This is a genomic window from Xanthomonas cannabis pv. cannabis, assembly GCF_000802365.1.
Classification (GTDB): Bacteria; Pseudomonadota; Gammaproteobacteria; order Xanthomonadales; family Xanthomonadaceae; genus Xanthomonas; species Xanthomonas cannabis.
In genome coordinates this window covers 1-57671 of sequence record NZ_JSZE01000004.1, presented here as the reverse complement: position 1 = coordinate 57671, position 57671 = coordinate 1, and the positions used below count along the sequence as shown (strand labels likewise).

At 65.9% G+C, this 57671-nt stretch carries 41 protein-coding genes, 1 pseudogene and 1 riboswitch (1 of these 43 running past the window's edge); of the genes and pseudogenes, 22 read left to right on the top strand and 20 right to left on the bottom strand.

The annotated features are described in order from the left end of the window. From mgrA to cobT, 8 genes are all read left to right on the top strand, one after another. Positions 1–805, top strand: the 3' portion of a protein-coding gene (mgrA, locus tag OZ10_RS01070; RefSeq protein ID WP_039405592.1) for an L-glyceraldehyde 3-phosphate reductase. The gene continues 236 nt to the left of window position 1, outside the view; only the last 805 of its 1041 coding nucleotides appear in the window; its start codon lies beyond the left edge, outside the window; the stop codon is at positions 803–805. Between the two features lie 11 nt (positions 806–816). Then, complete coding sequence (locus OZ10_RS01065; RefSeq protein WP_039563707.1) at positions 817–1929, top strand: aliphatic sulfonate ABC transporter substrate-binding protein; 1113 nt, start codon at positions 817–819, stop codon at positions 1927–1929. Between the two features lie 118 nt (positions 1930–2047). Next, entirely contained in the window at positions 2048–2842 is a 795-nt protein-coding gene (ssuC, locus tag OZ10_RS01060) for an aliphatic sulfonate ABC transporter permease SsuC (protein ID WP_039563706.1), read from the top strand. Further along, complete coding sequence (locus OZ10_RS01055; protein WP_052209940.1) at positions 2839–3621, top strand: ATP-binding cassette domain-containing protein; 783 nt, start codon at positions 2839–2841, stop codon at positions 3619–3621. The genes ssuC and OZ10_RS01055 overlap by 4 nt, the downstream gene beginning before the upstream one ends. Positions 3622–3929: 308 nt before the next feature. Beyond that, positions 3930–6515, top strand: coding sequence for an ATP-dependent chaperone ClpB (clpB, locus tag OZ10_RS01050; RefSeq protein WP_039563705.1), 2586 nt, complete (start codon positions 3930–3932; stop codon positions 6513–6515). Between the two features lie 231 nt (positions 6516–6746). Next, the gene (locus OZ10_RS01045; protein ID WP_039405601.1) at positions 6747–8033 is read left to right on the top strand and encodes an O-acetylhomoserine aminocarboxypropyltransferase/cysteine synthase family protein; all 1287 of its coding nucleotides are present in this window, start codon (positions 6747–6749) and stop codon (positions 8031–8033) included. Positions 8034–8306: 273 nt separating this feature from the next. Then, positions 8307–8531, top strand: a riboswitch (cobalamin riboswitch). A gap of 117 nt (positions 8532–8648) precedes the next feature. Then, positions 8649–10526 (top strand): TonB-dependent vitamin B12 receptor, encoded by a 1878-nt coding sequence (gene btuB / locus OZ10_RS01040; RefSeq protein ID WP_039405604.1) that lies wholly within the window; start codon positions 8649–8651, stop codon positions 10524–10526. 402 nt (positions 10527–10928) lie between these two features. Then, positions 10929–11975, top strand: a complete 1047-nt coding sequence (cobT, locus tag OZ10_RS01035; RefSeq protein ID WP_039405707.1) for a nicotinate-nucleotide--dimethylbenzimidazole phosphoribosyltransferase — start codon at positions 10929–10931, stop codon at positions 11973–11975. 196 nt (positions 11976–12171) lie between these two features. On the opposite strand, the gene OZ10_RS01030 is transcribed toward cobT, so the two are convergent. The 7 genes from OZ10_RS01030 to OZ10_RS00995 all read right to left on the bottom strand — a co-directional run bounded on the left by OZ10_RS01030 (position 12172) and on the right by OZ10_RS00995 (position 22549). Next, on the bottom strand, positions 12172–13368 hold the full coding sequence (locus tag OZ10_RS01030) for a type III PLP-dependent enzyme (RefSeq protein ID WP_039405606.1): 1197 nt from the start codon (positions 13366–13368) through the stop codon (positions 12172–12174). After that, the gene (locus tag OZ10_RS01025) at positions 13365–15134 is read right to left on the bottom strand and encodes an IucA/IucC family protein (protein WP_039405610.1); all 1770 of its coding nucleotides are present in this window, start codon (positions 15132–15134) and stop codon (positions 13365–13367) included. Before OZ10_RS01025 ends, OZ10_RS01030 begins: the two co-directional genes overlap by 4 nt. Then, complete coding sequence (locus tag OZ10_RS01020) at positions 15112–16284, bottom strand: MFS transporter (RefSeq protein WP_039405612.1); 1173 nt, start codon at positions 16282–16284, stop codon at positions 15112–15114. Before OZ10_RS01020 ends, OZ10_RS01025 begins: the two co-directional genes overlap by 23 nt. Further along, positions 16281–18074: an IucA/IucC family protein gene (locus tag OZ10_RS01015; RefSeq protein WP_039405615.1), complete on the bottom strand. Its 1794-nt coding sequence runs from the start codon at positions 18072–18074 to the stop codon at positions 16281–16283. Before OZ10_RS01015 ends, OZ10_RS01020 begins: the two co-directional genes overlap by 4 nt. After that, positions 18071–19297 carry an ATP-grasp domain-containing protein gene (locus OZ10_RS01010; RefSeq protein WP_039563703.1) on the bottom strand — a complete coding sequence of 409 codons (1227 nt, stop codon included), beginning with the start codon at positions 19295–19297 and terminating at the stop codon, positions 18071–18073. The genes OZ10_RS01015 and OZ10_RS01010 overlap by 4 nt, the downstream gene beginning before the upstream one ends. 354 nt (positions 19298–19651) lie before the next feature. Continuing rightward, on the bottom strand, positions 19652–21787 hold the full coding sequence (locus OZ10_RS01000) for a TonB-dependent receptor family protein (protein WP_039563702.1): 2136 nt from the start codon (positions 21785–21787) through the stop codon (positions 19652–19654). Beyond that, a complete protein-coding gene (locus OZ10_RS00995; RefSeq protein ID WP_039405625.1) occupies positions 21788–22549 on the bottom strand; it encodes an HpcH/HpaI aldolase family protein in 762 nt (253 codons plus the stop codon). A gap of 335 nt (positions 22550–22884) precedes the next feature. Between OZ10_RS00995 and OZ10_RS23095 the strand changes: the two genes are divergently transcribed. The 6 genes and pseudogenes from OZ10_RS23095 (at position 22885) to OZ10_RS00975 (ending at position 27866) form a co-directional block, all read left to right on the top strand. Beyond that, positions 22885–23085, top strand: coding sequence for a hypothetical protein (locus tag OZ10_RS23095; protein WP_236726933.1), 201 nt, complete (start codon positions 22885–22887; stop codon positions 23083–23085). An 872-nt stretch (positions 23086–23957) separates the two neighbouring features. Beyond that, a complete protein-coding gene (locus tag OZ10_RS20830) occupies positions 23958–24536 on the top strand; it encodes a hypothetical protein (protein WP_081419207.1) in 579 nt (192 codons plus the stop codon). Next, a pseudogene (locus OZ10_RS00985) lies at positions 24533–25219 on the top strand (Tle-like phospholipase domain-containing protein); the annotation flags it as partial. The gene OZ10_RS20830 and the pseudogene OZ10_RS00985, both read left to right, overlap by 4 nt. 159 nt (positions 25220–25378) lie before the next feature. Beyond that, a complete protein-coding gene (locus tag OZ10_RS20475) occupies positions 25379–25957 on the top strand; it encodes a hypothetical protein (protein WP_068835605.1) in 579 nt (192 codons plus the stop codon). Beyond that, positions 25954–27267, top strand: coding sequence for a DUF6792 domain-containing protein (locus OZ10_RS00980; RefSeq protein ID WP_039563701.1), 1314 nt, complete (start codon positions 25954–25956; stop codon positions 27265–27267). Before OZ10_RS20475 ends, OZ10_RS00980 begins: the two co-directional genes overlap by 4 nt. A gap of 29 nt (positions 27268–27296) precedes the next feature. Next, positions 27297–27866, top strand: coding sequence for a hypothetical protein (locus OZ10_RS00975; RefSeq protein WP_039405629.1), 570 nt, complete (start codon positions 27297–27299; stop codon positions 27864–27866). 157 nt (positions 27867–28023) lie between these two features. On the opposite strand, the gene ybaL is transcribed toward OZ10_RS00975, so the two are convergent. Beyond that, entirely contained in the window at positions 28024–29721 is a 1698-nt protein-coding gene (gene ybaL / locus OZ10_RS00970) for a YbaL family putative K(+) efflux transporter (RefSeq protein ID WP_039405630.1), read from the bottom strand. A 684-nt stretch (positions 29722–30405) separates the two neighbouring features. Between ybaL and OZ10_RS00960 the strand changes: the two genes are divergently transcribed. After that, a complete protein-coding gene (locus OZ10_RS00960; RefSeq protein ID WP_039405633.1) occupies positions 30406–31599 on the top strand; it encodes a cytochrome P450 in 1194 nt (397 codons plus the stop codon). Positions 31600–31740: 141 nt separating this feature from the next. On the opposite strand, the gene OZ10_RS00955 is transcribed toward OZ10_RS00960, so the two are convergent. The 4 genes from OZ10_RS00955 to OZ10_RS00940 all read right to left on the bottom strand — a co-directional run bounded on the left by OZ10_RS00955 (position 31741) and on the right by OZ10_RS00940 (position 40326). Then, on the bottom strand, positions 31741–34140 hold the full coding sequence (locus tag OZ10_RS00955; RefSeq protein ID WP_039563699.1) for a TonB-dependent receptor plug domain-containing protein: 2400 nt from the start codon (positions 34138–34140) through the stop codon (positions 31741–31743). A 319-nt stretch (positions 34141–34459) separates the two neighbouring features. Continuing rightward, complete coding sequence (locus tag OZ10_RS00950) at positions 34460–36847, bottom strand: TonB-dependent receptor plug domain-containing protein (RefSeq protein ID WP_039405639.1); 2388 nt, start codon at positions 36845–36847, stop codon at positions 34460–34462. Positions 36848–37121: 274 nt separating this feature from the next. After that, positions 37122–37547, bottom strand: a complete 426-nt coding sequence (locus OZ10_RS00945) for a VOC family protein (protein WP_039405713.1) — start codon at positions 37545–37547, stop codon at positions 37122–37124. Between the two features lie 397 nt (positions 37548–37944). Then, positions 37945–40326 (bottom strand): TonB-dependent receptor plug domain-containing protein, encoded by a 2382-nt coding sequence (locus tag OZ10_RS00940; RefSeq protein WP_039405642.1) that lies wholly within the window; start codon positions 40324–40326, stop codon positions 37945–37947. Positions 40327–40507: 181 nt separating this feature from the next. Between OZ10_RS00940 and OZ10_RS00935 the strand changes: the two genes are divergently transcribed. Next, positions 40508–42427, top strand: coding sequence for an ABC-F family ATP-binding cassette domain-containing protein (locus OZ10_RS00935; protein ID WP_039563698.1), 1920 nt, complete (start codon positions 40508–40510; stop codon positions 42425–42427). 452 nt (positions 42428–42879) lie between these two features. Here OZ10_RS00935 and ampR read toward each other — a convergent pair whose 3' ends face one another. After that, entirely contained in the window at positions 42880–43752 is an 873-nt protein-coding gene (gene ampR, locus OZ10_RS00930; protein ID WP_039405648.1) for a LysR family transcriptional regulator AmpR, read from the bottom strand. A 100-nt stretch (positions 43753–43852) separates the two neighbouring features. On the opposite strand from ampR, the gene bla reads away from it, so the two are divergent. Then, on the top strand, positions 43853–44746 hold the full coding sequence (gene bla / locus OZ10_RS00925; protein WP_039563697.1) for a class A beta-lactamase: 894 nt from the start codon (positions 43853–43855) through the stop codon (positions 44744–44746). A gap of 135 nt (positions 44747–44881) precedes the next feature. On the opposite strand, the gene OZ10_RS00920 is transcribed toward bla, so the two are convergent. The 5 genes from OZ10_RS00920 to OZ10_RS00900 all read right to left on the bottom strand — a co-directional run bounded on the left by OZ10_RS00920 (position 44882) and on the right by OZ10_RS00900 (position 51690). After that, the gene (locus OZ10_RS00920) at positions 44882–47050 is read right to left on the bottom strand and encodes a phosphocholine-specific phospholipase C (protein ID WP_039563696.1); all 2169 of its coding nucleotides are present in this window, start codon (positions 47048–47050) and stop codon (positions 44882–44884) included. Between the two features lie 337 nt (positions 47051–47387). Further along, positions 47388–49811, bottom strand: a complete 2424-nt coding sequence (locus tag OZ10_RS00915) for a TonB-dependent receptor (protein ID WP_039563695.1) — start codon at positions 49809–49811, stop codon at positions 47388–47390. A gap of 259 nt (positions 49812–50070) precedes the next feature. After that, positions 50071–50526 (bottom strand): protein tyrosine phosphatase family protein, encoded by a 456-nt coding sequence (locus tag OZ10_RS00910; RefSeq protein ID WP_052209939.1) that lies wholly within the window; start codon positions 50524–50526, stop codon positions 50071–50073. Between the two features lie 37 nt (positions 50527–50563). Then, positions 50564–51340, bottom strand: a complete 777-nt coding sequence (locus OZ10_RS00905) for a sulfite exporter TauE/SafE family protein (protein ID WP_236726934.1) — start codon at positions 51338–51340, stop codon at positions 50564–50566. 5 nt (positions 51341–51345) lie between these two features. After that, complete coding sequence (locus OZ10_RS00900; RefSeq protein ID WP_039563693.1) at positions 51346–51690, bottom strand: ArsR/SmtB family transcription factor; 345 nt, start codon at positions 51688–51690, stop codon at positions 51346–51348. Between the two features lie 85 nt (positions 51691–51775). On the opposite strand from OZ10_RS00900, the gene OZ10_RS22770 reads away from it, so the two are divergent. From OZ10_RS22770 to OZ10_RS00885, 3 genes are read left to right on the top strand one after another with little or no spacing between them, the layout of a single operon-like run. Then, positions 51776–52651: an MBL fold metallo-hydrolase gene (locus tag OZ10_RS22770; RefSeq protein WP_039563692.1), complete on the top strand. Its 876-nt coding sequence runs from the start codon at positions 51776–51778 to the stop codon at positions 52649–52651. Then, positions 52648–53061 carry a YeeE/YedE family protein gene (locus tag OZ10_RS00890; RefSeq protein WP_039563691.1) on the top strand — a complete coding sequence of 138 codons (414 nt, stop codon included), beginning with the start codon at positions 52648–52650 and terminating at the stop codon, positions 53059–53061. The genes OZ10_RS22770 and OZ10_RS00890 overlap by 4 nt, the downstream gene beginning before the upstream one ends. A gap of 2 nt (positions 53062–53063) precedes the next feature. Then, positions 53064–53480 (top strand): DUF6691 family protein, encoded by a 417-nt coding sequence (locus OZ10_RS00885; RefSeq protein WP_039563689.1) that lies wholly within the window; start codon positions 53064–53066, stop codon positions 53478–53480. 388 nt (positions 53481–53868) lie between these two features. Here OZ10_RS00885 and OZ10_RS00880 read toward each other — a convergent pair whose 3' ends face one another. Next, complete coding sequence (locus OZ10_RS00880; RefSeq protein ID WP_039563688.1) at positions 53869–55113, bottom strand: MFS transporter; 1245 nt, start codon at positions 55111–55113, stop codon at positions 53869–53871. A 424-nt stretch (positions 55114–55537) separates the two neighbouring features. On the opposite strand from OZ10_RS00880, the gene OZ10_RS00875 reads away from it, so the two are divergent. Further along, complete coding sequence (locus tag OZ10_RS00875) at positions 55538–55849, top strand: FmdB family zinc ribbon protein (RefSeq protein WP_039413797.1); 312 nt, start codon at positions 55538–55540, stop codon at positions 55847–55849. Positions 55850–55963: 114 nt separating this feature from the next. Here OZ10_RS00875 and OZ10_RS00870 read toward each other — a convergent pair whose 3' ends face one another. After that, on the bottom strand, positions 55964–56728 hold the full coding sequence (locus OZ10_RS00870) for a DUF3011 domain-containing protein (protein ID WP_039563687.1): 765 nt from the start codon (positions 56726–56728) through the stop codon (positions 55964–55966). Positions 56729–56885: 157 nt separating this feature from the next. Between OZ10_RS00870 and OZ10_RS00865 the strand changes: the two genes are divergently transcribed. After that, positions 56886–57671, top strand: a 786-nt coding sequence (locus OZ10_RS00865) for an amino acid--tRNA ligase-related protein (protein ID WP_039563686.1), incomplete at its 3' end; no start/stop codon positions are given.

Genomic DNA, 57671 nt, shown 5'->3' with positions numbered 1-57671 from the left:
GCTGCTGCGTGAAGATTTCAGGCCGTATCGCGACGAATTGATCATTTCCACCAAGGCCGGCTGGGACATGTGGCCGGGCCCGTACGGGCAGGGCGGCAGCTCGCGCAAATATCTGCTGTCCAGCCTGGATCAAAGCCTGCAGCGGCTAGGCGTGGAGTATGTGGACATCTTCTATTCGCATCGCTTCGATGCGGACACACCGCTGGAAGAGACCGCCGGTGCGCTGGCCAGTGCGGTGCAGCAGGGCAAGGCGCTGTACGTGGGCGTGTCGTCGTATTCGGCAGCGCGCACGCGCGAGATTGCCGCGCTGCTGCGCGAGTGGAACGTGCCGCTGCAGATCCATCAACCGGCCTACAACCTGTTCAACCGCTGGCCGGAGCAGGAGTTGCTGGACACTACTGCAGACCTCGGTGCTGGAGTGATTGCGTTTACGCCGTTGGCGCAGGGTCTGCTTACCGGCAAGTATCTGGAGGGCATTCCCGAGGATGCGCGCGTCAATCGCCCCGGTGGTCAATCCTTGCGGCCCGAACACCTGTCCGACGACAACCTGCAACGCGCACGCGGCTTGAATGCCATTGCGCAGCGGCGTGGGCAGAGCCTGGCGCAGCTGGCGCTGGCCTGGGTGCTGCGCGATCCACGGGTGAGCTCGGCGCTGCTGGGTGCCAGCCGCCCGGAGCAGTTGATCGAAAACGTAGCGGCATTGCAGACGCCTGCGTTCACTGCAGACGAGTTGGCCGAGATCGATCGCCATGCGGTCGAGGGCGGGATCAATCTTTGGGAAAAACCCTCCACCGATTGGCAATGAGGAAGCTGCCGATGCGTCACTGCGTTTCAGCAACGACAATTGAAACGGCCACGCAGTCGTTAGCCGCGCGTGGCGGTGAAACGCAGGCGGCGGGTACGGTAGGTGCAAAGCGCTGGCTGCGTGCGGCGCGCCGCCGGCTGACAGCTGTGCGCGCGGGCGGGGTGGCCGTGTGGATGTCTGCGTTGCTGTTCTCCAGCATCGTATTGGTGCAGCCTGCGCTTGCGGCCGAGCCGGCGCAGTTGCGCATCGGTTATCAGAAGGCGGTATCGAGTCTGGTGCTGGCCAAGCAGCATCGCTTGCTGGAACAGCGCTTTCCCCGCACCAGGATCACCTGGGTGGAATTTCCGGCCGGACCGCAATTGCTGGAAGCCTTGAACGTGGGCAGCATCGACCTCGGCGGCGCTGGAGACATTCCGCCGTTGTTCGCGCAGGCGGCTGGGGCCGACCTGCTGTATGTGGGTTGGGTACCACCCACGCCGAAGGCCGAGACCATCCTGGTGCCGGCCAAGAGCACGCTGCGCACCGTGGCCGAGCTCAAGGGCAAGCGCGTCGCGTTTCAGAAAGGCTCCAGCGCGCACAACCTGTTGTTGCGTTTGTTGGCCAAATCCGGCCTGAGCCTGCGCGACATCACGCCGTTGTATCTGTCGCCGGCCAACGCGCGTGCGGCCTTCGCGGCCGGGCAGGTGGATGCGTGGGCCATCTGGGACCCGTGGTATTCGGCCCTGACCCTGGATGGCAGTGCACGCCTGCTTGCCAACGGCGAAGGGCTGGGGCTGACCGGCGGGTTCTTCCTGTCGTCGCGCCGCTATGCCACCGCGTGGGGTCCGTTTGTGCAACAGGTGATGGTGCAACTCAACCAGGCCGATGGCCTGCTGGAGCGCGACCGCGCCGGCAGCATCAAGGTGTTGTCGCAGGTGAGCGGGCTGCCGCCTGCGGTGGTCGAACGCACACTGGCGCACCGCCCGCCGGCCAGCGTGCAGCCGCTCAATGCGCAGGTCATCAAGGCCCAGCAAGCCACCGCCGACCTGTTCCATGCACAGCGCCTGCTGCCCAGGCGCGTGCTGGTGGCACCGGCGGTGTGGCGCGCGCCTGCGCCGGCCGCTGCACAGCCGGCGGGCAAGTGATGCGCTCGATGGCATGCACGTGTGCAATGCGGCACCGGGAGCCTGCGTGCGCGCAGGTGAGCGCCCACGTGTCGATGCAATACGCGGTAATGCGATGCGCCGCCGCCACGGTGCTGCAATGAGCGCCCGCGCACGCCGTCTGGGCGCTGGCTTGGTGCCCTGGTTGCTGCCGCTGGCATTGCTGCTGGCATGGCAGATTGCCGCGGCCACGGGCTGGCTGCCGCAGCGCATTCTTCCTGCGCCCGATGCGGTGCTGCGTGCGGCCATCACGCTCGTGCAAAGTGGTGAGCTGTGGCAGCACCTGGCCATCAGCGGTTGGCGCGCGGCGGTGGGCCTGGCCATTGGCGGCAGCATCGGCCTGGCACTGGGCCTGTTGACGGGCGTATCGCAGGTGGCGGAACGGCTGCTCGACAGCAGCCTGCAGATGCTGCGCAACGTGCCGCATCTGGCGCTGATCCCGCTGGTGATCCTGTGGTTCGGTATCGACGAGGGCGCCAAGCTGTTCCTGGTCGCGCTGGGCACGTTCTTCCCGATCTACCTCAATACCTATCACGGCATCCGCAGCGTGGACCCGGCCTTGATCGAGATGGCGCGCAACTACGGCCTACGTGGGCCGCAGCTGTTTGTCGATGTGCTGCTGCCCGGCGCGCTGCCCTCCATCCTGGTCGGCTTGCGCTTCGCGCTGGGGTTGATGTGGCTGACCCTGATCGTGGCCGAGACCATTTCTGCCAGTTCCGGCATCGGCTATCTGGCCACCAATGCGCGCGAGTTCCTGCAGACCGACATCGTGGTGGTGGCGATCGTGCTGTACGCGCTGCTCGGCAAGCTGGCCGACCTGGCCGCACGCGGCCTGGAAGCCTGGTGGCTGGGCTGGCATCCGGCACACCAGCAGCGTGCGCAGGTGCGCCGATGAGCGCGACCGACACCGGCCTGCCACTGAGCCTGCGCGGCATCGGCAAGCGCTATGGCGACAGCGAGGTGCTGCGCGGCATCGATCTGCAGATTGCCCCCGGCGCCTGCGTCGCGGTGGTGGGCCGCAGCGGCTGCGGCAAGAGCACGCTGCTGCGGGTGATTGCCGGGCTGGAAGCGGCCGACAGCGGCACCGTGGAGAGCGGCGCTGCGCCGCTTGCCGCGCAGCACGATGCGGTACGGCTGATGTTCCAGGACGCGCGGCTGCTGCCGTGGAAGCGGGTGATCGACAACGTGGCGCTGGGGCTGGGCCGTGCCGGCCGCATGCAGGCCCAGGCCGCGCTGGATGCGGTGGGGCTGGGCACGCGTGGCGGCGACTGGCCGGCGGCGCTGTCGGGCGGCCAGCGGCAGCGCGTGGCGCTGGCGCGCGCGCTGGTGCATCGGCCACGGCTGCTGCTGCTGGACGAACCACTGGGCGCGCTGGATGCATTGACCCGTATCGAAATGCAGCAGCTGATCGTGCAGTTGTGGCGGCACTACGGCTTCACCCTGGTGCTGGTGACCCATGACGTGGCCGAAGCCTGCGCGCTGGCCGACCGCATCGTGGTGGTCGAGCAGGGTCAGGTCGGCCTGGATGTCGCGGTGCCGGTGGCGCACCCGCGTGCGCCCGGGTCGCCGGCCCTGGCGGCGATCCAGGCGCAGGTACTGTCGCGCCTGCTGGGAGCTGCGCAGACCTCCGAGCAGGCGGCTGCGGCGAAGGCCGAGGTGCGGCGCGACGCGTGAGGCTGCGCGACACGGAGGGGCACCGCTGCAGCAGATCGTCTAGCAGCCGGCGTCGGGCGCGGAGGCTCCGCCGCCGCGCCCTACGCCACGCGTCCTCCCCCAGCCAGCGGGCAAGAGGCTGCCTCACGGACCGGTGCGCCATCGCAACCACACACCGGCTGCGTGCGCCGCCTGGCACTGCCGATTGGAGCCGGGCACCGGCGCCGCTGCGGCCCGGCTCCGGCTCCGGCAAGCCTTGAAACCCCGCCCGGCAACCGCATCTGCACGGTATCGCCGGCGTCACCGGCCACCCGTTCAGAGGATTTCCCATGCGGATGGACAAGCTCACCTCGCGCTTCCAGCAGGCACTGGCCGACGCGCAGTCGCTGGCCGTGGGCCGCGACCACAACATTATCGAACCGGTGCACGTGCTGGCCGCGCTGCTCGACCAGAGCGGCGGTAGCACGCGCCCGCTGCTGTCGCAGGCCGGCGTCAACGTGCCGCTGCTGCGCGAGCGCCTCGGCGAGGCACTGGACACGCTCCCCAAGGTCTCCGGGCAGGAAGGCAACCTGTCGATCGGCAACGACCTCAATCGCCTGCTCAACCAGACCGACAAGCTGGCCCAGCAACATGGCGATGCCTTCATCGCCAGCGAGTGGTTCGTGCTGGCCGCCGCCGACGATGCCAGCCCGCTGGGCGTGGCCCTGCGCGCGGCCGGTGGCGACAAGAAGAAGATCGAGGCGGCCATCGACAAGCTGCGCGGCGGCGAAACCGTGCAATCGGAAAACGCCGAAGAACAGCGCCAGGCGCTGGAGAAATACACCATCGACCTCACCGCGCGTGCCGAAAGCGGCAAGCTCGATCCGGTGATCGGCCGCGATGAAGAAATCCGCCGCACCATCCAGGTACTGCAGCGCCGTACCAAGAACAACCCGGTGCTGATCGGCGAACCCGGCGTGGGCAAGACCGCGATTGTCGAAGGCCTGGCCCAGCGCATCATCAACGGTGAAGTGCCCGAAGGCCTGCGCGGCAAGCGCGTGCTGTCGCTGGACATGGGCGCATTGATTGCCGGTGCCAAGTTCCGCGGTGAGTTCGAAGAGCGCCTGAAGGCGGTGCTCAGCGACCTGTCCAAGAACGAAGGGCAGATCATCCTGTTTATCGATGAGCTGCACACGATGGTGGGCGCGGGCAAGGCCGATGGCGCGATGGATGCCGGCAACATGCTCAAGCCGGCACTGGCGCGCGGCGAGCTGCATTGCATCGGCGCCACCACGCTGGACGAATACCGCAAGTACATCGAAAAGGACGCCGCACTGGAGCGGCGCTTCCAGAAGGTGTTCGTGGGCGAGCCGACGGTGGAAGACACCATCGCCATCCTGCGTGGGTTGAAGGAACGCTACGCCGTGCACCACGGCGTGGAAATCACCGACCCGGCGATCGTGGCGGCGGCTACGCTGTCCAACCGCTACATCACCGATCGCCAGTTGCCGGACAAGGCCATCGACCTGATGGACGAAGCCGCATCGCGCATCCGCATGGAGATCGACTCCAAGCCGGAAGAACTCGACCGCCTGGAGCGCCGCCTGATCCAGCTCAAGATCCAGCGCGAAATGCTGAAGAAGGAAAAGGACGACGCCTCACGGCAGCGTCTGGCCGATCTGGAAACCGACATCGACAAGCTCGAACGCGAGTTCTCCGACCTCAACGAAGTGTGGAAGTCCGAGAAGGCCGCGTTGCAGGGCACCACCAAGATCAAGGAGCAGATCGAGCACGCCAAGCTGGAGCTGGAGGCCGCGCAGCGCCGCCAGGACTACGCCAAGATGAGCGAGATCCAGTACGGCGTACTGCCGCAGCTGGAAAAGCAGATGCTGCTGGCCAACGAGGTCGAACACCACGACTTCAAGCTGGTGCAGGATCGCGTCACCGCGGAGGAAATTGCCGAAGTGGTGTCGCGCTGGACCGGCATTCCGGTCAACAAGATGCTCGAAGGCGAGCGCGACAAGTTGCTGCGCATGGAAGACGAGCTGCATCACCGCGTGGTCGGGCAGAACGAAGCGATCAAGGTCGTTTCCGACGCGGTGCGCCGTTCGCGCGCGGGTCTGTCCGATCCCAATCGCCCGAGTGGCTCGTTCCTGTTCCTGGGGCCGACCGGCGTGGGCAAGACCGAGTTGTGCAAGGCGCTGGCAGATTTCCTGTTCGACAGCACCGAGGCCATGATCCGCATCGACATGAGCGAGTTCATGGAAAAGCACTCGGTCTCGCGCCTGATCGGTGCGCCTCCGGGCTATGTGGGCTATGAAGAGGGCGGCTACCTCACCGAGGCGGTGCGCCGTCGCCCGTATTCGCTGATCTTGCTGGACGAGGTGGAAAAGGCGCATGCCGATGTCTTCAACATCCTGCTGCAGGTGCTCGATGATGGCCGTCTGACCGACGGCCAGGGCCGCACCGTGGACTTCCGTAACACCGTCATTGTGATGACCTCCAACCTGGGCTCGCACCAGATCCAGGAGCTGTCCGGCGACGGTAGTGCCGAGGCCTATACGCAGATGAAGGCGGCGGTGATGGGCGTGGTGCAGGCGCATTTCCGCCCGGAGTTCATCAACCGGCTGGACGACATCGTGGTGTTCCACCCGCTGGACAAGGCGCAGATCAAGTCGATCGCGCGCATCCAGTTGCATGGGCTGGAGAAACGCCTGTCCGAGCGCGGCCTCAAGCTGGACCTGGACGATGCGGCGCTGGAATTGCTCGGCAATGTCGGCTTCGACCCGGTGTATGGCGCACGCCCGCTCAAGCGCGCGATCCAGTCGCAGGTGGAAAACCCGTTGGCCCAGCAGATCCTGTCGGGGCAGTACCTCAGCGGTGACACCGTACAGGTGCGCGCGCAGGGCGGGCGGCTGGAGTTCGGCAAGAGCTGACAAGCCGATGACGGGGCGCTGTAACGCATGTGCGGGATGCGTTATGAATGCCTCGTCTGTCACCTCTTCCGTTCGCGGGAGAGGTGCGGTGCGATCGCATGTGCTTGACCGTTGTTGGTACGCACAGCACTCAAAGGGGACTGGTCGGCATAAGCTGATAACGCTCGGTTAGCACGGTTGTTGTGCAACGTCGCTATCGTCGCTGTCTTCCGTCCAGCAGCGAGCCGTGCCATGACCGATCCGCAGTGGAAGCCTGAAACCATCGCCGTGCATGGCGGGTATCGCCCCGACCCGACCACGCGCGCGGTGGCGGTGCCGATCTATCAGACGGTGGCGTATGCGTTCGACGATACCCAGCATGGCGCGGACCTGTTCGACCTGAAGGTGCAGGGCAACATCTACAGCCGCATCATGAACCCCACCAACGACGTGCTGGAGCAGCGCGTGGCCGCGCTGGAAGGGGGCATCGGCGCCTTGGCGCTGGCATCGGGGCAGGCCGCGGTGACGTATGCGATCCAGACCATCGCCGAGGCCGGCGACAATATCGTGTCCTCCAGCGCCTTGTATGGCGGCACCTACAACCTGTTCGCGCATACGCTGCCGCAGTTCGGCATCAGCACGCGCTTTGCCGACTATCGCGACCCGCAGGCGTTTGCCGGCTTGATCGACGAACGCACCAAGGCAGTGTTCGTCGAGTCGATCGGCAATCCGCGCGGCAACATCACCGACATCGAAGCGGTGGCGGCCGTGGCGCATGCGCACGGCGTGCCGTTGATCGTGGACAACACCGTTGCCACGCCGTCGCTGCTGCGGCCGATCGACTTCGGTGCCGACATCGTGGTGCATTCGCTGACCAAGTATCTAGGCGGGCACGGCAACAGCATCGGTGGGGCGATCGTGGACAGTGGGCGCTTTCCGTGGGCGGCGCACAAGGCACGCTTTGCGCGCCTCAACGAACCGGATGTGAGTTATCACGGCGTGGTGTATACCGAGGCCTTGGGCGAGGCGGCGTATATCGGGCGTGCGCGGGTGGTGCCGCTGCGCAATACCGGTGCGGCGCTGTCGCCGTTCAATGCATTCTTGATCCTGCAAGGTATCGAAACATTGCCGCTGCGCATGGAGCGCATCAACGCCAATACCTTGGCCATTGCGAGGTATCTGCAGCACCACGCACGCGTTGCCTGGGTCAACTATGCCGCGCTGCCGGATCACCCCGAGCATGCGTTGGCGCAGAAATATCTGGGCGGCCACGGGTCCGGCGTGCTCACGTTTGGCCTGCCGGGCGGGCGTGCGGCTGGCGCGCGTTTCCTGGATGCGCTGCAGCTGTTTACCCGGCTGGTGAATATCGGCGATGCCAAATCGCTGGCGACGCACCCGGCATCCACCACGCACCGCCAGCTGGGTCCGGCCGAGCTGGAGCATGCCGGGGTGAGTGAAGACACCGTGCGGCTGTCGATCGGCATCGAGCATATCGATGACTTGCTGGCGGATCTGGAGCAGGCGCTGCAGGGGGCGTGAGGTTTAGCCCCTCTCCTGCGGGAGAGGGGTTGGGGTGAGGGTACGGTAGGTCCGCAATGCAGCAGTCGACGTCGAACGGCGCCATCGACTCGCAATCGCACCCTCATCCACCCCTTCGGGGCACCTTCTCCCGATGGGAGAAGGACAGCTTGGGCCCCTCTCCCCCATGAAGGAGGACAATGTCCCGATGGGAGAAGGAAGCGGTCATTCACGGCCAAGGCGCGTGGCGACGCGCTGGCTTGGCCGGTGGTCGCAGACCTCTGAGGCGCCTGCTACCATGCGCGCCCCTGAGGTGACTGCCGCAGTTGCGGTGGTTTAAACGGGAATCCGGTGCGCGGCTCGCCTTGGGCGGGTCGCAATTCCGGAGCTGCCCCCGCAACGGTGGGCGAGATAAGGGTCTGCACGTCACGCCACTGTGCTTGCATGGGAAGGCGCAGGCCTGGGAAGCGTCCGCTTCCACTCGCGAGCCCGGAGACCGGCCTGAGGGACAAGACCCGGCACGCGGTGGGCGTGGCCTTGATCGTCTGGCGCTGCGACGTCGGGCGCCTGGCCCGTTGCTGTCTGCCGCCCCCATTGCCCCCGCGCGGGTAGGCGCGGTTCCAGGAGCAGCAGTCGATGTCCGTTTCTTCCGTTTTGCCGACCCGCGCCGTGCTGGCCGTGGGGCTGTCGCTGTGCGTGGCCCACCTGGCCCACGCCGAGGCTGCCATCGATCTCGACCAGGTCGTGGTCACCGCCTCGCGCACCGCGCAGACCCAGGACCAGACGCTGGCGCCGGTCACGGTGATCGACCGCGCGCAGATCGAGCGTCGCCAGGTCAATTCACTGCAGGACCTGCTGCGTGGCGAGGCTGGGGTGTCGCTGGCCAACAACGGCGGCCCGGGCAAGCCGACCTCGCTGTTCCTGCGCGGCACCGAATCCGACCAGGTGGTGGTGCTGATCGATGGCGTGCGCATCGGCTCAGCCACCTCCGGTGGGGCGGCCTTGCAGGACCTGCCGATCGAACAGATCGAACGCATCGAGATCGTGCGTGGCCCGTTTTCCAGCCTGTACGGTTCCGAAGCGCTGGGCGGGGTGATCCAGATCTTCACCCGTCGCCCGCAGGGCAGCTTCGTGCCGACGCTCAGCGTGGCGGCCGGCAGCAACAACGCGCGCCGCTACGGTGCCGGCCTGGCCGGGCGGAGCGAGGGCGATTTGGGCGAGGCCGGCGGGTGGTATTCGGTCAACGCAGTGCATGACGAAACCGACGGCATCAACGCGTATCTGGACACCAGTTCCAGCGCCTACGACCCGGATCGCGATGGGTATCGCAACGATTCGCTGAGCGTGCAGGGCGGCTGGCGCTTCAACCGGCAGTGGGATGCCGACGTGCACGCGTTGCGTGCGCAGAGCCGTAACGACTACGACGGCTCTGTCTTTGGCGGCAACCTGTCCAAGGGCGTGCAGCAGGCGGTCGGTGGCCGTGTGCGTTACGCACCCACCGATGCGCTCAAGTTCACTGCCAGCGTCGGCGGCAGTTCCGACTTCAGCGATGCGTATTACGACGGTGCGTACGTGTCCACCTACGACACCCGCCGCAAGCAGGGCTCGTTGCAGGCCGACATCACCACGGCACCGGGCCTGTTAACGGTCGGCTTCGACTGGCAGCGCGACGCTATCGCGAGCAGCGATAACTACGACGCCGACAGCCGTATCGACCGCGCGGCATTTGCGCAGTGGCAGCAGAGCTTCGGTGCGCAGTCCGTGCAGGCCAGCCTGCGTCGCAACGACAACAGCCAGTTCGGCGGCAAGACCACCGGCAGCCTGCTGTGGGGTTGGGACGTTGCCGAGCACCTGCGCCTGACCGCCAGCTACGGCACCGCGTTCAAGGCGCCCACCTTCAACGAGCTGTACTACCCGGACTTCGGCAACCCGCTGCTCGGGCCGGAGACGTCCAGCAGTGCGGAGCTTGGGCTGCGGGGGCGCTACGACTGGGGCACCTGGACGCTCAGCGCCTTCCAGACCCGCATCAGCGACCTGATCGCCTATGACGCCTCGCTGGTGGATGCCGCCCACCCCTTTGGCCAGCCGAACAATATCGACAAGGCGCGCATCCGTGGCGCCGAAGCCGGTTACGAGACCGCGCTGGCTGGCTGGACGCTGCGTAGCGCGCTGACCTGGCTGTCGCCGCAGGCCGATGGCGAGGTCGGGCACGGCAACTGGCTACCGCGTCGCGCCCGCCAGAGTGGGCGCATCGATGCCGACCGCACCGTCGGCGCGTTTGGCGTGGGCGCAAGCCTGTTCGGCTCGGGCAAGCGCTTCGATGACCTGGCCAACACCGAGCGCCTGGCCGGTTACGGCCTGCTGGACCTGCGCATGAGTTATGCGATCAACACGGACTGGAAGGTGCAGCTCACCGCCAACAACGTGTTCGACCGCCGCTACGAGACCGCGCGCTGGTATGCGCAGCCCGGGCGGAATTACCTGCTCACCTTCCGCTACCAGTCAGCGCAATAACGCGATCTTTTGTCGCGCGCGAAGGCGGAATGCGCTGCGGCAGGTGCCGACCGGCCACAGGCGCTGGCCGCTTTGCCGAGCTGGGGGATTGACCGTGCTGCGTCCCCTGGCGCCTGCCGCGCTGCATGGCGGCTCGCGCCCGACGCTATGGTTGCGCAGCCTGCCGGGCCACCCGGATGCGGGGTGCCTGCCTGCGCAAACGTGACATGTTGCACACCGCTGCCGCAGTTGCGCGGCAGGGGGTGCTGGTCAGCAACGCGGTCGGGCACGGCGATGTACCGCCGGGCGAACTCACGCCTCGTTTTGTCGATGAAGCCGCCCGGCGGCGCCAGGCGTTGGCGCTACAGTGCGGGCTTGCTGGTGGTGGCAGGTTTGGCCCATGGTGCTGAAGGGAGAAGCGGTGTGACTAGCGACTGGATCCTTGCCACATGCGCAACGCCGGATGCGCGCGTGCGCGCTGCGGCGCTGGCGCGGCAGGAACAGCTGACCAAGCCGCATGGCGCGCTGGGACGGCTGGAGCAACTGGCGGTGCAGCTGGCCGCCTGGCAACGCAACGCGCACCCCACCGTGCAGCGGGTGTGGATTGCGGTGTACGCCGGTGATCATGGCGTTGCCGCCGAAGGTGTCTCGGCCTTTCCGCAGGCGGTCACCGGCGAGATGGTGCGCAACTTCGCGCGCGGCGGCGCAGCCATTGCGGTGCTGGCGCGCGAGCTCGGCGCACGGCTGGAAGTGGTGAACCTGGGCGTGGTGAACGACCCGGGCGAGCTGCCACGGGTGCGACGTGCGTGGATCGCGCCGTCCACCGCCAATCTCTGCGAGCAGCCGGCGATGACTCACGCGCAGTTGCGCGATGCGCTTGCCGCCGGCGCCGAGAGCATCGCGCAGGCCAGGAGTTGCGATACGCAGTTGTTCGTCGGCGGCGAGATGGGGATCGGCAATACCACCGCCGCCGCCGCGCTGAGCTGCGCCTTGCTGTCACAATTTCCGCAGGCGATGGCCGGTGCCGGCACGGGTCTGGACGCCGAGGGCATCGCGCACAAGGCCACGGTGATCGCGCGTGCGCTGGCTGTGCACGCCGATGCCGCCACCCCGCTGGAACGGTTGCGCCGGCTCGGCGGCTTCGAGATCGCCGCCCTGGTCGGTGCGTATATCGCCGCTGCGCAGGCCGGCATCCCGGTGCTGGTGGACGGCTTCATTTCCACCGCTGCGGCATTGGTCGCCACTCGTCTCAACCCTGGCGTGCGCGAATGGCTGCTGTTCGGGCATCGCTCGCAGGAACGCGGTCACGCTGCGCTGCTGCGCGCACTCGATGCCGAACCGCTGCTGCAGCTGGATCTGCGCCTGGGCGAGGCCAGCGGCGCGGCGGTGGCGATTCCGCTGCTGCGCAGCGCCTGCGCCTTGCACAATGGCATGGCCACCTTTGCCGAGGCTGGCGTGTCCGACGCATGAGCGTGCGGACCACCTTGCTGCGGCGTGCGACAACGTCAGCGCAGTGGGCGCGGCCAGGTCGAGGACCCGCTGACCAAACCGGAGGTGGCAACAACTGCGCACAGTTACTGCATCGCGTGATTGGAACTCCGGGCAGCATGCAAGGTGGACCCAGTGCGACGTGCGTTCGTATGGCGGGCATCGTGTGCGGTCCCCATCAACCCGCCACCGGCAAAAACAGCTGCTGCGGTGGCGGGTGCATCAGGAACTGCTGGTGCGAAATATTCCAGGCGTAGGCGCCGGCCAGCGGAAAGGCCAGGCAGTCGCCGGGGGCCAGTGCGGCAACGGGTTGGTTGCGGGCCAGTACGTCCTTGGGCGTGCAGAGCTGGCCGACCAGGGTGACTGCGGTGTCGCTGATGACCGGCGGGTGCACCCCGCGCAGCACGCGGACCGGGTGGTCGTGCGCCTGCGCGGCAGGCGTGCGGAAGTGATGGGTGCCGCCGCGCGCGATTGCAAACCAGGCGCCGTGGCTGCGCTTGAGGTCGAGCACTTCCATCAGGTACCAGCCGCAACTGGCGCTGACATAGCGGCCCGGCTCCAGGCGCAGGCGCACCGCATCGCCGTGCTCGCGCAACAACGCCGGCAGCCCCGCGCAGAAGCCGGCCCAGTCGAATGAGGCCTGCGGCGTCAGGTAGTCCACGCCGAAGCCGCCGCCCGCGTTCACCCTGAGCGGCCCGAGACCGTAGGCATGTCGCCACTGCTGCACGGTGCGCAGGTAGGCGGCGATCAGGTGCAGCTGCGCGCCGGCATCGCGCTGATGCGACATCAGGTGAAAATGAAACCCTTCCAGGCGCAGCGCCGACGTTGCGCGCAGCAGCTGCATGGCGGTGTCCAGGTCCTGCGGGTCGAGACCGAAGGGCGAGGGCTGCCCGCCCATCATCAGGCGTGTGCTCTTGGCGCCGGGCACGGCGATGTTCATGCGCAGGAACACCGGCACGCAGCGGCCGGCAGCCGCGGCGATGGCCGCCAGGCGCTGCAGCTCGCCGAGACTCTCCACGTGCACGCTGCAGTCGGGCAGGGCCACCGCCTGGGCGAGTTCGCTGTCGAGTTTGCCGGGCCCGCCGAACAGCAGCGCTGCCTGTGGTTGCTGTGCATGCAGCCAGGCCAGTTCGCCACCGGATGCGGCCTCGAAGCCGTCCACATGCGGCGCGAGCGTGCGCAGGATCGGTGGCTCTGCATTGGCCTTGGCCGCGTAGAACAGCTCGCACGGTGCCGGTAGCTGCGCGCGCATCCACGCCGCATGCGCGTGCAGTGCGGCCAGATCGTAGACATACGCGCAGACCGGGCCATCGCTGCGGGCGCGCAGTTGCGGCAACGCAGCGATGACGCGGCCCGTGTCGATCTGCAGGCTCACGCCGCCACCTGCCGTGCGCGGACGAGCGGCGCGATGGGATTGGGCAGGGCGGTGTAGTCGGATTGACGGTCGGCGCGTTGCAACAGACGGGTGCCGAGATTGTTCTTGCCCGGCAGCGGCGCGCCGTCGATCAACCCCTGCAGCGCGGGCTGTGCGCCGTGGCGCTGCTGCCAACGCACGGCAATCTCGCCCACGCAGTGCCACAGCTGCGCTTCCAGCGTGCCGTCGCCCTCGGTCAGATGGAAGATGGCCTCGGCCAGGTTGTTGACCAGGGCGCAGTAGGCCACGCGGTTCCAGCCTTGTTCGGGCGTGTAATACAGCGATTGCCGCGCGCGCTCGCCGACGCCGTGCAGCCGTGTCGGTGGCCAGTGGTGGGCAAGCAGCTTGGTGCCTTCCAGGTCGCGAATCCACACCCGCGTCGGCCACCCGTCGGCAAACCCGATCACGGTGTTCTGCAGATGCGGCTCCAGGGCGATGCCGTGCTGGAATAACGCGCTCCACACGCCGTCCAGCAACACGCTGGCATAGGCGCCGAACCAGCGCCGTGTGGCGGTGCGGCGATCCATCGGCGTACGGCTCAGCGCCTGCAGCTGCCGGGCGCAGACGCTATTGCCCTGCGCATCGCAGGTAAACAACGCTGCCGCCACCTGTGGCTGCCAGTGCGCGCGCTGCGCGGCGGGGATGGTCTTGCGGTACAGGATGCCGAAGCTCTCCGACAGGTTGCGTGCGGCGTGCGGGTCGGCGTCGTACAACGCGCGATCGACCTGCGCCACATCCAGCGAAGTTGCCGCCGGCTCCAGCATCACATCGAAGCCGGGCACCTGCGCGGCCAACGCTTGCCAGCTCGGCGCCAGCAGCGCGGTGAGGGCGACCGCACTTTCCAGTTCGTACCAGGCGTTCTTGCGCACGCAATTGGTCAGTCGCACATGCACCGAGCACTTGAGGAAGTACTCCAGCGCCGGGTGATACAGCGTGCGCACCGACGAGGTGGGGCGCAGTGCAGCGCCACGCAGGCCGACCGGTGCGATGAGGCCGCGCGATTGCAGCGTGCGCAGCAAGGGGTCGTCCAGCAGGCGTTGCGCCTCCCACGGGTGGCAGGGATACAGCGCCGGGTCGCCGGACAGTTGCGTCAAGCTGGCACGCACGTCCTGGCCCTGCACGCGCAGCAGGCGCGGGTCGATGCGGAACCAGAACAACTGGAACTGCGCGCGCGCTTCCGGGGCGCAGGCCAGCACCTGCTCCAGCGCGATGCCTTCGCGGCTTTTGGGCGTGGGATGCAGCGCATGCCCCCACAGCATCGATTGCTCCGCATCGATCATGGCCTCGCCGCTGGCCGCGCTGTGCTGGGCCTGCCGCAACAACGCCGCGGTGACCGCCACGCTGTTGGCGCTTTGTGCCAGCAGCTCCGGATTCACCGCCTGCCTGCTGCCCAGCGATTGCAGCAGGCAGCGTGCCAGGGCGTGCGCATCCAGGCTCTGCCACGGCTGGCCAGCGCTCTTGAGAAACGGCGTGGACGCAAACCGGCAGCGGCCCAGCCGGTCGGCATAGGCAATGCGCACGCACAGCGTGCCGGCGGCGCCCAGCGCGATGCGCAGCCAGCGCTGTTCGGCCACCCGCGGGCCGGGGCGATCCAGCCCGCGGTAATCGAAATCGGCGGCATGTTGCGGGATGGCGAACTCGCGCAGGTAGCAGTTCAACCAGCAACTGCAGGCCTGGGCGTCGGCCATGCTGTCGTACCAGGGGTCATGCATCGTGTGCAGCGACATCGGCAGATCTCCTCGAAGGAAAGCGCACCAGGACGGTGAGCGCAGCAGCGGCGGCCGCCAGCGCGGCGGCCAGGAAAGGGCTGGCCGGGCCGGCGGCTTGGGCCAGCGCACCGGCGCCGGCGCCGGCGGCCACGCCGGCCCACTTGCCGCAGGCATCGAACCGGCCGAACAGGCGCCCGGCGCCGTGGCCGCTGGCGACCAGGGCCAGGCTGCGGTTGAGCCCACGCAGGCCGAGCAACATGCCAAGCCCGAACAGCAGCCGCGCCGCCACCAGCGCGATGGCGTCGTGCAGCAGCGCCTGCCACAGGCAGGCAAGCGCAAATAGCAACAGCCCGGGCATCAGCCATGCGTGGCCATCGCCGCGCCGCCACCACGGCAGCACGACCAGGTACACCAGGTGCGGCAGGCTGTAGAGCAGGCCGGCGAGCGCATCGTGGCCGGCGCCACGCGCGAGTGCGTAGGGAATGAAATACGGGAAGGTCACCACCATCGCGAAACAGAACAGGAACTGCGCCAGCAGCAGCGCAGGCCACGACGCTGGAGTGGCCTGCAATGGCGCCGGACCCGACGCGGCGATTGGTGCGGCCACTGGCCGTGGAGCCGGGTGATCCGCCGGCAACCGCCAGGTCAGTGCGAATGCGATCAGCGGCAGCAGCGCGAGCGCGCGGTACAGCGATTGCGCCGGGCCCAAGGCAAGGGCCAGCCCCAGCAGTGCGGGTGCGCTCACCATCGCCAGCCGTGCCGAATACTGGGTCCAGTCCAGTGCGCGCGCCAACGGGCCGGCCTGCGGCTGGCTGGCCAGATAGGCGTTGGCCGCGGCCAGCGAGCCGCCGCAGCCGCCCTGCACGACCAGGCCAACCACCAGCCAGGTCAGCGATGGTGCGAAGCCGGCGATGGCAAACCCCAGCGCCAGCCCCAGCTGCGCGCGCAGCAACGAACGCTTGCGCCCGTAGCGGTCGGCCAGCCGCCCCCAGGTGCCGGCCGTCAACGCGGTGCACAGCGTCGGCAGCACGTACAGCACGCCGCTCCAGCCCACCGCCGCGCCCGGTGCCAGTTCGGCCAGCACCTGCGGCAGGAACAGCGGCATGCCCAGGGCGGTGAAGGCGGCCAGATAGTGCGCTGCCAGCACCGGGCCGAGAATGCGCTTCATCGCCCACCACCGGCCTGATGGCGCGGCTGTTGCGCAAACGCAGTGCCGAACGGATTGGGCGCGCTGTTGCCGTAGAACTTGTTGATGTCGCTCGCCCCGGTGAGCTGCTTGCTGAGCAGGCTGCCGGCACTGAGCAGGTACTTCACCGGCAACCGGGGCATGGCGAGCAGGTCACGCGCGGGCGCGGTATCGATGCCTTCGGCGTGCAGGTGTTCAAGCGTCCGCGCGAGTTGCGCCTGCAGCTGCGCCGCCAGCGGCGCGCGCAGCGCCGGCTGCCACTCTGCCAGGCCTTCCAGCACCGCCTGCAGATCCAGCTGCAGCACGATGGTGCAGAACATCTGCGCCAGCGCCTGCGCATCGTCCACCGCAATCCGCGCATCGTGCAGCGGGCCCAGTGTGTCGATGTCCGGCAATCGGGCGCGCAGTTGCGGCATGGCGATCCGCGCGGCGTCGTTGTCCTTCATCAGCAGGCGGGTGCGTTGGCCGTGGGCATACACCAGCACGCTGTTCTGCTGATTGGCTTCCAATGCAATGCCGTAGCGCAGCCACAGCCGCAGATGCACCGCAAGCAGCAACTCGGTGTAGTCGCGCCACCAGGCCTGCACGTCGCCGTGGGCAAACTGCTCGGCCAGGTGGATCGCCATTGGCCGGCCATCGGGCAGCCACGCGCACAGCGCGGCCACCGGCACCAGCGTGGCGTCATCCAGGGGCGGATACCGCCGCACCAGATAGGCCAGGTGCCGGGTCTGGCCCACGTGCCCGCCATGCGACTCGTCCACGAACACGCACCGGCCCCGCAGGGCGCTATCGTGCGCATCGATGCGACGCAACGCGCGCTCCAGCCAGTGCCCGTCGTACAGCGTGGACGGTTTGATCAGACGCAGGTTCAGTGCGCCCAGCGTCCGCATCGGGATCGGCAGCTTGAGGTGCAGGTGCGGCTGCTGCACTGGCACCAGCGTGCGCACCGACAGGGTGGGGCGCACCTGCAGCCATGCCCGCGGTGCACGCACCGCACCGGCCGGAAGCTCGAAGCCGGGCTGTTCCAGTCGCTCCCATACCAGCGGATGTACCGGCCAGGCCAGGTGGGTGTGCGCAAGCGCCGGCGGCAGGCCGAGCGTGGCCAGGTCCGGCCACAGCGCGGCCGGCGGCGTGCTGGTGCAGCTGGCCAGTGCATGCGGGATCGCCAGCCAGCGCAGCGCGAAGGTCGGCGCAAACTCCGGCGCGTAGTCGCGCAACTCCGATGCTTCCAGCCCGGCCTTGGCGCGCGCGGTGGGATAGAACGGGTGGTCGCGGTAGCTGGCCAGCTGGTCGCAACGGTAGGCACGTTCGGCCGGGTCTGCGTGCTGCAGGGCGGTGGCCAGCGCCGGTGCCTGCGCGTCATAGGCCTGGCGTGCCAGGCCGCGGTGTGCAGCGGCGCAGTCAGCCTCGTCGGCATAGGCGCGGTGCAGCTGCAAGGTCTGCGCATCGAGCTCGGCGCCCATGCGCTGCAGCCAGGCCCGCGCGCCCTGTTCGAGCTGCGCAGCGTCGGCCGTCTGCACCACCCAGCGATCGCTGCAGGCGCTGAAGTCCTGCAGCACGCCGCCGTGGTGGATCGGCAGCCACAACGTGCCGCCGGGCAGATGCGTGATGCGCCACCAACCGTCCACCGGGCCGGGGTCGGGCCACTGCGCCAGCACGCCCGGGTCGGGCGTGGCCGCCCGGCCGCGGCTGACGATTCCGCGCAGATCCTCACGCAGGCAGGCGTCGATGATGCGGGTGGCGATGTAGCGCTGGTCGTCGGCGCGGCTCATGCGTGCACCTGCGCGGTGTCGATGCGCCAGTGCAGACCCGCCTCGGCCTGCACCACCGCCTGCTCCAGCGCCTGCGCATCGCTGGCCACCGCACTCAGCACGCCCAGGTAATCCTTGTTGGAGTGGCTCAGCTGGATGCGTTCGCCCGGTGCGCGCATGCGCCGGTACTGCACGTCGCTGTGCGCGTCGCGATGGCGGCGGTCTTCGCTGGCGGTGACCAGCTCGCCTTCCGTTTCGGCCACGTAGTAACGCAGCAGGGCATGCGCACGCTCGCTGCGCAGCTGCGGCAGCGGTTGGCCCAGATGCGGCGCCAGCGCAGCGGCGAACCAGTGCCCGCCGAACATGCCGTCGAGCAGGAATTCGCGGCGGTCGCCGATGCTGCGGTAGTTGATTTCCACCAGCACCGGGCCCTGGTCGGTGAGGATGAATTCGCTATGGCACAGGCCGAAGTTGACGCCGAAGGCACGCAGTTGCTGCAGTGCCTGCGCAACGACGGCGGTATCGACCCGGGCATCCCACTGCGCTTCGCACTCGACAAAATGCGGTGGCGGCGACAGGCGCACCCTGAACCCGCCGATGGCCTGCAGCGTCTGCCCGTCGCCCAGCGTTTCCAGCGTGAACAATGGCCCCTGCAACATGCCTTCCAGCAGCACGGTGCGCTGCGGGTGGCGCTGCCAGAGCTCGTCGAGATAGTCCTGCAGGTGGGTGGCATCGGCGCAATGGCGCACATCCAGGCTGGCCACGCCTTCGCGCGGTTTGGCCACCACCGGCCACGGGATCTCGTCCGGTGGCGCGGCGCCGGGCGCCAGGGTGCAGAACCACGGCGAGGGCAGGCCGCGTGCACGCAGGCGCTGCCGCATCGCGGCCTTGTTCTTGGCCGCGTAGCAGACCTGCCAATCCTTGCCCGGCAACCCCAGGCCTGCCGCAACCAGCGCCGTGCTGGTCTGCAGATGATCGCTGTTGCTGAAGACCGCGCGTGGTCGCAGTGCGGCGTCGTGCAGCACATCCAGCACGCCGAGCGGATTGAACACGTCGCATTCGATCACCCGCTGCGGCGCATGCGTGGGGTGGTCGCGGAAATAGGCCAGGTGATCGAGCCGATGGTCGGTCAGCAGCCACACCGGAATGCCTTGCGCGTGCGCGGCCGGCAAAAAGCCATCGGTGATGGCCGGGTGGCAGACATGGGTGAGGATCACCAGGGGGGCGTCGGGTACAGCATTCATGGCAGCTCTCGTTCGACAGGGCGGTGGGGAAACCGATAGGGAAACGGGCTGCCTGGCGCCGCGAACGGGCGTTGGGTGGCCTGCGATCCAGCGATCGCACTGCCGCATGCTGCGGCGCTGATGCGTGCCTCATGCACGCCATGTGGTGGGCGATGGCGATGGCGTGAGCGCCATGGCCATCGTGGTCGACCACTGCCCCTGTACAGTGGTCGCGTCGTGCCGCTGCGGGTGGCTGCAGCGACGCAGATCAAGCGATGCCGACATCGGCCAGCTGTGCGTGCCGGTGCAGAACCGCAACGCGTCTTACGCCGCGTGCGCCTTGCTGCGGCCAGCACCGCGCACCGGGCGCAATCGTTAGAACGTGTACTCCAGGCCGGCAGTCACGGTGCGGCCGGGCGCGGCCTGACGGCCCCACGGGCTGGTGTCCACGCCACGGAACCAGTACTGCCGGTCGAACAGATTGTTGATCGCCAGCGAGGCGCTGAATTTCTGCCCATCGCGTTCGAACAAGGTATGGCTGACCTGCGTGTTCCACACCATGTACGCCGGCAGCTGGCCCACCGAGGCGATGGCGTTTTCCTGCACGGTGTTGGCGGCATCGCTGAAGGCCTTGCTGAAGTAGTACCCCGACAGCGCGACAGTGGTATGACCGAGCGCGTAGGTGCCGCCCCAGGTGATCTGATTGCGTGAGGTAAACGGCACGCGCAAGCCACGGAATGGCCCTGATTCCTGGCTGGCATCCAGATATGCATAGCCGGCGTTGAGGGTGAGCGCGCGCAGGTTCTCGGGGCTCCATTGCAGTTCCACCTCGCCCCCTTGGTGGCGGGTCTTGCCCAGATTGCGGAACACGCGGGTGGTGTTGTCCAGCTGGATCTGCTGATCGAAGTCGATCAGGTAGGCGCCGACCTGGATGCGAGTACGGTCGTTGGGCTGATAGCGCGTACCGGCTTCGTAATTCCACGCCAACTCGGCATCGAGATTGTTGCCGAAGATGATCTGGGTGACCTGTGGTGCGCGCATCGAACGTTGCCCGTCCGCATACAGGAACCACTGTTCATTGGCCTGGAAACCCACCGTCAGCCCCGGCAGCACGTCGCGGGTCTGGTTGAGCGTGCTCACGCCGGTGGCGCGGTTGAAATAGCGCGAATCCAGGCGCTCGTAGCGCAGGCCGGGCGTGATGGTCAGGCGCTCGTCCGGCAGGGTAATGGCATTGCTGACGTACGCCGCTAGGGCGCGGTCTTCGAACTGCCAGTCGCGCACCGTGGTGAACAGGCCATCGCGCAGCCGCAGGTTGCCGACCAGGAAATCGATGTCCTCACGCACCGCACGCACGCCGGCGGTCCATTGCTGCCGCACGCCGCCGGCACTGCCCATGCTCCAGCTCAGGCGCGGCTCGCTGCCCACCACGCGGAAGTCGCGCGGTGCGGTCTGGCGCAGTTGCGGCGGCAGGTCCGACCGCCAGGTTTCGGTGGCGGCCTGGCGCATGCCGACGATGAAGTTGCGGCTGCTGCGCGCGCTGAAGTTGGTCCAGTCCAGGCGCACGTCCTGCAGCGGGCCCCAGTCGCCCAGCAGTTGCTCATAGCTCAACGACGCGCGCGTGGTGCGGCCGTTGAAGGTGTCCAGCGGGCGCGTGGCCTGGCGCGGGTCGCGGCGATAATCGGCCGGGCTCAGGGCACCGGCCAGATCCATGTCCACCAGGTAGCGCTGCACGCTGGCCTTGAGCAACTTGGTGTCGTCCAGCCACCATTCCGCACGCACGCGCAGATTGCTGATGTCGGTGTCGCTATGCGCACGCCAATAATCGCCGTAGGTGCGATTGGCATCGACCTGCATGCCGAAATTGTCGCTGAGGTAGCCGCCGCTGCTGAGCGCGCTGTCCTGCAGGAACTGGCCCTGGCCGCCGGCGGTGACCTTGTGCGCCAGCGTGGTGCTCCAGTCGCTGGGAATCTCCTTGCTGACCAGATTGATCACGCCGCCCACGTTGTTCGGCCCGTATTGCACCGCCGCGCCGCCGCGCACGATGTCGATGCGGTCGATCTGATTCAGCCCCACCGGAAACAGCGACAGGCTGGTTTGCCCGTACGGCGCCAGTGCCAGCGGGATGCCGTCTTCCAGCACCTGCACGCGGCCGCTGCGGCTTTCGTACAGGCCGCGCAGCATGAGCTGCGGCAATGCGCCGGTGCCGGTTTCGTCGAAGATCTTGATGCCCGGCACGCGCTGCAGGGCATCGTCCAACGACCGGTTGCCGCCATTGCGCAGCTGCTCGCGGTCGATCACCTGGCGGCTGCCCGCATAGCGTTGCACGTCGTCGGGTTTGGAGCGGCCGAGCAGGCTGCCCTGCACCTGGATCGCGTCCAACGCACGGATCGGCGTCTCGCCATCGAGGCCGGCGGCATCGGGCGTATCGGTGGCGAACGCCGACGGCGACACACTCAAGGTGAGCGCGACCATGACGGCAGTGGTCAGGGTGTGGAAACGGAACGTCGACATCTACGGCGTGCTCCTGCAGGCGGGTAGGGAGGCGGGCGCGTCGAACGTGGCCAGATGGCCGCGCAACGCGCGCTGGATCAGGGCGCGATCTTCGCCGGCCAGCAGCCAGCGCAGATCCGGTTGTTGCAGCCAGTGCGCGCGTTGCGCGTCGGTGCGCGGGTTGGGGCAGAACGGCACGCCGGCCGCGCGGCAGTGCGCCTGCAGTTGCAGCAGCAACTCCCACACCTGCGCATGGGTCGGTTGCGGACCCAGGCCCAGATCCAGCGCCAGATCCAGCGCGCCTTCCATCACCAGCGCCAGGCCGGGCACGGCAAGAATGTCGGGCAATGCGGCTACGCCAGCGGCGCTTTCGATCATCGGCACAATGCGGATGTCGCGGTTGGCCTGGGCGATATAGGTCGGCAGGTCGGTGTTGCCGAAGCCGGTGACGCGACCGCCGGTGATGCCACGCCGGCCCAGCGGCGGAAAGCGCGCGGCGGCGACCGCGCAGGCCATCTGCTGCGCCGATTCGGCACGCGGCACCACGATGCCGCGCGCGCCGGCATCCAGCACGCGGCCGATCAGTTTTTCGTCCACCTCCGGCACCCGCACCCAGGCTTCGCAGCCGGAGAGCTCACACGCGCGGATGGCATGTTCCAGTTGCTCCGGCGCACGCAGCACATGCTCCAGATCGAGCACCGCGAATCCATAACCGATGCAGCCCAGCAGCTCGCACAGCTGCACGCTGGGCAACGCATTGAGAAGGCCGACTGCATGCGCCATGGTAGAGGCCGCCAAGGAAACGGGCGCTCATCCTGCGCTTGATGGGAATGATTATCAAGTGTGTCTTTCGGTCTTTTTGGGTAACCAGGAGAGGTGGCTCGACTCGTTGGACTGAATTTGGAGATAGGCATCGATACCGGTGCAGCTATGTCGCCCGATTCGAGTAGCAGTACTGGCGTTGCGCCAGTAGAAATATTGTTGCTGTCCAGGAAAGGACGTAGCCTTGTAGAAACAGGGCGTTTATCGGCCAACTACACGATATATCCCACTTCAGTCGCGCTGCTATGCATTTCCCTGGCGACTTTACTGTGCGCCTGCGAGCAGAGGAGGCCGCCATGCAATCCAAGGACGTGCAGGCCCGCGACGCTGACGTCAATCCGATCTATCGAAGGAACCCGTATCCAAAGCAGGCCTATCGGGTAACCATAACCATCGAGGATGCGCCAGGACCATTCGGTTTCGTGGATGGCGCGGCTTTTTATCAGATGACTAATCATACGCTGTGCACCCCGATTGAGCCGATTGCCGGGGTCTAGTCCAAGCAAAAAGAAGATAGTGTTCCTGCAGTCTTTAAAAAAATCGACGCCACGGCCTATGAAACGGCGATTTTTTTAGAGGGCATGATTGAGGCAGATTATATGGAAAGGGCGTGTGCCATTGGGAGTTGATGGGTGTTGGCATCTCTTTAAAGGCAAGTGGCAAGAAAGAGGAGACGAATTGTTTGCCGAGTCTGGAAAAAAATTAGGTTGTCAGTTCAGGCGAAAAGACGACTTATTTTGGAGGGGACTACCCGCGAGACGAGTTGGAAGACTTTCCAGATGCTGGGGAAGGCGATCCTGCTGAATTCAAGGATGAGTTGCGTGGAGAGTTGTTTAAGGTGACTCTGTCTGCCAGGAAGGATGTGCCATGATCCTAACTGACCGAGATTACGCAGCGCTCGCAGATTCTTACGGGCGGACTGATGTGGTGAGATGAAATAATCATGTGGTTTAAATTTGTGAGTATCCATGCCGGCGTCTTGGGTGCATGGACTACCTTCTCGGGTATCAACGGGTCACCTGCCAGAAAGTGAACAACGGCGAAGTATTCGGTGCGTCTGATCTCGAAGCTTTCCTAGGGGAGTGTTTACGCCGACGGCGGCATACTGTTTAGGCGGCATAGCCCCTATGCTGAATATGTCATCGAGCTGATGCAACGGGCAACGGAGTTGGCGGAGCGTCAAGAAAGCGCGATGGGCTGGCGGCTGGATTGCGTTTCCGATGAATCCTGTTGAGGTGGTTATAAAAACGGCGTAGGCTCAGCTATCAAGCGTTTATTGGCCGAACCAATCGTGTATCGAACCCCCGCCGCACTGCTATGCATCTCCTTGGCCGCATTGCTGTGCGCTTGCGGAGCAAAGGAGATCCCCATGCAATCCAAGGATGTGCAGGCCCGTGACGCTGACGGCGATCCGATCTACCGGAGGAACCCGCGCCCTACGCAGGCCTATCGGATCACCATGACCATCGAAAATGCACCAGGACCGTTTGGGTCAGTGTCAGGTACAGCCTTTTACGACATGGCAAATCGCGATGAATGTGCGCCGTTAGATCCCTCTTTGGGGATGTCCACAAAGCCAAAAGAAGACGGAATTCCAATAGTTTTTCAAAGGGTAGATAGCAAGACATACGTTGCGATCGTTTATCCGGATGGGATGTTGGATGCGGATTATTATGGGAGGGGGATTTGCCATTGGGATTTTGGCGGGGTAGGCGTTTCACTCAAGGCGACCGGTAAGCGGGGTGAGACAAACTTCATGCCAGGTCTGGACAAGAAGAATTTTTTTGCTTCTAAACCAGTGTCTGCTTTTTTTTGGTCTGGTGGGTATCCTGAGGAGGATGTGGCTGACTACCCGGATACAGGGCTTCCTAGTGCTGAAGCATTTAAGGAGGAGCTGCGCGACAACCTATTCAAGGTCACCATACAATCTGTAAAGGAATCGCCATGAGTTTTAACAGTCAGCAATATGCGGCGCTTGCTCGCGATGTTTACGATGGGCCGCGCGCGACTGGAGAAAGAAGTCCGGTTATCGATATTGGTGGGGTTCCTTACCAGCGGCTAATGTATGTGGACCGTGCAAGTGGTTATCAAGGTATTATTTACCAAAGAAAGGATACTCGCGAAATAGTCGTCGCACACCGCGGTACCGAGCCTGATAGACAGCTCTTGAAAGATGGCGCTTATGCTGATGGCAGCATGGTGGTGAAGCGTCATAATCCCCAGGTCGACGACGCCATCGAGCTGACACAACGGGCGATCGAGCTGGCAGAGCGTCTAGCGAAGCGCGATGGGCATAAGCCCGAAGTCACTGTCACCGGGCATTCCCTTGGCGGCGGACTGACTCAGGTCGCGGCGCACCATTTCGGGTTGAAAGGACAGACATTCAACGCCTACGGAGCGACGAGCCTGGATCGGCGAATTCCCGAGGGTGGTAACGAGGTAATCAATCACGTAATGGCCGGCGATGCGGTCAGCGCCGCCAGCCGGCATTACGGGCGCGTGGAGATATACGCTACGCCGCAAGAGATCGCCACGCTGAAGCGTGCTGATTACGCCAACGATAATGAGGTGTTGGATGCGCGCATTCCGTTATCAATCGCGTTCATGCTGGGCGATGGTTGCCGGCTGAATTGAATATCTGACGAATCTTGTTGAGACTGCTATAAAAACGGCGTAGCCTCGGGTATCAAGCATCTATTGGCCGAATCAATCGTGTATCGCACCTCCACCGCACTGCTACGCATCTCCCTGGCCACATTGCTGTGCGCTTGCGGAGCAAAGGAGACTACCATGCAATCCAAGGATATGCAGGCCCGCGACGCTGATGGCGATCCTATCTATCGGAAGAATCCGCACCCTAAGCAGGCCTATCGGATCACGATGACGATTGAGAATGCGCCAGGGCCGTTCGGGGCTGTGTCAGCTAAAGCGTTCTACGACATGAAGAATCGTGATCAGTGCGCGCCATTCGATGCTTCATTGGGGATGTCGACAAAGCCAAAAGAACACGCGTTACCTGTTGCTTTTCAGAGGATCAACAACACGGCTTACACGGCATTGATTTATATGGATGGCATGGTCGATGCTGACTACTACGGCAAGGGAGTCTGTTACTGGGAACTTGGAGGTCTCGGTGTTTCCCTGAAGGCGACTGGTAGTAGGGCGGAAACAGCTTTCGCGCCTAGTCTAGAAAAAAAATACTTTGATGAACTTAAGCAAAAAATAACGTTTTTTTGGTCAGGCGGGTATCCCAGGAGTAAGTTGGAAGATTATGTGGATTTTGGCGAAGAGTCTGCTGAAAGATACGCAGAGCCAAATCGAAGTAATTTATTTCTTATAACTCTCAAAGCGGAGAGGGCGGCCCCATGAGCCTCACTAGCCAGCAGTATGCGGCACTGACCCGCGATGGCTACGACAAGCCTGAAGATACCGGAGAGCGAAGCGCTGTTGTAAATATCGGCGGTCTACTTGTCCAACGTTTGCAATACGTGGACAAGCCGTCAGGCTACCAGGGCGTCATCTACGAAAGAGCCGATACCAGGGAAATAGTGGTTGTCCACCGAGGAAGCGAGTTTGATCGTCAGCCCTTACTGGACGGTGCACTGGCCGACGGTGGGATGGTCGCGACTCGCCACAATGCGCAGGTAGTAGACGCTATCGCGTTTACACAGGGCGCCTTGAAGTATGCAGAACAAAAACATGGCAGTACCGGTCTACCAATGCCCGATGTGACGGTTGCAGGCCACTCGCTCGGTGGCAATTTGGCACAAGTTACTGCGCATCACTTCGGCCTTAAGGGGCAGACCTTCGACGCCTACGGCGCGGTCAGTCTGGATCGGCGGATACCGGAAGGCGGCAGCGATGTAATCAATCATGTCATGGCCGGCGATGCAGTCAGCGCCGCAAGCCGCCATTACGGCCAAGTCAAGGTCTATGCCACACCGCAGGAAATTGCTGTCCTAAAGGCCGCGGACTACGCCAACGACCGCAGTGCGTTGGACTCGCGTGATCCGCTTTCGGCGGCTGTCAGGTTGGGTGAATCGCATCGCATGCATAACTTCCTGCCAGTCGATGGGGCTGGCAAAGCGGACACCTCCGTCTTGGAAGACCCTTCAAACCAGAAGCTTGCTCGGCAGTACTCACCAACGATCGAGAAGTATCGCGGCGACGTGGAAGCGCTTCGGTCAGGCCTGACGTTGTACTCGCGCGGAATCCCTGGGCTGGCCCGCAATGGGGTCGATCACCTGCGTGGTCCGGTGGAGCCTGGGGCCGGGCGCCGGGAAATGGATGCACCCAGCTGGCAGCAGCAGATGCAGCAGTTTCAGCAGGACCGCGAGCGCAGCCATGCGCCGCAGGGGTGGCAGGTGCCGCTCAAGCAGGATGCGCAGGATGCCCGTGTGGCAGCGCAGACACACGGTAGGTTGCCGACAGCGCACGACGACCCAAGCGCATTTCTCGACCGCATGTTGGCCGCCGCACAGAACGGCGACCGTGATCAGTTCCGTCAGATGACTCAGACCCTGGCCAACGAACCGCCCGGCCGCGGCTTGCGCGCCGAGGCGGTCGAGGCGGTAAACCAGCAGGAACAACAGGCGGCCCAGCAGGCGATGCAGGCACAGCGGCAACAGGCCGAGTCGCAACAGCAGGAAACCATGCGCGTCGGTGCGCGCAGCCTGTAATCGTCATCACCAGGAAGGCAGGACGCACGATGAGCACACACGACCCGATGGAGCTGGCCAGCAAGACCGCTGCCTTGATGGAACAGTTCGAGCGCCGATGTGCCGAATTGGAGCAACTGCAACGCCGTCTTGCGCAGCAGTTGGAGCAGGTGGCGCAGTCGCTGCCAAACGTAGTGACGCGTTCGGCCGAACAAACGCTACAACGCGTGCCCGACACGTTGATTCGAAGCATCCAGCAGGGGTTGGACCAACCTGTCGCCGGGTTCGAAAAGCGGCTACAGCAAGCGGGTGGTTTGATCGGCGAAGGCGCGCAGTCGCTGTCTGATCAACTCAAGCGTATCGAACGCGGGCAGCGCTTGCTGCTCTGGAAAGGCGCGGCAGTTGTCCTGGGGAGTCTGCTGGTGTTGCTGGTAGGCGGCGGATGGTTACTGAGCCAGTATCGCCAGGAGATCCGCGACAATCAGTTGCGTGCGGAGCTGCTGCGCGCCTACAACGCCGCAGACGTAGTGCTATGCGGCGACCGGTTATGCGCCAATGTGGAGACCAAAGGTGCCGCTTACGGCGACCGTCGTCAGTATCGACCGGTCAAAGCCCGCTGATGTCGGCGTCGACTGCGGTCTTGCCTATCGCCTTGCAAGGCGTTGCGCAAACGCTCTGCAAAAAGTAGCTACAACATACTCCATCGCCGACGCCTTGCTTCATGCGCATCAGTTGGTCTAGCGATGAACTAGACGCTACCGAAACAAGCCGCCGGCGTCACGACGCCGGCACATTCAACGCCCGGTACGGCGGGGTGGACATCACCATCTCGGCCAGCGAATAGGCCAGTTCGCGCTCGGCCAGCACGGCACCGTCGGCGCCGTGTTCGAGCAGATGCTTGACCTCGGTGTCGCTGTGCGCGCGCGCCAGCAAGGTCAGCGACGGATTGATTGCGCGCAGCTTGGCCAGCGCTTCGCCGGCTTCCAGTGGCTGCGGGATGGCCAGGATCGCGATCTTGGCGTGCTCGGGGCGGGCCTCGGCCAGCACCCGATCCGCTGCCGCGCTGCCCCGGATGCCGGGAATTCCCGCTGCATGCGCCTTGGCCACGTGGTCGCCGTTGTCGTCGATCACCAGCACCGGCACGCCGCGGCTGCGTAGCAGCTGCGCCAGCGCGCTGCCGACGCGGCCGTAGCCGATCACGATGGCATGGCCGTCGGCCGGCAACGGCGGGCCAGGCGGCAGCTCCGGTTGCGCCGTGGCCGGTGCGTCCTGCGCCTGCTTGGCCTGCCAACGGTCCAGCCATGAGAACAGGAACGGGTTGGCCACGATCGACAACAGCGCGCCGGCCAGGATCAGATCGCGCCCGGTCTCCGGCAGGATCGCCAGCTGCACACCGAGCCCGGCCAGGATGAAAGAGAACTCGCCGATCTGCGCCAGGCTGGTGGAAATGGTCAGCGCGGTGCCGGTCGGGTGGCCGAAGGCGCGCACGATCAGGAATGCCGCCAGCGACTTGCCCACGGTGATGGTCAGGAACGTGGCCAGCACCTGCCAGGGGTGGGCGATGAGGATCATCGGGTCGAACAACATGCCCACCGACACGAAGAACAGCACCGCAAATGCGTCGCGCAACGGCAGCGAGTCGCTGGCGGCCTTGTGGCTGAGTTCGGATTCCTTGAGCAGCATGCCTGCAAAGAACGCGCCCAGCGCAAACGATACGCCGAACAGCGTGGCCGACACGAACGCCACGCCCAGCGCGATGCCGAGCACGGCCAGGGTGAACAGTTCGCGCGAACCGGTGGCCGCGACCTTTTCCAGCGACCACGGAATCACCCGGCGGCCGATCACCAGCATCGCCGCGACGAACGCCACCATCTTGAGCAGGGTCAACCCGAGCGCGGCCAGCAGCGAAGTGGACTGGCCGTCGTGCGCCGCCGCCGGCGCGCCGGTACCGAGCACATCCGCCAGTGCCGGCAACAGCACAAGCGCCAGCACCATGACCAGGTCTTCGACGATCAACCAACCCACCGCGATGCGGCCACGCTGGGTGTCCAGCAAGCGGCGTTCTTCCAGTGCGCGCAGCAGCACCACGGTGCTGGCCACCGAGAGCGCCAGGCCGAACACCAGGCCGTGGATCAGCGGCCAGCCCATGCTCCAGGCCAGCGCCCAGCCGAGCAGCGTGGCCACCACGATCTGCGCCAAGGCACCGGGCACCGCGATCCACTTCACTTCCATCAGATCTTCGAGCGAGAAGTGCAGCCCCACTCCGAACATCAGCAACATCACGCCCAGCTCGGACAGCTGGTTGGCCATGGTCTGATCGGCCACGAAGCCCGGCGTAAACGGCCCGACGCACACGCCTGCCAACAGGTAGCCGACCAGCGGCGAGAGCTTTACCTTCTGCGCGAGCGTGCCAAGGATGAAGGCGACCGCGAGGCCGACGGCGATGATGTCGATGAGGCTGGTGTCGTGATGCATTCCAATCCGTTGTGAGAGTGTCCGGGAGAACGAGGCGGGCAGGCCCAGCCAACGGCACTGCGCCGGGCGTCGCCTGCGGGCATTGCATGGTCATGGCTGAGGTCGGCGCGAGGGGAACAGGACCGCGTTGTTGATCCGGTTGGCCGGACGCCCATAGTACACAGCGCATGATTAACGCGATGCGACATGCGGCGCAGGCTGGCAACGCACCTGTGGGCATCAGGGCAATGGCAACTTTTTCGCCACGCTACGGACCCTTGCCAGGTGTACGACTGGTGGCGCAAGTCAGTGTGCGTGACGCGGCGCGGCATGACCAGGCGAGGTGCGGATGCGCAGCTGACGCGCCCGTGCACATGGTGCGGTTGCGCACACTGTTCTGCATGAGCACTGCGCTGGATGTAACAACGCACACGGTGGCGGCCGGTTGCCCGCACGCGCCCAACGCGCGCGTCGTCGCCTGCGGCCGCAAGGTGCTGCAACCGCGTATCGGGACCACGCGCTCGATCACGCAACTGCATCGCTGCAGCACATCGATTCAAGTTTGACGACAAGGCTTCGCGCCAGGGCATGGCGCACGCGCGACGGCGGCCGACAATCCGGGCGTTGCGGCGCACACGCCTCGCATCTTCCCCACGTCCACACCTTGTCGCCGCGCCCGGCGACCAGGCCCCACGAGCCCAGGCCATGCACCTTCGCGATCTCGCTACCCCACAGTTTCGCCAGGACCCTTATCCCACCTATGCGCGCCTGCGCGACGAGGGGCCGCTGGTGGAAGTGGCCGAGCGCCGGCTGATGAGCGGCCGTTACGGCGTGGTCGACAGCCTGCTCAGCGACCGACGCGTGGGCCGCGATTATCTGGAGAGCATTCGCCTGCGCTATGGCGACGATGCGCCGCAGATGCCGTTGTTCCAGGGAATGAGCCGCATGTTCCTGCTGGTCAATCCGCCGGCGCATACGCGCCTGCGCGGCCTGATGACCCAGGCCTTCAGCGCGCGGCAGATCGAGTCCATGCGCCAGGTGGCCAGCGACACCGCCGCTGCATTGATCGCCAGCTTCCACGCCAACGGCCAGTGCGATGTGCTGCAGGAGTTCGCATTCCCGCTACCGGTGCGCATCATCTGCCGCATGCTGGATATCGATGCGGCCGACGCCACCACGGTGGGGCATGCCACCAGCGCACTGGCCAAGGTGTTCGACCCGACGATGACGCCCGATGAGCTGCAGGCCACCAGTGCGGCGTACCTGCAGTTGGAGCGTTATTTCCAGGGCGTGATCGAGCAGCGCCGGAGCGCCGACGGCGATGACCTGATTTCCCGCTTCATCCGCGCAGAAGACAACGGCTGCCGCTTGAGCAACGACGAGATCGCCTCCAACGTGATCCTGCTGTTCTTCGCCGGCCACGAAACCACCTCCAACATGATCTGCAATGCGCTGGTGGCCCTGCATCGGCATCCGGATCAATTGGCATTGCTCAGGCAGAACCCCGCCCTGATGCCCAATGCGGTGCTCGAATGCCTGCGCTACGACAGCTCGGTGCAGATGGCCACACGCACGGTGCTGCAGGAGTTCGAGGTCGATGGCGTGACCCTGCACGAGGGCGCCATGGTGTACCTGATGTTGGGTGCGGCCAATCACGATCCGGCGCAGTTCACCGACCCGCATCTGCTGGACATCCGCCGGCAACAGGGCCGTGCCTTGTCCTTCGGTGGCGGCATTCACCACTGCCTGGGCAACCGGCTGGCCTTGATCGAACTGGAAGCCGCACTTGCGGCACTGCTAGAACATCTGCCGGCGTTGCGCCTGGAACAGCTCGACACGCTGACCTGGAACGACCGCTCCAACCTGCGGGGCGTGGACGCCTTGCTCGCATCCTGGTGATGCCATGGCGAGGCATGGCCGCTCGTGGCGCGCAGGCCGATGCAGGCGTCGACGCGAACAAACAGGCATCACCGCCGACCGGTGATGCCTGCACCCTGCGCCGACCGACGTGTCGGTCAGCGCAGGCGACCCGCTCGCCGATCAGAACCGGTAGGTTACCCGGCCATACCAGTAACGGCCGTTGAAACCGAACGGCGACAGCGACGAATACTGCAGGCCGCCGGCGCGGTCGTCGTAGGCGGTGGTCAGCTGCGCCTTGGTCGGGTACTGGTTGGTGAGGTTGTCCGCGCCCACGGTGAAGGTGAAGGCGTTCCAGGTCTGGCTGGCGGCCAGATTCAGCAGCCAGCGTGCGTAGTAGGTCTGGTCCTGGCTGCCATCGGCCGGGTCGCTGATGCGTTTGATCGCGCCGTAGCGGGTGGCATTGAAGTTCAGCGCAAACCCACCGATCGACCAATCCGCGGCGGCCATGTACTTGGTGCGCGGCGTGGCATCGGTGAGCAGGCCCTGGCTGGCGCGCCCGAAGTTCGGGTTGGACAGCTCCAGGATGGTGGTCTTGTTGTAGTTGGCGCTGGCACTGAGATTGAGCTTGCCGTAGCTGCCCAGGTCGGCCTGGTAGCTGTTGATCCAGTCCACGCCACGGGTGCGGCTGGTGGCGCCGTTGACGAAGAACTGCACCGCCGCCACCTGGCCGATCGGCTGCGCCAGCTGCAGCTGGTCCGAATACAGGATCTGGTCCCAGATGCGGATCTGGTAGACGTCCAGGCTGGAAGTGAAGTCCGCGGTGGGCTGCCACACGCCACCCAGGCTGTAGTTGGAGGATTTTTCCGGGCTCAGCGGGCGTGCGCCCAGGGCGACGGCAACCGGATCGGAGGTGCGGTAGGTGCCCACCTGCACCAGCTCGCCGTCCTGGATCAGGGTCACCACCGAGGCGTAGTTCTGCTGTGCCAGCGACGGCGCGCGGAAGCCGTTTGAGACGGTGGCGCGCAACGCAAACGTATCGGTGAAGGCATAGCGCGCCGACAGCTTGCCCGAGCGGGTGGAACCGGCATCGCTGTACTTCTCGTAGCGCCCGGCGATGCCGCCGGAGAGCTTGTCGGTCAGATCCGCTTCCAGGTTGGCGTAGACCGCATTGCTGTGGCGGCCGAAGCGGCCGGCCACCGACGGCTCCAGGCCGGAGAACACCTGCGCGCCACCGGGGTAGGGCGCGCCGGTGTCGGGATTGATGGTATTCGGGTCGAAGAAATACGAGTCCGGCGAGCCGGCGGTGATCTCGTAGCGGTCCTGGCGATGCTCGGCACCGAAGGCGACATTGACCGGATAGGCCAGGCCCCAGTCGAAGGACTTGTTGATGTCCAGATTGACCACGCCCTGCTCGATCTCGAAACCGCCGGAATTGAAGCGGGTCGGCGAGCTGCCGGTGGTCCAGTACAGGTTGGTGTTGATGCTGTCGAGGATGTTGAAGCTCATGTCGTTCTTGCCGTACGTGGCCGACACGTCCCAGTTCCACTCGCTGGCGGTGGTGCCCTTCAGCCCCAGCACCGCGGAGCGGTCGTTGACCGGGTTGTAGATCTGCGGCAGGAACCCGTTCGGATATACCGCCTGCACGTTGCGGCTGGTGTTGTCGAAAGCGCGGTAGTAGCCGTTGGAAGTGACTTCGCGCCGGCTCGCGCTGACATGGCCGTACAGCTCCACGTTCGGCGAGAACGCGTAGCCGAAGGCGGCCAGCCCCTGGTAGAAGGTCGAATCCGGATCGCCGTGGCGCTGGTAGGGCACGCCGCCGGGGTTGGCCGCACCGGCGATGGTGGTGGCGCGGTTGGTATTCTCGCTGCGGTTGGTGTCCATGGTGTTCTGGTAGTTCCAGGACAGCCGCACCCAGCCCGGTGCGCTATCGCCACCGGTGCCGCCGAACGGCAGGCCGATCGAGCCGTCGATGCCGTTCTGCGCACCATCGCCCTTGTCCATCAGGCCGCCGTTGATCGACACGCTGTTGCTGCCCGCATCGGCCCCGTGCTTGAGCACGATGTTGACCACGCCGGCGATGGCATCGGAGCCGTATTGCGCCGAGGCGCCGTCGCGCAGCACTTCGATGCGTGCAATCGCCGACATCGGCAGCGAGTTCAGATCCGCCGGCGCCGAGCCGCGGCCCACGTACGGGTTGTAGTTGATCAGCGAAGAGGTGTGATAGCGCTTGCCATCCACCAGCACCAGCACCGCGTCGGGCGAGAGCCCGCGCAGCGTGGCCGGGCGGGCAGCGTCGTTGCCGTCGGAAATGGCCGGGCGCGGGAAGTTCAGCGAGGGCAGCAATTTGCCCAGCGCGGTAGCGATGTCGGTGGCGCCGGTGGCCTGCAGCGATTGCTCGGTGATGATGTCGATCGGCGATTCGGATTCGGCCACGGTGCGGTCGCTGACGCGCGTGCCGGTGACGATCAGGGTGTCCAGGGTTTTCTGCGGTTCGGTCGATTGCGACTGCGCACTGGCAGCGAACGAACAGACCGTGAGTGCGACTGAAATCGCCAGCGAAAGTGCATTGGTGGTGTGCATGGGAATCTAGGCTCAAAGGGGATGATGGAAACAGCGGTGACGCGTGTGATGCAGGGGAAATGCAGCGGAGCGCGGAGGCTGGCCTGCCTGCATGCCGCGCGTTGCAGTGGCGCAGACGGAGGCAGCGGCGGCGATCTGCAACGCCGGTGTGACGCGGCAGGCATCCTTGCCGGGCGCATCCGTGCGGGACCTGGCGATCCATCTGCGGTGTGACGCAATGGCCGGCACGTGCGTGGCGCACGCGCGATGGCGTTGGCAACGCATGGTCCTGCGTTGCCGTGCAAGGCAGGCGCCGGCCGCTACCGACCGGCGTAGCCCATCACCATTTGTAGTTCACGTTGGCGTAGACCAGCGCACCGTTGAAGCCGAACGGCGAGGCGCTGCTGTAGGGCAGGTAGGTGCGCGTGCCCAGGCCCGCTTCCTGGCGGTCCGGATATTCGTTGAGCACGTTGTCGCCACCGACGGTGAAGTTCCACGCGCCCAGCTTGTAGGACGCGGCCAGGTCCAGCGTCCACTTGGCCGCATAGGTCTGGTCGCTGCCGGCGTTGGTGCCGAAGGTGCTGAACTCGCCCCAGCGCGTGGCGGTGCCGGTGAACGACCAGTTGCCCGGCGACCACGTGCCGCCCAGGAAGAACTTGTCGCGCGGCGTGCCTTCGGTGATGCGGCCCAGTTCTGCGCGGCCGATGCGCACCGCTCCCGGGTCGATGGCTTCGAGTGCCGCCGGGTTGGCGGCGATGCGCTCGACTTCGGTCTTGTTGTAGTTGTAGCCGGTGGTCAGCTCCGCGCTGCCGCCATCCAGCGCCCAGCGGTAGGTGCCCACCGCATCCACGCCCTGGGTCTTGGTGTCCACCGCATTGGTGAAGTAACGCCCGCCACCGATGCCCGGGAAGCCGTTGGCCTGCAGATAGTTGCGCGCAGCGGTGGAGGTGAGATTCTCCGACAGCACGATGCGGTCATCGATATCGATGCGATAGGCATCGACGGTGATGTACAGGTTATCCACCGGCTGCAGCACCACGCCCAGGCCGTAGTTCTTGGATTCCTCGGCCTTGAGCGGCTCGGCGCCCAGTGCGATTGCGGCCGGGTTGTCGGTGCGGAAGGTGCCGATCTCGAACGGAATCGCCGTTACGCTGCCATTGGGCTGGGCCACGTTGAGGAACTGCGTGGCGATCGACTGGAAGTTCTGCTGCTGCAGCGACGGGGCACGGAAGCCGGTGGACGCGGTGGCACGCAGCGCCACCTTGTCGGTGAACGCGTAACGCAGCGACAGCTTGCCGGTGGCGGTGTCGCCGAAGTCGCTGTACTTCTCGTAGCGTCCGGCCAGGCCGGCCGACAGCTTTTCGGTGAGGTCCGCTTCCAGGTCCACGTATGCCGAGTGGCTGTTGCGGTTGTAGTAACCGGCATCGGAGAGCTTGAAGCCCGGGAATACCTGCGCGCCCGGAATCAACGCCCCGTTCGCGGAGGGAATCCCGCCATTGGCCGATGACGCCGCATCGCCCGGCGACTGGTTGAACTTCTCGCCGCGCCATTCCGCACCGAACGCCAGCGTGACCGGGTAGGCCAGGCCCCAATCGAGCGTCTTGGTGAAGTCGGCATTGAGCACGTTCTGCGTCACTTCCAGCGTACCGGCGTGGAAGTCGGTGGGGCTTGCCAGCCCCAGGCTGTTGTTCAAGCTGTTGCGCACATCGAAGGTGAGATTGTTCTGGCCGTAGTTGTAGCTCAGATCGATGTTCAAGCCGCCTTCGGTGGAGGTCTTCAATCCGCCCACCCACGAGACATCCTTGCTGACGTTGTAGATCTGCGGCAGGAAGCCGTCCGGATAGATTTCCGGGCGGTTGCGGTTGTCGCCGGCGAAACGGAAATAGCCGTTGGACAGCACTTCGCGCCGGCTGACCATGCCGAACGAATAGAAGGTCAGGTAATCGGTAGGGCTGTATTCGCCGTTGAACGAGATGGCGCCCTGGTCGATCTCGGGGTCGCCGTAGCGCTGCTCCACGCGGCCGCCGAACGGCAGCGCGCGGTTGGTCTGGTCCGAATGCCCGGCCTGCGCGGCCAGGTGCACCTTGCCGGTGCCGGCGAAGCTGAAGCCGGCATCGCCGGAGAGCTGATACTGCTCGCCGTCGCCGGCGCTGTACTTGCCGTAGCGGCCATTGACGCTGCCGCCTTCGCCGCTGCCCTTGAGCACCACGTTGATCACGCCGGCAATCGCGTCCGAGCCGTATTGCGCCGACGCGCCATCGCGCAGCACTTCGATGCGCTCCACCGCCGCGATCGGAATGGTGTTGAGGTCGGCCGGCGATGAGCCGCGGCCCTGGGTGTCGTTGAGGTTGATCAGCGCAGTGCTGTGATAGCGCTTGCCGTTGACCAGTACCAAAACCTGATCCGGCGACAGGCCGCGCAGCTGCGCCGGGCGCACTGCGTCAGAACCGTCGGAGATGGCCGGGCGCGGGAAATTCAGCGAGGGGATCGCGCGTGACAGCGCGGTTGCCAACTCGGTGGTGCCGGTCGATTCCAGTGCCTGTGGCGAGATGATGTCGATCGGCGATGCCGATTCGGCCACGGTGCGGTCGGCCACACGGGTGCCGGTGACGATCAGTGTGTCGAGGGTTTTCTGCGCGGGAGCCTGTGACTGCGCGGCTGCGGTTGAAGCGGAAAACGACAAGGCGACAACGACAGCGACTGCGAGTGGACTGGACTTGCAATTCATGCGGTGACAACTCCGAGTGGGGAACGGATGCAGCGCAGTGGGCCCCCTCCCAGGCCGCGTCCGTGGCGGCAGCTGCGGTGCGTTCCCAACCATTAACCACGTGTAACCGCGTGTCAAATTTTGGTTACGTTGCGCGTGCAACCGTCATCGGAAATATGCTTATGAAAACGGTGCCAGCTTGCACCACGGTGATGCATCGCTTGCACCGGACCTACTGCCCCGCGGGTTTGCTTGCACCATCATGGACATCGATAAGAGATATGAAAGTTCTGCATCAGAACGTGATTTGCACCATCTCGGCACTGCGTTGCGCAGGCCCATGGAAGACCGCTTCGATGTTGTTGCCATCCGGATCGAGCGCAAACGCCGCGTAATAGCGCGGGTGATAGGAGCGCACGCCCGGCGCACCGTTATCGCGACCGCCGTGGGCGAGTGCGGCCTGATGGAAGGCGTGCACCATGGCGATGTCGCGGGCCTGGAAGGCCAGATGATGGCGGCCGGTCAGGACGCCTTGCGCGACGGTGTGCCGGTCGGAAACGAACAGTTCGTCGGCCCAGAAAAACCCATCGCCCTCGCCGCCGATCGGGACGCCGAGCGCATCGAGTACGGCCTGATAGAAGCGTCGGCTTGCCGGCAGGTCCTGCACCACCAGATGCAGGTGATCGATCAAGCGACCGCGACACACGTTCGATGCGTCCATCTGCATGCTCCGGCAATGACAGGAACACCGCTCATACCACGGCGCAGGCGCAGGCGCCGTCATCGTTCCGGCTGGTATGCGGACGGCGCGGCGAGGTGCCGCGTGCTAACGGAAGCGCCGTGTGCACGTCGGCTCGTGCGATGCAGCCCTCAGCCGGCGCCTGCGGCCGCTGACGCGTGTGTCGCATCTGCCTGAACGCACACGCCCCGGACAGGGCCGGGGCGTGTGGTCGAACGACAACGGCGAAGCTGCAGCGCTGACGCCAGCAAATGCGTCAGCGTGCCCGCATCGCAAGGCACGGTCGGCGTTGCCAGATCCGCTGCGCCACGCGCAGTGCAGGCCGTCGTTGCCGCACCTCGCGAAGGCAGCGGCGCTTGCCGCTGCCTGCACGCATCGCTCACCAACGGTAGTTGATGCGCCCGTACACGTACGCACCGTTGAAGCCGAACGGCGACAGGTTGCTGTACGGAAACTGCCCGCTGGTGGAGTTGGCGAAGTTGTTCTCGTCCGGGTATTCGTCCAGCAGGTTGTCCGCGCCCAGCGTCAGCGTCCAGCGGTCGACCTTGTAGCTGGCCGAGGCATCCAGCACCCACTTGGCACCGAAGGTCTGGTCGTTGATCGCCGCCGCCGGGCGGGTGCTGTACTTGCCATAGCGCGTCGCGCCCAGCGCCAGCGTCCAGTGCTCGGAGTTCCAGCTGCCGTTGATCAGGAACTTGTCGCGCGGGAAGCCTTCTTCGATACGGCCACGTTCGGTGCGGTCGATACGCTCCAGGCTCAGCCCGTTGGCCGACAACGCCGCCGGGTTGGCCGCCACGCTGCGCACCTCGGTTTCCGAGTAGTTGTAACCGGCGGTCAGGTCCACGCTGCTGGCTGCAAGCTGCCAGCGATAGCTGCCCACCACGTCCACCCCGCGCGTGCGCGTGTCCACCGCGTTGGTGAAGTAACGTCCGCCGTTGATGCCGAAGATGCCCTGCGCTTCCAGCAGGCTGCGCACGCCGGCACCGGTGAGGTTGGACGACAGCACGATGCGGTCGTCCACATCGATCTGGTATGCATCCACCGTGAGGTAGAGCGCATCGGTGGGCTGCAGCACCAGGCCCAGGCTGTAGGACAGGGACGTTTCCGCATCCAGCGGCTCGGCACCGAAGGCACGCGCCACGGTACTGTCGGCCGGGAAGGTGCGGATCTCGAATGGATTCGGGTTACCGGCCAGGAAGGTGGTGCTGGTGGACTGGAAATACTGCTGCGCCAGCGACGGTGCACGGAAGCCCGACGACACCGTGCCGCGCAGGGCGATCTTGTCGGTGAACGCATAGCGGCCCGACAACTTGCCCGAGGCCTGGCTGCCGAAGTCGTCGTAGTCCTCGTAGCGACCGGCCAGGCCGGCAGAGAACTTGTCGGTGAAGTCGGCTTCGATATCGGCATACAGCGCATAGCTGTTGCGCGAGTACTGGCCCGACACACTCGGCGCGAAACCGCCGAAGCCCTGCGCGCCACCGGCCAACGTACCCGCCTGGAAATACGAGCCCACTTCGCCCGGCGACTGGTTCCACTTTTCGTTGCGGTATTCGGCGCCGAAGGCCACCGTCACCGGATAGGCCAGACCCCAGTCGAAGCCGCGCTTGATGTCCAGGTTGACGATGTTCTGGGTGGTCTCCAGCGCGCCGTCGTAGAACGAGGTGGGCGAGGTCGGCCCCAGGCTCACGTTGAGCGTGTTGCGGGTGTGGAAATCGATGCGGTTGTAGCCGTAGTTGTAGCTGGCATCCCAGTCCCAATCGCCGGCGGTGGAGCCGCGCACGCCGGCGACCAGCGAGCGGTCCTTGGCGTAGCTCTGGATCTCCGGCAAAAAGCCCTGCGGGTAGACCGACAGGATGTTCTGGCTGCTGCCCGGCGCGCGGAAGAACGCGAACGAGGTGATGTCGCGGTTGCTGGCGGTGGCAAATGCATAGCCGGTGATGCTGTCGCTGAACTGGTACTCGGTGTTGAGCGAGGCAGCCTGGGCATTGACGTCCGGGTCGCCGATCTTGAACGCCTTCTGGCCCACGGCCGGCTGCGAGACGCTGGGCGCGCCGGCATAGCCGCGTGCGCGGTCGGTTGGGTCTTGCTGGTTGAGTTGGGCGGCCACATGCAGCCAGCCGCGGTCGCCGCCATAGGCCACGCCGGTGTCGCCGGACAGCTCGTAGTTGTTGCCGTCGCCGGCCGAATACTGGCCAAATCCGGCCTGCAGGCTGCCGCCCTTCTCCGCGCCCTTGAGCACGATGTTGACCACGCCGGCGATGGCGTCGGAGCCGTATTGCGCCGAGGCGCCGTCGCGCAGCACTTCCACCCGCGCGATCGCCGCCACCGGGATGGTGTTCAGATCCACCGCCGCGGCGCCGCGGCCGATGGTGCCGTTGAGGTTGAGCAGCGAGGAGGTGTGGCGGCGCTTGCCGTTGACCAGCACCAGCACCTGGTCCGGCGACAGACCGCGCAGCTGCGCAGGGCGGATCGCGCTGGTGCCGTCGCTCAGCGCCGGGCGCGGAAAGTTCAGCGAGGGCAGGGCGCGCGCCAGCGCGGTCGCCAGCTCGGGGGTGCCGGTGGCCTGCAGCGACTCGGCGCTGATGATGTCGATCGGCGACTGCGATTCGGCCACGGTGCGGTCGGACACGCGGGTGCCGGTGACGATCACCGTGTCCAGGGTGTTGGCGGTTGCCGGGGCGGCGGCGTCCTGTGCCAGGGCCGGCGCGGCAAGCAGTGCAGCGACCACGGCGGTCGCAAGCGAGGAAAGGGGGATGGTCATGACAACTCCGAAAACTGTGGGGCCGTGTGCGGCCGCTAAAGGCTAGGCAGGGGGGGGGCGCGAGCGGGCGAAGACGGCGGCGGCCTACCTGAAGGCGCTAATTATTCGTTAACGCTAGAATGGCGTCGCAGGAATGCTGCTCATCTGCTCATTCCTTTTCGTTCTATCGGACTGTCCATCAATGATTTCCCTGCGCAACTTCTCCATGCGACGCGGCGAGCGTCTGCTGTTGTCCAACGTCGACCTGACCATGCATGCCGGCTACCGCGTCGGCGTGGTGGGCCGGAACGGCACCGGTAAGTCGAGCCTGTTCGCCGCGGTGAAGGGCGAGCTGGAGGCCGACAAGGGCGACGTGGACCTGCCCGGCAAGGTGCGCACCGCCAGCGTTTCGCAGGAAACCCCGTCGCTGCCCGACCCAGCGCTGTCGTTCGTGCTTGGCGGCGATATCGAGGTGTCCGCGGTGCTGCAGGAAGAGGCCGACGCGACCGCGCGCGAAGACTGGGAAGCGGTGGCCAACGCGCACCAGAAGATGGCCGAGCTCGGCGCGTACGACGCCGAGGCGCGCGCCGGCAAGCTGCTGCACGGCCTGGGCTTCCCGGCCGATACGCACCACCGCGCGGTGTCGTCGTTCTCCGGCGGCTGGCGCGTGCGGCTGAATCTGGCGCGTGCGCTGATGATGCCCAGCGACCTGCTGCTGCTCGACGAACCGACCAACCACCTGGACATGGACGCGGTGCTGTGGCTGGAGCAATGGCTGCTCAAGTACCCGGGCACCTTGTTGCTGATTTCGCATGACCGCGAGTTCCTCGACAACGTCGCCACCCATACCCTGCACCTGCACGGCGGCACCGCCAAGCTGTATGTCGGCGGCTATACCGATTTCGAACGCCAGCGCATCGAGCACCTGCGCCAGCAGCAGATCGCCCACGACAAGGAACAGGCAGAACGCGCGCATCTGCAGAGCTTCATCGACCGCTTCAAGGCACAGGCCAGCAAGGCGACGCAGGCGCAGAGTCGCATGAAGCGCCTGGCCAAGATGGCCGGTACCGAAGCGGTGCGCGCCGAGCGCGAATTCCGCATCCAGTTCGCACAGCCCAATCGGCTGCCGTTTTCGTTGATCCGCTTGAATCATGTGCAGGCCGGCTATCCGGCTCCGACCTCCCTTCCCCCGCGTGCGGGGGAAGGTGCCCGAAGGGCGGATGGGGGCGACGCTGCCACGGTCATCCTGCACGACGTCGGGTTTGGGTTGGAGGCGGGCGACCGCATCGGGTTGCTGGGGCCCAATGGCGCCGGTAAGTCGACGCTGGTCAAGACCTTGGTGGGCGAGTTGGCGCCGTTGGCGGGAGAGCGCAGCGCGCATCCGGACCTGCGTATCGGTTACTTCGCCCAGCACACCGTGGAGTCCCTGCACGAAGGCCAATCGCCGATGGACCATTTCCGCGACCTGTCGCCGGATGGTTCCAACCAGGCGTTCCGCGATTTCCTGGGTAAATGGAATTTCGCCGGCGACCGCGCGTTCGAGGTGGTGGATGGTTTCTCCGGCGGCGAGCGCGCGCGTCTGGCGCTGGCGCTGATCGCCTGGCAGCAGCCCAACGTGCTGTTGCTGGACGAACCGACCAACCACCTGGACCTGGAAATGCGCGAGGCGCTGGCCGAAGCGCTGAGCGACTTCGAAGGTGCCATCGTGATGGTCTCGCACGACCGCCATCTGATCGGCCTGGTTTGCGACAGCTTCTGGCGCGTGGCCGATGGCGTGGTCGAGCCATTCGCCGGCGATCTGGACGAATACGCCGCCTGGCTGCGTAGCCGCCCGACGGCGCAGGGCACCAAGCAGAAGATGGCCGAAGCGGCACCGACCCCGCCACCGCCGACCAAGCCATTGCCGCCGAAGAAGGCCGTCAACCCGCACAAGCTGGCCAGCGCCGAAAAGCGCGTCGGCGAGCTGGAGGCGGCGCTGGCCGCGCTGGATCGTGAGCTTGCCAACCCGGGCAACTATGCCGACAGCGACAAGATGGCGGTGCTGGGGCGCGACCGCGAAACAACGGCGCAGCAGCTGGCCGCCGCCGAAGCGGCCTGGATGGAGCTGATCGACGGCGCGTAAGGCAGGACGAGATGATGCTGCTGCGTGTTGATCGTGCTGATCGATCGCGCTTGCCGTAGGTGGTTTTCAGCGGTGCACGGCTTTGATGGTCTGCATCATGCGTAGACGGAGCAGTGTCTGGACCGAGCATGTGCCGCTCATCGGGTGTGCCATGAGCTCGGGTGGGTAGGGCAGTCGCCGCAGAATGCGTTGCGCTTCGCGCCCGCACCCTCATGCGGCGCTACGCGCCACCGTCTCCCCCATGAAGGAGGACAATGTCCGGGCGGGAGAAGGGCGCAAGCCGCAGCTCTGGTGATGAAACGCCCCTCTCCCTGCTGCAGAGGGGTTGGGGTGCGGGTGCGGCGGAAGACAGCCATCCTGATGGAGGGGCCAGGTGAGCTGCGGCGTAGCCATCGCATAGGAGAGGCTGTGTCGAGTGCACGCAGGCAATCACCACTGGAACGCACCCAACGTCACCCCAGCCTTTGCTCCACCAGCAACCATGCAAGTAACCTCCTCCCCGCCTCACTCTCAGGCCGCGAACGTAGCCGCGTCAGCCAGTAGCGTCCCGCATCGATCGTGATCGGGAACGGGCAGACCAGGCGCCCGGCATCCAGGTCCTGGCGAAACATCGGCAATGGCAACAACGCCACGCCGGCGCCGGCTGCCGCGGCGCTGGCCAGCGTCAACGACGAATCGAACATGGCCCCACGCGCGGGCACGCTCGCCGCCCCCGCGGCACGAAACCACTGCGGCCACTCATCCAGCCGATACGAGCGCAGTAACGGCACCCGCGCCAGATCGGCCGGCGTGTGCAGGCCGCGCGCCATGCTGGGCGCGCACACCGGCGCAAACGGTGCCTCCATCAGCGCATGCGCGATCTGGCCCTGCCAGTCGCCATCGCCGAAACGGATCGCCAGATCCAGCCCTTCGCCGGCCAGATCGACCCGGTTGTTGTGGGTGGACAGGCGTAATTCGATATCCGGATGCGCGGCATGAAAGGTCGGCAATCGCGGCAGCAGCCAGCCGGTGGCGAAGGTGCCCACCACGCCCACGCTGAGCACCTCGCGATAGCGCCCATCGGCGAAGCGCTCCAGGGTGGCGGCGATGCGGTCGAAGGCCTCGCCCAGCACCGGCGCCAGCGCCGCGCCCTCGTCGGTCAGCGCCACCCCGCGTGGCAGGCGGTGGAACAGGCTGGTGCCCAGCTGTTGCTCCAGCGCCTTGATCTGGTGGCTGAGCGCGGCCTGGCTCACGCACAGCTCGTTTGCCGCACGGGTCAGATTTTGATGGCGGGCGGCGGCTTCGAACGCGCGCAGGGCATTGAGCGGGAGGCGGGGGCGGGGCATCGGGAGAGATTAGTTCAATTCATGTCTGGGATCGAAACATCGCGATGGTCGGCTGCGCCATGCGCATCGATACTGCGGGCTCCCTCAAGGAGGCAGACGCATGTTGAATCGGCGAGAGTTCTTGTACGCAACCGGCGCAGGCATGCTGTTTGCGGCGTCCAGACCCGCACTGGCGCTCAGTCCGGCGGTGAATATGGACGACATGCTGCGGGCACAGTGGGCGGACATCGAACGTGGCACCGGTGGTCGCCTGGGCATCAGCCTGCTCGGCAGCGCCCCCGGCTGGCGCCTCGGGCAGCGCGAGAACGAGCGCTTTCCGATGTGCAGTACCTTCAAATTTGTATTGGCTGCCGCGGTGCTGCGGCGGGTGGATCAGGGCAAGCTCACGCTGACGCAACCGGTCAAGATCCGTGCCGCGGACATGCTTGAGCATGCTCCGGTCACCAAGCGGCATGTCGGCGGCACGCTGAGTGTCGGCGAGCTGTGCCGGGCCACGATGATCCACAGCGACAACCCGGCCGCCAACCTGTTGTTCCCGCTGGTCGGCGACCCGGCCGGATTGACCGCCTTCCTGCGCAGCATCGGCGATACCAAGACCCGCAGCGACCGCTACGAGCCGGAGATGAACGGGTTCGCCCCCGGCGAGCTGCGTGACACCACCACGCCTGCTGCGATGGCGTCCACGCTGCGTACGCTGCTGCTTGGCGATGCGCTGCAGCCTGCCTCGCGCAAGCAGCTGACCGACTGGATGATCGACAACCGCACCGGCGACGACTGCCTGCGTGCGGGGCTCACGGCCGACTGGAAGATCGGCGACAAGACCGGTAGCAACGGCACCGATACCCGCAACGACATCGCCATCCTCTGGCCGCCGAAGGGCCAGCCGCCGCTGCTGCTGGCGACGTACTTGAACGGCGCCAAGGTAGACGCTGCTGCACGCGATGCGGCGCTGAAGGCAGTCGCGGTCGCGGTGCGGGAATGGTTTGAAAGGTGAGCCTGCCGAAGCGACACGTGGCGATAGCGGCGCATGTCGATTCGGCAGGCACAATTGCGGCGAGGGAGGTTGCGACGTTCCTCCACGCAGCAGCGGTAATGCGGAGCGATGGTTGCCGCTGGCCAGCGGCAACATTCAACCTGGCACGGCCACTCGGCCCAGCGCATCGATCGCGACAGGTCTTTCCTGCTGCAACCGCGCCGGTCCACCCATGGCGGGATCGCTGACGCTGTCGGCGCCGGTTTCGATGCGACCTGCCAGGCGCTGGGCCGCGCAGTCGTGGTGCACCCACAGGTCGTACCAGCCGCCGGTTGCTGCCGCTTTCCAACGGCGCTGCTTGGTCGCGCCGGGCGCAATGCTGAGGCGCTGGTGCGGCTGCGCGGCTGCATACGCGCCTGGTTGCAGCTTCACCTGCACGGCAGTGCTGCCGCCATTGCGTAGCGATAGCAACACGGATGTGGCGTCGTCCGGATCTTGGCTGATCTCGGCCATCAGCAACGGGGCACTCAGGTCGCCGCGATAATGGCGATGGAATCCGTTGGGGCCGATCAGCCACAGATCGTAGCGGCCATCGCAGGTGCTCCAGTCGGCTCCCAGGATGGCGCCGGTGCCCACCGTGTAGCGGCGCGGCACCGCCGCCAGGTCGTAACGGTCATAGATCTGCAGTACCACCGTTGCACCGCTGTTGCCCATGCGTAGCCGCACCTCGCCGCGCTCCTGTGCATGTGCCAGTTGCACGCTCGGGCGATACGGCAAGGGGCGCGAGCGGCGCACGCCGAACGCTTGCACAGGCGGCTGCAAAGTAGACGGCAGCGGCGGCAGCGTGTGCTCGCGCAGGGCCGCTGCACGCGCTGCAGCGTCGCCCACATCGGGCAGCGCCGCGGCGAACGTGCGTGCATCGGCGCTGCGGAAATCGAACGCGTTGGTCAGATCGCCACACACCGCACGCCGCCACGGCGTGATCTCCGCTGCGGGCACGCCGAAGCGGCGTTCCAGCAAACGCAGCACCGAGGTGTGGTCGTACACCTGCGAGTCCACCCAGCCACCACGGCTCCATGGCGAGATTACATACATCGGCACGCGCGGCCCCAGCCCGTACGGGCGCCCGCGTAGCTCGGGCAGATCCACCTTCTGCTCGCCTGGCGCCGGGTGACGGTGGTAGTCGTCGTCGGTGGCGATGCTGGATGCGCCGGCAAATCCACCGGCGGCGCGCGCATCCGGCGACGGCGGTGCGGGCGGCGGCATGTGGTCGAAAAAGCCGTCGTTCTCATCGAACATCAGCAGCAGGGCCGTGCGGCTCCATACCGCCGGATCGGCGGTGAGCGCATCCAGCACGCCTGCAGTGTAGGCCGCGCCCTGGGCGGGGCTGGACGGATCGGGGTGCTCGCTGCCGGCCGCATCGGCGATGACAAAGCTCACCGACGGCAGCCGGCCGCCCAACACGTCTGCGCGGAGCTGCTGCACTCCACGCGTGCTGATGCCACGCGCACGCAATTGCGCATCGTGGCCAGGGCTGTTGCGGTACGCCTGCCGAAACGCGTCGAAGCCGGCCAGAGGGTTGTCGGTGAAGTTGTCGGCCATGTCCTGATAGATCTGCCAGGACACACCGGCGTTCTGCAGTGCTTGGACATACGTGGCCCAGCGATACGGCTCGGCAAAGCCGCCCAGCTCAGGAAAGTTGTCGTGCGAATTGCCGATCACCGGACCGCCTGCGCGCGCCTGCGGATCGTTGCCGCCGGTCCACAGGAACACGCGGTTGGAATTGGTGCCGGTCTGGATCGAGGCGTGGTACGCATCGCAAATGGTGAAGGCATCGGCAAGCCCGTACTGGAAGGGAATATCCGCGCGCCGGTAATAGCCCAGCGCATGGTCGCGCTTGGCGGCGGCCCAATGTCCGAGCCGGCCATGGTCCCAGGCCTGTTGCGCAGCCGGCCAGCTGTGCGGTGTGCCCTTGACGCGCATGAAGCCGAACTGCGCGGCGGTGTCCAGTGCAAACGGCGTCAGCCATTGCTTGCCGTCCTCGCTGGGTTGCAACCACACCGTGCGCGAGGACGCACCCGGCAGCGGCGGGGCTGGAATCGGAAAGCGATCGCCGAACCCGCGCACGCCGGGCAGGGCACCGAAGTAGTGATCGAACGCGCGGTTTTCCTGCATCAGGATCACCACGTGCTGCAGGTCGTTGAGCGTGCCGCTGCGACGGTCGGGTGCGATGGCGGCGGCCCGCGCGATGCTGGGAGGCAGCAGCGCGGCGGCGGCGCCGGCAAGCCCGGTCTGCAGAACGCGGCGGCGGGGAAGATCGATCATCGTGTCACCTGGTGGGCTGAACCCTCACGAGTCCCTTCCACCGCCTGCGGGGGAAGGTGCCCGAAGGGCGGATGGGGCATGGTCGGCATAAGCAGCTAGTTGCAGGCGTAGGCGCGGGCTTTCTGGACCCCCGGTGTCTAAGCCCCGCCGGCCCCGCCCTCATCCGGCGCTACGCGCCACCTTCTCCCGCCAGCGGGAGAAGGGAAACGCTGCCTTCCACCGCCTGCGGGGGAAGGTGCCCGAAGGGCGGATGGGAGCGCAGTACCCGCACCTAAAAATCTCTGACTAGCGTAAGTCAGCAGCAGCGCCCGTGCACCACGCACCGGTCGATCCGCCGTTACAGATCCAGCGTCAGCGTCAAACCGACCGTGCGCGGCGCCGCGATGAACGCGCTGTCGCTGCCGTCCACGCCTTCCAGGAAGCGTTTGTCGGTGAGGTTGCTGACATTGAGTGCCAGCAGCAGGCCGGTGAGCTGCGACGATAGCTGCGACAGCTCCACCCCCAGGTTCGCATTGAAGGTCGTCACACCATCGAGCGCGGCGCGGTTGGACGCGTCCAGATAGCGCTTGCCCAGGTAGCGTCCGGACACGCCGAAGCGCCAGGCCTGGCCGCGCCAGTCCGCCGACATCACCAAGGTGTTGCGCGGCTGGCCGATCACCTGCGCACCGGGGGTGATCTCCAATGCGGTATCGCGCGCGGCATCGCCGCTGCCCAGATAATCGGCCTTGTTGTAGGTGTAGGCACCGTTGATGCGCCAACCGTTGTCCCAGCCGTAGCCCAGCGCTGCTTCCACGCCGCGTGCATGCACGCCGCCGAAGTTTTCGTACACGCCATCGGTTTCGCCCAGGTAGTCGATGCCGCTGACGAAGTTGGCCGGCACATACACGATGCGGTTGTCGAAACGGATGTCGTACAAGGTCACGCTGCCGGTCAACGGCCAGCGGCTGATGCGAAGGCCAAGTTCGACGTTGTCGGCGGTTTCCGGTTTGACCCGGCTTAGTGCGATCGGGTCGGTTTCGCCCAGCACCCCGGAGGGGATGGCGGCAAAATTCTGCGAGTAACCGGCATAGGCTTCCAGGCCCTGCAGCGGCGTGGTCCAGGTCAGGCCGGCCGACAGCAGCGGGTCCGAATGCGCATCCGATTCCACATGCTGCGCCTCGCCAATGCGGCGGTCGCGGGTCTGGTCCAGGAAGAACTGCTTCACGCCCACGCGCCAGGCAAACGCGCCGTAACGCATCACATCTTCCACGTAGTACATCTGTTCGTCGGTCTGGTAGTTGTCCTTGAACTGCACCCAGTACGGCTGATGATCGAAGCTGATATTGGTGCCGACATTGAGCAGGCGGTGCCAGTCGCGGGTGACGCTGCGCTCAAAGCGCTCCAGCCAGGCACCGGCGCGCACGGTGTTGTCGATGGCGCCGAGATCGGCACGCCATTCCACATCGGCCATCGCGCCGGCGCGGTGGTTGTCGTAGTGGCTGTGGCGGTACGACTGCACCGGTACCGAGCCGGCCGGGTAGCAGGCTGGATTGGATTCGGCCGGCACCGCATCGCTACCGGCGCAACCGGCCAGCATCGTCGCGGCCGCGCCGCCGGGGGTGAGGTAATACAGCTTGCCCAGGTCGCTGCCGGCATACACGGTGTTGCCGCCGCGCGCTTCGGATTCCGCTGCGCCGGCGCCGTCGTTGGTGACGTCCGCCAGATACGGCGGAATCCAGTCGCCACGGCCTTGCATGCGGTGCGCGTAGCCGGTCAATGTGGTCTTGAAGCCGTTGCCGCCATCGAAGGCGCCGCGCAGGTAGCCAAACGTGTTTTTGCGCAATGCACGCGAGCCGGAGCGGTAGTTCTGGTCCAGGTAGGGAATGCCGGTGAGCCTGCCTGTCAGCAGGTCGTGTTCGGGATCGCGCGCGAACTGCTCCGGCGTCACGCTGGTGTATTCGGATTCGTCGGCATCGTCGTAGGACGCGTAGCCGCTGAGCGTCCACTTGTCCAAGGCGCTGACGAATTTGCCGGCCAGGTGATCGCGGCTGGTGTGGCCGCTACCGTCGATCCAGTCGTCGTTGCGCGCCGACGAGCCGCTGATCCAGGCGCGCGTGTTGCCGCCGAGCAGGCCGGTGTCGTAGCGCGCGTAATACTTGCGCGCCTGGTTGTCGCCGATGCCGCCGATCACCCGCACACGCTGGGTGTCCAGCGGTTCGCCGGTGAGGTAATTCAAGGTGCCGCCCAACGCTTCGTTCGAGCGCGATGCGATGTCGGCGGTGCCCTGGCTCACTTCCACCGTTTCCAGATCCGGCATGTCGATGAAGCGATTGGCCTTGGAGCCGCCGCCATAGGCCGAGCCGCCATTGGGCACGCCGTCGATGGTAGTGCCGATCTGCTGGGTATCGCGATTGCTGACGAAGCCACGCATGCTGATCTGGGTGCCCCAATCCGACGAGCCGAAGGCATCGGCCTCGGTGACCACCACGCCGGGCAGTTCGTTGAGCGCATCGTTGACGCTGCCGAGCACGAACTGGCGGTCCAGCATTTCCTTGCTGACGGTGGTCTTGGAATACGTCATCGCCTGGCCGACCACCTGCACCTGGTCCAGCGTGGACACTTGCTCGCCAGTGCCAGTGCCAGTGCCATTGCCGTCTGCAAGCGGCGCGGATGGTGCGGCGTCGTCGGGAGCCTGTTGTGCGTATGCGGGAAAGGTCAGCGGAACCAGCAGCAAGGCAAGCGTGGCCGGATGGCGCACGCGCGGGCGGGACATCGAATCCATTGCAATCCAGCGGGCGGGGAAGGGAATGGCCGCAGCCTGCCGCGCTTGCGTTGCGTGATGATGACCGCGCAACCGATGCGGCTGCGATCACTCAATGGACGCAGCCCCTGGGTCGGCTACCAGGGCGACCGTCTGCCGCTCTCCGGGCGTCGACGCGGTATGGTGCTCTGGCATGAGATGCCAGAGGTGGCGCAGCCCCAGGTGCTGGAAGGGCTTCGCCCTCATGGCTTTTTGAGGGCGCAATCAACGAATCATAAGCCTATTCACAGCGTGGGTCAGCGCTGCGTACCTGGGTTTGAGCAAGTGCGATCACGGCCGGTTCCAGTGTCTTCAGGCCGGCCGCGCGTCCACCTTCGAGTGCCGCGGCAAGCGCTGTTCCCCGGTTGAACACCTGGTCAAGCGTAACCATCGCACCTACGCGGTTGGAGCTGGCGCAGTGGATCAAGACGTCGCCCTCGAGGCGGGCCTGATCGAGCATCCGCCCGAACGCACGTATCCGCGTGGGGTCAAGATCACTGGCGTCGGCGATCGGTAGCGATGCGTAACGCAGGCCAAGTCGATCAGCCTCCATCGCTTCGTCGTAGTCCACCGGCTCCTCGGGTGCGCGCAGGTTGATCACCGTTCGCACACCCTTGCGGGCGAGCTCCGCCAATTCAAACTGCGTCGGTTGGCCGCTGGCGTAATGGCCTTTGGCAAACAGTATGGGGGTCGTCATTGAATGGCCTCAGGCAGCACGTGGGCGGGCGTTGCGCTTAGAGCCAGCCAAACGCGCTGGCAGCACGCAACAGCATGTAGAGCGCAACAACAACGATCAGGCCGGCGAGTACGAGATTGAGCAGGCCATTGCGGTGGGCCAGGCGCGTGGCCAGACGCGCGCCCAACAGGCTGCCGACCGCCCCACCGCCGATGAAGATTCCAGCCAACGACCAGGCGACCAAGCCGGAGCTCGCGTAACTCACGGCGGTTGTCAGGCCAAACGCGCTGACCGCCACCAGTGAGGAGCCGACCGCAAACAGAATCGGCATGCCGGTCGACGCGATGAGGCCCGGAACGACCAGAAAGCCCCCGCCGATGCCAAAGAAGCCAGAGGGCAGGCCGGTGGCAGCACCGGACCCCAGCAGCTTGGGCGCATTGCTACCGTTGAACATCACAGAAGGGTCACCTCCGCGGCCGCGCGAGCGCACCATCATGCCGGCCACGGCCAGCATCAACAGGGCAAACAGGGCAAGCAACTTCTGCCCATCCATCGTCTTGCCCAGCGTTGCACCGAACCATGCGCCCACGACGCCGGCTGTCGCAAATGCCGCTGCACAGCGCCATTTGACGTTGTGCTTGCGAGCATGAGTGGTCAGGCCAATCAGCGCGTTGGCTGCTACAGCCAGTGCGCTGGTTCCGATCGCCACGTGCGGATCGTGCACGCCCACCAGATAGACCATGAGCGGTACCGCCAGGATCGAGCCGCCACCGCCGACCAGCCCAAGCGTGAACCCCACTGCGCCTCCCGCCAGCGCGGCCAGCACGATTTGCAGTGAGGTCACTGGCTGGATTCCTGGCCAACGCAATACGCGGCGCACAACGCATCGATGACGCTCACAGCCGGGCCCTCGGCAAGCGCGTAGTAGATGGTCTGCGACTCGCGGCGCGTGGTGACAAGGGCCATCTCGCGCAACACCGCAAGATGCTGCGAGAGCGCCGACATGCTCAGGCCCGTGATTGGCTGCAGGTCCCCCACCGAGGATTCACCCTCGACAAGCTGGCAGAGCACGAGCAGGCGCGCCGGGTGTGCCAACGCCTTGAGCAGCGCTGCCGCTTCATCGGCATAGCGCAACATCTGTTCGGGAGACGGGATCGCCCTCTTTTGCTTCGGTGAACGGCTCATGGCTGCTTACTTTGGAATTTGCTTGAAAATAGGTGTAGGAAGATCTAATTTAGATAACTCTAAATAAAAGAGCAAGAGAATCCGGATGAATCCGCAAGTTCAAAGCTTCCACGATTCAGCAACGTCCACCTTCACGCATTTGGTGTATGACCAGGACGGCGGACGGTGCGCCATTGTCGACCCGGTATTGGACTACGACCCAGCCCAGGCACGGACCCGGACCACATCGGCAGATCGCGTGCTTGCGTTCGTGGACCAGCACGCCCTGCGCCTGGACTGGATCCTGGAGACCCATGCGCACGCCGATCACCTGACCGCTGCGGCCTACCTCAAGCGCAGGACCGGAGCGCGCGTGGCCATCGGCCATGGCATTACCCGTGTACAGGAACGTTTCAAGACGTTGTTCGGGCTTGAGCCTGAGTTTGCGCCAGATGGTCGGCAATTCGACCGGTTGTTTGCCGATGGAGAGACGTTTGCGATCGGCCAACTGCAGGCGCGTGCAATCGCCACGCCGGGTCACACCGATGACAGCCTCACCTATCTCATCGGCGATTCGGCGTTCGTGGGTGACACGGTGTTTGCTCCCGAAACAGGAACTGCGCGGGCAGATTTCCCGGGTGGCGATGCGCGCAAGTTGTATCGCTCCATCCACACGCTATTCGATCTGCCGCGTGATACGCGCCTGTTCCTTTGCCACGACTATCCGTCTGCCGGACGCCAGGCGCACGCGCAGAGCTCGCTGAAAGAGCAGGCGCAGCGCAATGTGCATGTTGGCGGTGGAACAGACGAAGCTGCATTCGTGAAGATGAGGACCGAGCGCGATGCCACCCTGGCAGCGCCCAAGCTGATCCTTCCCGCCTTGCAGGTGAATATCCGTGCGGGCGAGTTGCCCCCGGCTGGCGCCAATGGCATCCGGTACTTGCGGCTTCCTTTGAACCAGTTGGGAGTCGACGCATCGTGACATGGCTCATCACCCTTTCCGGTGGCGTACTGATCGGCCTGTCCGCAACGCTTCTGCTCTGGCTGAATGGTCGCATCGCCGGCGTCAGCGGAATCCTGGCCGGCCTGCTGTTTCCAAAGGCAGGGGATGTGTGGTGGCGGGCGATGTTTCTGCTTGGCTTGATCGTCGCCGCGGGCCTCTACCTGCGGCTGGTTCCAGGTGCGCCGCTGCCACGTAGCGACCATGCTCGCCAGGGTCTGATTGCCGCCGGTCTGCTGGTAGGCCTGGGCACCCGTATGGGCAATGGCTGCACCAGCGGTCACGGCGTGTGCGGCCTCGGTCTTTTTTCGCTGCGCTCCGCGGCCGCAGTCCTTACGTTCATGATGACCGCGATGGCGACGGTGTTCGTCGTCAGACACCTCTGGAATTGACGATGAAGAAGCGTTCGTTTGCGGCCTTGCTGTCCGGTGTGCTGTTCGGGCTGGGGCTGGCGATGTCCGGCATGACCGATGCGCGCCGCGTCCTCGGTTTCCTCGACGTGTTCGGCCAGTTCGACCCATCCTTGGGCCTGGTCCTCGGCAGTGCCGTTGCTACCACCGCCATCGCGTTCCGCTTCGTGCTACGCCGCAACAGGCCCGTGTTTGCCGAGAGGTTTCAACTGGCCGGCGCGCGAGCGGTAGACCGCCGGTTGCTGGCCGGGGCAGCACTGTTCGGAATTGGTTGGGGTCTTGCCGGCTATTGCCCGGGGCCTGCGCTTGCCGGGCTGGGAACAGGCTCTGTGGAGGCCTTGTGGTTCGTGCCCGCGATGCTTGCTGGAATGTTGATGCACCGCGCCCTTGACCGCGCGTGACACTTGTACGGCCCAGCCTTCGGTGCGACGTGTGGCTGTGTCGCCGCGGCGGCATCGCAACGGCGCCGGGATGCCTTGCCAGGTGTAAGCACAGTACAGGGCGCATTTGCTGCTTGCGCGATACGTCCGAGCAGGCAGACGCTCGGTCGGTATCCAGGCTGCCGGGCATTTCCGACGGCGGGACGATGCTGGAGCAGCCATGGCGGTTGCCGCTTGTCCGATCCACGCACACCACCACCGCCAGGGAGGGCTTGCCGCTCGCCGTCGCGGGCCTGTCCGTGGCGCGGCGGGCAATCAAAGCGCCCTGGAGGTCGTTGCGGCGTGTGCCGCGACGATGGATGCGCAAGGATCCGCCGCCATGCAGCGGGGCGTACGAAACGCGCTGTCGTCAGCTGCGCGTGCTGCGCGGTGCCACTTCGGCCTGTTGCGTTTCCGGCATCAATTCCAGCGCCGACGGCGTGGTGCGCAGCATCGGGCGGAACGCAATGGGGTGGGTGCGACGGCGTGCAAACCGCAGCAGCCGCGACAGCGTGAAGCCGGCCAGCGCCAGCAGCATCACCGCAAAGTAGACCGGCAAGGCGGCCGGGCCGAACTTCTGCATCGCTCCGCCGGCCAGCGCCGGGCCGATGGCCGCGCCCACCCCATGCACCAGCAGCAGGCTGCTGCAGCCGGACAACAGGTCCTCGCGCGGCAGATAGTCCAGCATGTGCGCAACCGCAAACGGGTACAGCGAAAACGCCAGCCCGCCATAGACGAAAAACAGCACGAACAACACGGTGGTCTGCGTCTGCACCATCGGCATGGCGGCAGCGATGGCGATACCGGCGGCCAGTACGCTCACCGTGACCAGGCCGATGCGGCGGTCATGCCCGTCGCTGATGCGCCCGATCGGCCATTGCAGCACCGCACCGCCCACGATGGCAGCGAGCATGAACATCGCCACGCCGTCGGCATCCAGCCCGATGCGGTTGGCGTACACCGGCAGCAGGCCCCAGAACGCGCCCATTGCCAGGCCGGACAGGCCGGCGCCAATCGTTGCCACCGGCGCCAAGGCGTATAGTGTTTTCAGTCGCAGGCGCGAGACCTGCGGTACCTCGGGCGGGATCAGCCGCGTGGTCATCACCGGCATCACCGCCGCACAGAACAGGATCGCCGTCAGCGTGAACATTGCCGGTGCGCCTGCATCGCCGATGGTCAGCAGGATCTGCCCCAGCGCCAGCGCCGACAGATTGATCGCCATGTATACCGAGAACACCCGGCTGCGCCGACGCGCATCCGGCTCGGCGTTGAGCCAGCTTTCGATCACCGTGTACAGGCCTACCAGCGCGGCGCCGGTGACCAGGCGCAACACGCCCCAGCCCCAGGGATCGAGCCAGATCGGATGCAGCAGCACCGCAATCGCCGCAAGCGATGCGTAGAACGCGAATGCACGGATATGTCCGATGCGGCGGATCAACGGCGGCGCGAAGAACGTGCCGAGGAAGAAACCGGCGAAGTAGCCGGACATGATCAGGCCCAGCGCACGCGCATCGAAGCCGGCCTGGCCACCGCGCACGGCGAGCAAGGTGCCAAGCAGCCCACTGCCGGTCAGCAGCAGGGCAACGCCGAGCAATAAGGCAGTCAGCCGCAGCATGGATGCGGCCCTCGTGGGGGGAAAGGCGCGTCGATCACATGTTCGAGTGTAGCAGCCCGGGCAGTGCGGCTCAGTCCGGATCTCGCCGCGCGCAGCCTGCAGCAGCGGTCGCACGCACGGGCGCATGTCCACGAACTGCAGCGCATGTGGGTGCGGATGGGCGACCCGCGCACGCAGTGCCTCGGTTGCCACGGAGCAGTCGGACCGGGTGATCGCGTGGCGGCTGTCGTATTTGCCGGCGTGCCTGTCTCAACCGGCTGGCCACTGCGGCATCCCACTGCGTCGCCGGCGTCTCCGCGCATCACGCAGTGCGACGTGCCAACGCATCACGCCCCATCTTCGCGCGCACCGGTTGGTCATTGCGCCGACGCACCCGCATCCGTCTAGAATCTGCGCCCCTGCATCGTCTTCCTCATCTTCTGCCATGCCCATCTACGCGTTCCAGTGCACCACCTGTGGCCATTCGTTCGACCGCCTGCAGAAGATGGCAGACCCCGACCCGCAGAGCTGCCCGGCCTGCGCCGCGGCCACGATCAAGCGCCAGGTCACCGCGCCGTCGTTCCGCTTGTCCGGCAGCGGCTGGTACGAGACCGATTTCAAGTCGGCTGGCGAAAAGAAGAAGAACCTCACCGACAGCAGCGCAGGCGGCGAGGCCAAGCCGGCCGCGGCCGGCGACAGCAAGCCAGCGGCTGCGCCGGCCGCAGCGGCGGCGAAGCCGGCATCCGGCGCGGCGTGACGGCGACCCTGCCAGGCGGCGGCACCTGCACGACTTGCGCGACGAAAACGACACAGGCCGGTCCACGCCGGACCGACCTGTGGATTCCCGCCTGCAACGGCCCGCGTTCAACCCTCAGCGGGCGTCGAACCGCGCGCGGCAACCGTCGTTGACCCAGACGGTCGAGCGGCGCGGGTCGTAGCCCCAGGTGCGGCCTTCCTCGCAGCGCGTGTCCGACAGCTGGCGGGTCAGCACAGGGCGGCCGGCGCCCACGTCCCAGTCGCAGGTGCGCAGGCGGCGGTCGTCGCTGCTGCAGGTCACCGAGTAATCGCCGCGAGGGCGACCGCCGCGGTCGTCCCGATCCCAGCCGCCGCCACGGGCCTGCGCAAAGTCGGCCCGGCAGCCGTCGTCCACCCAGATGCGGCCTTGTTCCTGATGCCAGTTGCGTCCCTCCACGCAGGGGGTGCCGGAGAGCTGGCGCACGATCATGGCGCGCCGCCAACCGGTATTGCAGACCGCCTGGCGCTGGTCGCGGCTCTCGCAGCGCACCGTGCCGGCCGCGGCGTTGCCGGGGCGATCGTCGCCGCCGTTCCAGCCACCACCGACCCAGCCTCCGCGGGCCTCGGCAAAGCGGCCGCGACAGCCGTTGTCCACCCAGATCCGGCCGCGGTCGCTGCCCCAGTTGCGCCCTTCGATGCAGCGCGTGCCTGAGATGTTCTCTACCAGCGCGGCGCGCCCACGGAACGGGGTATCGCATTCGCGGCGGCGGTTGTCGTTGCTGGAACAGGTGACCGTCTGGCCGTTCCAGCCACGGTCCTGCGCGGCGGCGGGACGGATGGCCAGCGCGCCACCGAAGGCGAGGAGGCTGAAGCCGGAGATCAGCAGGGCGGTGCGCAGCATCGTGGCGTCCTTGGTGCGGGAGGGGCGTGGCGCCTATTCAGCCGGGCGCCGACTTAAGCGCCGGTGACCGCCGCCGCATTTGCTCCTGCCGGCCGCCGGCCCCAGAATATCCGGCTTTCCGGCGCCGTCCTGCGTCGGGTTTTCAGCGGAGCTTTCGATGCGTACCCACTTCTGCGGCCTGGTCGACGAGACCATGATCGGCCAAACCGTCACTCTCGCCGGCTGGACCGACGTGGCCCGCAATCTGGGCGGGGTGTGCTTCATCGACCTCCGCGACCACGAAGGCATCGTGCAGGTGACGGTGGAGCCGGTGGCCGGCGACGACGCCAGCGCAGAGCTGTTCAAGGTGGCTGCCAGCCTCGGCTACGAGGACGTGCTGCAGGTCGAAGGCGTGGTGCGTGCGCGCCATGCGGTCAACGACAAGCTGCGCACCGGCAAGGTAGAAGTGATCGCCACGCGCATCAGCATCCTCAACAAGGCCGCGCCGCTGCCGTTCCACGCGCACGAGAACCCCGGCGAGGACACCCGCCTGAAATACCGCTATCTGGACCTGCGCCGTCCGGAAATGCAGCGCATGCAGCGCACCCGCATCAAGCTGGTGCAGGCGCTGCGCCGGCACCTTGATGCGCGCGATTTCCAGGACATCGAAACCCCGATCCTGACCAAGGCTACTCCGGAGGGCGCGCGCGACTTCCTGGTGCCGGCGCGCATGCATCCGGGTGAGTTCTACGCCTTGCCGCAGAGCCCGCAGCTGTTCAAACAGATCCTGATGGTGGCCGGCTTCGACCGCTACTACCAGATCGCACGCTGCTTCCGCGACGAAGCGCTGCGCGCCGATCGCCAGCTGGAATTCACCCAGCTCGACATGGAGTTCGCCTTCGTGCGCGAACGCGACGTGCAGGATTTCGTCGAGGACATGATCCGCGCCATCTTCAAGGAAGTG

What these genes read in the sequence shown, in the direction of transcription:
- OZ10_RS00875 (WP_039413797.1), top strand. Translation starts at nt 55,538, where the DNA reads ATGCCCATCTACGCGTTCCAGTGCACCACCTGTGGCCATTCGTTCGAC.
- OZ10_RS00950 (WP_039405639.1), bottom strand. Translation starts at nt 36,847, where the DNA reads ATGAATTGCAAGTCCAGTCCACTCGCAGTCGCTGTCGTTGTCGCCTTG.
- OZ10_RS22770 (WP_039563692.1), top strand. Translation starts at nt 51,776, where the DNA reads ATGAATCCGCAAGTTCAAAGCTTCCACGATTCAGCAACGTCCACCTTC.
- OZ10_RS01015 (WP_039405615.1), bottom strand. Translation starts at nt 18,074, where the DNA reads ATGAGCCGCGCCGACGACCAGCGCTACATCGCCACCCGCATCATCGAC.
- OZ10_RS20475 (WP_068835605.1), top strand. Translation starts at nt 25,379, where the DNA reads ATGCAATCCAAGGATATGCAGGCCCGCGACGCTGATGGCGATCCTATC.
- OZ10_RS00940 (WP_039405642.1), bottom strand. Translation starts at nt 40,326, where the DNA reads ATGACCATCCCCCTTTCCTCGCTTGCGACCGCCGTGGTCGCTGCACTG.
- OZ10_RS01065 (WP_039563707.1), top strand. Translation starts at nt 817, where the DNA reads ATGCGTCACTGCGTTTCAGCAACGACAATTGAAACGGCCACGCAGTCG.
- OZ10_RS00910 (WP_052209939.1), bottom strand. Translation starts at nt 50,526, where the DNA reads ATGACGACCCCCATACTGTTTGCCAAAGGCCATTACGCCAGCGGCCAA.
- clpB (WP_039563705.1), top strand. Translation starts at nt 3,930, where the DNA reads ATGCGGATGGACAAGCTCACCTCGCGCTTCCAGCAGGCACTGGCCGAC.
- OZ10_RS00885 (WP_039563689.1), top strand. Translation starts at nt 53,064, where the DNA reads ATGAAGAAGCGTTCGTTTGCGGCCTTGCTGTCCGGTGTGCTGTTCGGG.
- OZ10_RS20830 (WP_081419207.1), top strand. Translation starts at nt 23,958, where the DNA reads ATGCAATCCAAGGATGTGCAGGCCCGTGACGCTGACGGCGATCCGATC.
- btuB (WP_039405604.1), top strand. Translation starts at nt 8,649, where the DNA reads ATGTCCGTTTCTTCCGTTTTGCCGACCCGCGCCGTGCTGGCCGTGGGG.
- ssuC (WP_039563706.1), top strand. Translation starts at nt 2,048, where the DNA reads ATGAGCGCCCGCGCACGCCGTCTGGGCGCTGGCTTGGTGCCCTGGTTG.
- OZ10_RS00915 (WP_039563695.1), bottom strand. Translation starts at nt 49,811, where the DNA reads ATGGATTCGATGTCCCGCCCGCGCGTGCGCCATCCGGCCACGCTTGCC.
- OZ10_RS00955 (WP_039563699.1), bottom strand. Translation starts at nt 34,140, where the DNA reads ATGCACACCACCAATGCACTTTCGCTGGCGATTTCAGTCGCACTCACG.
- OZ10_RS00975 (WP_039405629.1), top strand. Translation starts at nt 27,297, where the DNA reads ATGAGCACACACGACCCGATGGAGCTGGCCAGCAAGACCGCTGCCTTG.
- ampR (WP_039405648.1), bottom strand. Translation starts at nt 43,752, where the DNA reads ATGCCCCGCCCCCGCCTCCCGCTCAATGCCCTGCGCGCGTTCGAAGCC.
- ybaL (WP_039405630.1), bottom strand. Translation starts at nt 29,721, where the DNA reads ATGCATCACGACACCAGCCTCATCGACATCATCGCCGTCGGCCTCGCG.
- OZ10_RS01055 (WP_052209940.1), top strand. Translation starts at nt 2,839, where the DNA reads ATGAGCGCGACCGACACCGGCCTGCCACTGAGCCTGCGCGGCATCGGC.
- OZ10_RS01000 (WP_039563702.1), bottom strand. Translation starts at nt 21,787, where the DNA reads ATGTCGACGTTCCGTTTCCACACCCTGACCACTGCCGTCATGGTCGCG.
- OZ10_RS01020 (WP_039405612.1), bottom strand. Translation starts at nt 16,284, where the DNA reads ATGAAGCGCATTCTCGGCCCGGTGCTGGCAGCGCACTATCTGGCCGCC.
- OZ10_RS00945 (WP_039405713.1), bottom strand. Translation starts at nt 37,547, where the DNA reads ATGGACGCATCGAACGTGTGTCGCGGTCGCTTGATCGATCACCTGCAT.
- OZ10_RS00880 (WP_039563688.1), bottom strand. Translation starts at nt 55,113, where the DNA reads ATGCTGCGGCTGACTGCCTTATTGCTCGGCGTTGCCCTGCTGCTGACC.
- OZ10_RS01045 (WP_039405601.1), top strand. Translation starts at nt 6,747, where the DNA reads ATGACCGATCCGCAGTGGAAGCCTGAAACCATCGCCGTGCATGGCGGG.
- OZ10_RS01025 (WP_039405610.1), bottom strand. Translation starts at nt 15,134, where the DNA reads ATGTCGCTGCACACGATGCATGACCCCTGGTACGACAGCATGGCCGAC.
- OZ10_RS00960 (WP_039405633.1), top strand. Translation starts at nt 30,406, where the DNA reads ATGCACCTTCGCGATCTCGCTACCCCACAGTTTCGCCAGGACCCTTAT.
- OZ10_RS00995 (WP_039405625.1), bottom strand. Translation starts at nt 22,549, where the DNA reads ATGGCGCATGCAGTCGGCCTTCTCAATGCGTTGCCCAGCGTGCAGCTG.
- OZ10_RS01010 (WP_039563703.1), bottom strand. Translation starts at nt 19,297, where the DNA reads ATGAATGCTGTACCCGACGCCCCCCTGGTGATCCTCACCCATGTCTGC.
- OZ10_RS00980 (WP_039563701.1), top strand. Translation starts at nt 25,954, where the DNA reads ATGAGCCTCACTAGCCAGCAGTATGCGGCACTGACCCGCGATGGCTAC.
- OZ10_RS00920 (WP_039563696.1), bottom strand. Translation starts at nt 47,050, where the DNA reads ATGATCGATCTTCCCCGCCGCCGCGTTCTGCAGACCGGGCTTGCCGGC.
- OZ10_RS00900 (WP_039563693.1), bottom strand. Translation starts at nt 51,690, where the DNA reads ATGAGCCGTTCACCGAAGCAAAAGAGGGCGATCCCGTCTCCCGAACAG.
- OZ10_RS23095 (WP_236726933.1), top strand. Translation starts at nt 22,885, where the DNA reads ATGCAATCCAAGGACGTGCAGGCCCGCGACGCTGACGTCAATCCGATC.
- bla (WP_039563697.1), top strand. Translation starts at nt 43,853, where the DNA reads ATGTTGAATCGGCGAGAGTTCTTGTACGCAACCGGCGCAGGCATGCTG.
- OZ10_RS00935 (WP_039563698.1), top strand. Translation starts at nt 40,508, where the DNA reads ATGATTTCCCTGCGCAACTTCTCCATGCGACGCGGCGAGCGTCTGCTG.
- OZ10_RS00870 (WP_039563687.1), bottom strand. Translation starts at nt 56,728, where the DNA reads ATGCTGCGCACCGCCCTGCTGATCTCCGGCTTCAGCCTCCTCGCCTTC.